The sequence below is a fragment of the Fulvivirga imtechensis AK7 genome (assembly GCF_000331535.1).
Taxonomy (GTDB): Bacteria; Bacteroidota; Bacteroidia; order Cytophagales; family Cyclobacteriaceae; genus Fulvivirga; species Fulvivirga imtechensis.
On record NZ_AMZN01000052.1, the window covers coordinates 1 to 57,671 of the forward strand.

Annotated in this window: 47 protein-coding genes (1 of these 47 running past the window's edge); 23 read left to right on the forward strand and 24 right to left on the reverse strand. The window is 42.4% G+C overall.

Features of this window, described 5'->3' with window-relative positions; translation table 11 throughout:
• Together C900_RS15720 and C900_RS15725 are read left to right on the forward strand one after the other, a co-directional pair.
• Nucleotides 1-1,575: T9SS type A sorting domain-containing protein (locus C900_RS15720; RefSeq protein WP_040496910.1), on the forward strand; the 1,575-nt coding region annotated here is incomplete at its 5' end.
• A gap of 494 nt (nt 1,576-2,069) precedes the next feature.
• On the forward strand, nt 2,070-2,990 hold the full coding sequence (locus tag C900_RS15725; RefSeq protein WP_009581026.1) for a mechanosensitive ion channel family protein: 921 nt from the start codon (nt 2,070-2,072) through the stop codon (nt 2,988-2,990).
• Here C900_RS15725 and C900_RS28540 read toward each other — a convergent pair whose 3' ends face one another.
• Nucleotides 2,991-3,584 carry a DoxX family protein gene (locus C900_RS28540; RefSeq protein WP_009581027.1) on the reverse strand — a complete coding sequence of 198 codons (594 nt, stop codon included), beginning with the start codon at nt 3,582-3,584 and terminating at the stop codon, nt 2,991-2,993. It lies immediately after the preceding gene.
• A 40-nt stretch (nt 3,585-3,624) separates the two neighbouring features.
• Here C900_RS28540 and C900_RS15735 point away from each other — a divergent pair, with 40 nt between their 5' ends.
• Nucleotides 3,625-4,056, forward strand: coding sequence for an NUDIX domain-containing protein (locus C900_RS15735; protein WP_009581028.1), 432 nt, complete (start codon nt 3,625-3,627; stop codon nt 4,054-4,056).
• Between the two features lie 596 nt (nt 4,057-4,652).
• Here the strand turns inward: C900_RS15735 and trxA are convergent.
• Nucleotides 4,653-4,976, reverse strand: a complete 324-nt coding sequence (gene trxA, locus C900_RS15740; protein ID WP_009581029.1) for a thioredoxin — start codon at nt 4,974-4,976, stop codon at nt 4,653-4,655.
• A 278-nt stretch (nt 4,977-5,254) separates the two neighbouring features.
• On the opposite strand from trxA, the gene C900_RS15745 reads away from it, so the two are divergent.
• Entirely contained in the window at nt 5,255-6,355 is a 1,101-nt protein-coding gene (locus C900_RS15745; RefSeq protein ID WP_009581030.1) for an AI-2E family transporter, read from the forward strand.
• On the opposite strand, the gene C900_RS28545 is transcribed toward C900_RS15745, so the two are convergent.
• The 13 genes from C900_RS28545 to C900_RS15810 all read right to left on the reverse strand — a co-directional run bounded on the left by C900_RS28545 (nt 6,356) and on the right by C900_RS15810 (nt 29,643).
• Nucleotides 6,356-7,555, reverse strand: coding sequence for a hybrid sensor histidine kinase/response regulator (locus tag C900_RS28545; protein ID WP_009581031.1), 1,200 nt, complete (start codon nt 7,553-7,555; stop codon nt 6,356-6,358).
• Nucleotides 7,556-7,559: 4 nt separating this feature from the next.
• On the reverse strand, nt 7,560-11,438 hold the full coding sequence (locus C900_RS30860) for a sensor histidine kinase (protein ID WP_040496911.1): 3,879 nt from the start codon (nt 11,436-11,438) through the stop codon (nt 7,560-7,562).
• Between the two features lie 420 nt (nt 11,439-11,858).
• Nucleotides 11,859-12,437, reverse strand: coding sequence for a DJ-1/PfpI family protein (locus C900_RS15760; RefSeq protein WP_009581033.1), 579 nt, complete (start codon nt 12,435-12,437; stop codon nt 11,859-11,861).
• Nucleotides 12,438-12,517: 80 nt separating this feature from the next.
• Nucleotides 12,518-13,618, reverse strand: a complete 1,101-nt coding sequence (locus C900_RS15765; RefSeq protein ID WP_009581034.1) for a serine hydrolase domain-containing protein — start codon at nt 13,616-13,618, stop codon at nt 12,518-12,520.
• Between the two features lie 27 nt (nt 13,619-13,645).
• Nucleotides 13,646-14,275 (reverse strand): LysE family translocator, encoded by a 630-nt coding sequence (locus C900_RS15770; RefSeq protein ID WP_009581035.1) that lies wholly within the window; start codon nt 14,273-14,275, stop codon nt 13,646-13,648.
• A gap of 243 nt (nt 14,276-14,518) precedes the next feature.
• A complete protein-coding gene (locus C900_RS15775; RefSeq protein WP_009581036.1) occupies nt 14,519-14,932 on the reverse strand; it encodes a VOC family protein in 414 nt (137 codons plus the stop codon).
• A gap of 92 nt (nt 14,933-15,024) precedes the next feature.
• The gene (locus tag C900_RS15780; protein WP_009581037.1) at nt 15,025-15,462 is read right to left on the reverse strand and encodes a helix-turn-helix domain-containing protein; all 438 of its coding nucleotides are present in this window, start codon (nt 15,460-15,462) and stop codon (nt 15,025-15,027) included.
• Nucleotides 15,463-15,471: 9 nt separating this feature from the next.
• Complete coding sequence (locus tag C900_RS15785) at nt 15,472-16,029, reverse strand: DinB family protein (protein ID WP_009581038.1); 558 nt, start codon at nt 16,027-16,029, stop codon at nt 15,472-15,474.
• A gap of 311 nt (nt 16,030-16,340) precedes the next feature.
• Nucleotides 16,341-20,570 carry a DNA polymerase III subunit alpha gene (gene dnaE, locus C900_RS15790; RefSeq protein ID WP_009581040.1) on the reverse strand — a complete coding sequence of 1,410 codons (4,230 nt, stop codon included), beginning with the start codon at nt 20,568-20,570 and terminating at the stop codon, nt 16,341-16,343.
• 1,338 nt (nt 20,571-21,908) lie between these two features.
• Nucleotides 21,909-24,779 (reverse strand): TonB-dependent receptor, encoded by a 2,871-nt coding sequence (locus tag C900_RS15795; protein WP_009581042.1) that lies wholly within the window; start codon nt 24,777-24,779, stop codon nt 21,909-21,911.
• 60 nt (nt 24,780-24,839) lie between these two features.
• Nucleotides 24,840-28,007 carry a TonB-dependent receptor gene (locus C900_RS15800; protein WP_245558446.1) on the reverse strand — a complete coding sequence of 1,056 codons (3,168 nt, stop codon included), beginning with the start codon at nt 28,005-28,007 and terminating at the stop codon, nt 24,840-24,842.
• A 9-nt stretch (nt 28,008-28,016) separates the two neighbouring features.
• Entirely contained in the window at nt 28,017-29,018 is a 1,002-nt protein-coding gene (locus C900_RS15805; RefSeq protein WP_009581044.1) for a FecR family protein, read from the reverse strand.
• A gap of 73 nt (nt 29,019-29,091) precedes the next feature.
• Nucleotides 29,092-29,643 carry an RNA polymerase sigma factor gene (locus C900_RS15810; protein ID WP_009581045.1) on the reverse strand — a complete coding sequence of 184 codons (552 nt, stop codon included), beginning with the start codon at nt 29,641-29,643 and terminating at the stop codon, nt 29,092-29,094.
• A 362-nt stretch (nt 29,644-30,005) separates the two neighbouring features.
• On the opposite strand from C900_RS15810, the gene C900_RS15815 reads away from it, so the two are divergent.
• Both C900_RS15815 and C900_RS15820 read left to right on the forward strand, forming a co-directional pair.
• Entirely contained in the window at nt 30,006-30,392 is a 387-nt protein-coding gene (locus C900_RS15815) for a hypothetical protein (protein ID WP_009581046.1), read from the forward strand.
• A 368-nt stretch (nt 30,393-30,760) separates the two neighbouring features.
• Nucleotides 30,761-31,606, forward strand: coding sequence for an endonuclease/exonuclease/phosphatase family protein (locus C900_RS15820; RefSeq protein WP_009581048.1), 846 nt, complete (start codon nt 30,761-30,763; stop codon nt 31,604-31,606).
• A gap of 29 nt (nt 31,607-31,635) precedes the next feature.
• Here the strand turns inward: C900_RS15820 and C900_RS15825 are convergent, their stop codons facing one another.
• Nucleotides 31,636-32,289, reverse strand: a complete 654-nt coding sequence (locus C900_RS15825; protein WP_009581049.1) for a hypothetical protein — start codon at nt 32,287-32,289, stop codon at nt 31,636-31,638.
• Between the two features lie 147 nt (nt 32,290-32,436).
• Between C900_RS15825 and C900_RS15830 the strand changes: the two genes are divergently transcribed.
• Nucleotides 32,437-33,453, forward strand: coding sequence for a sodium:calcium antiporter (locus C900_RS15830; RefSeq protein WP_009581050.1), 1,017 nt, complete (start codon nt 32,437-32,439; stop codon nt 33,451-33,453).
• Between the two features lie 22 nt (nt 33,454-33,475).
• On the opposite strand, the gene C900_RS15835 is transcribed toward C900_RS15830, so the two are convergent.
• From C900_RS15835 to C900_RS15860, 6 genes are all read right to left on the reverse strand, one after another.
• Nucleotides 33,476-34,069: an ureidoglycolate lyase gene (locus C900_RS15835; RefSeq protein WP_009581052.1), complete on the reverse strand. Its 594-nt coding sequence runs from the start codon at nt 34,067-34,069 to the stop codon at nt 33,476-33,478.
• A gap of 144 nt (nt 34,070-34,213) precedes the next feature.
• The gene (locus tag C900_RS15840) at nt 34,214-34,768 is read right to left on the reverse strand and encodes a Uma2 family endonuclease (RefSeq protein ID WP_040496912.1); all 555 of its coding nucleotides are present in this window, start codon (nt 34,766-34,768) and stop codon (nt 34,214-34,216) included.
• Nucleotides 34,769-34,847: 79 nt separating this feature from the next.
• Nucleotides 34,848-35,480, reverse strand: coding sequence for a 16S rRNA (guanine(527)-N(7))-methyltransferase RsmG (gene rsmG / locus C900_RS15845; RefSeq protein ID WP_009581056.1), 633 nt, complete (start codon nt 35,478-35,480; stop codon nt 34,848-34,850).
• Nucleotides 35,477-35,932 carry a GNAT family N-acetyltransferase gene (locus C900_RS15850; RefSeq protein WP_157494053.1) on the reverse strand — a complete coding sequence of 152 codons (456 nt, stop codon included), beginning with the start codon at nt 35,930-35,932 and terminating at the stop codon, nt 35,477-35,479. The genes rsmG and C900_RS15850 overlap by 4 nt, the downstream gene beginning before the upstream one ends.
• Before the next feature lie 19 nt (nt 35,933-35,951).
• On the reverse strand, nt 35,952-36,560 hold the full coding sequence (locus tag C900_RS15855; protein ID WP_009581061.1) for an RNA polymerase sigma factor: 609 nt from the start codon (nt 36,558-36,560) through the stop codon (nt 35,952-35,954).
• Nucleotides 36,551-37,654, reverse strand: coding sequence for a glycosyltransferase (locus tag C900_RS15860; RefSeq protein WP_040496913.1), 1,104 nt, complete (start codon nt 37,652-37,654; stop codon nt 36,551-36,553). The genes C900_RS15855 and C900_RS15860 overlap by 10 nt, the downstream gene beginning before the upstream one ends.
• A gap of 211 nt (nt 37,655-37,865) precedes the next feature.
• Between C900_RS15860 and C900_RS15865 the strand changes: the two genes are divergently transcribed.
• The 6 genes from C900_RS15865 to C900_RS15890 all read left to right on the forward strand — a co-directional run bounded on the left by C900_RS15865 (nt 37,866) and on the right by C900_RS15890 (nt 42,993).
• Nucleotides 37,866-38,087, forward strand: a complete 222-nt coding sequence (locus C900_RS15865) for a hypothetical protein (protein ID WP_040496914.1) — start codon at nt 37,866-37,868, stop codon at nt 38,085-38,087.
• Nucleotides 38,071-38,466, forward strand: a complete 396-nt coding sequence (locus tag C900_RS15870; protein WP_040496915.1) for a type II toxin-antitoxin system VapC family toxin — start codon at nt 38,071-38,073, stop codon at nt 38,464-38,466. The genes C900_RS15865 and C900_RS15870 overlap by 17 nt, the downstream gene beginning before the upstream one ends.
• Nucleotides 38,467-38,598: 132 nt before the next feature.
• Nucleotides 38,599-39,729, forward strand: a complete 1,131-nt coding sequence (gene tgt, locus C900_RS15875; protein ID WP_009581071.1) for a tRNA guanosine(34) transglycosylase Tgt — start codon at nt 38,599-38,601, stop codon at nt 39,727-39,729.
• Nucleotides 39,730-40,806 carry an LptF/LptG family permease gene (locus C900_RS15880; protein ID WP_009581072.1) on the forward strand — a complete coding sequence of 359 codons (1,077 nt, stop codon included), beginning with the start codon at nt 39,730-39,732 and terminating at the stop codon, nt 40,804-40,806. It begins immediately after the preceding gene.
• Entirely contained in the window at nt 40,806-41,717 is a 912-nt protein-coding gene (locus tag C900_RS15885) for a DMT family transporter (RefSeq protein WP_009581073.1), read from the forward strand. Before C900_RS15880 ends, C900_RS15885 begins: the two co-directional genes overlap by 1 nt.
• A gap of 202 nt (nt 41,718-41,919) precedes the next feature.
• Nucleotides 41,920-42,993 carry an LptF/LptG family permease gene (locus tag C900_RS15890; protein ID WP_040496916.1) on the forward strand — a complete coding sequence of 358 codons (1,074 nt, stop codon included), beginning with the start codon at nt 41,920-41,922 and terminating at the stop codon, nt 42,991-42,993.
• A 30-nt stretch (nt 42,994-43,023) separates the two neighbouring features.
• Here C900_RS15890 and ispE read toward each other — a convergent pair whose 3' ends face one another.
• Entirely contained in the window at nt 43,024-43,830 is an 807-nt protein-coding gene (gene ispE, locus C900_RS15895) for a 4-(cytidine 5'-diphospho)-2-C-methyl-D-erythritol kinase (protein ID WP_009581075.1), read from the reverse strand.
• Nucleotides 43,831-43,959: 129 nt separating this feature from the next.
• Nucleotides 43,960-44,772 (reverse strand): enoyl-ACP reductase FabI, encoded by an 813-nt coding sequence (locus C900_RS15900; RefSeq protein WP_009581076.1) that lies wholly within the window; start codon nt 44,770-44,772, stop codon nt 43,960-43,962.
• Between the two features lie 184 nt (nt 44,773-44,956).
• Here C900_RS15900 and murI point away from each other — a divergent pair, with 184 nt between their 5' ends.
• The 10 genes from murI to C900_RS15950 form a co-directional block, all read left to right on the forward strand.
• A complete protein-coding gene (gene murI / locus C900_RS15905) occupies nt 44,957-45,772 on the forward strand; it encodes a glutamate racemase (protein ID WP_009581077.1) in 816 nt (271 codons plus the stop codon).
• A gap of 228 nt (nt 45,773-46,000) precedes the next feature.
• On the forward strand, nt 46,001-47,083 hold the full coding sequence (locus tag C900_RS15910) for a complex I subunit 1/NuoH family protein (RefSeq protein ID WP_009581078.1): 1,083 nt from the start codon (nt 46,001-46,003) through the stop codon (nt 47,081-47,083).
• Nucleotides 47,084-47,102: 19 nt separating this feature from the next.
• Nucleotides 47,103-49,136, forward strand: coding sequence for an ATP-binding protein (locus tag C900_RS15915; protein ID WP_009581079.1), 2,034 nt, complete (start codon nt 47,103-47,105; stop codon nt 49,134-49,136).
• Nucleotides 49,137-49,217: 81 nt separating this feature from the next.
• Nucleotides 49,218-49,976 carry a 4Fe-4S binding protein gene (locus C900_RS15920; protein WP_009581080.1) on the forward strand — a complete coding sequence of 253 codons (759 nt, stop codon included), beginning with the start codon at nt 49,218-49,220 and terminating at the stop codon, nt 49,974-49,976.
• The gene (locus C900_RS15925; protein ID WP_009581081.1) at nt 49,963-50,478 is read left to right on the forward strand and encodes an NADH-quinone oxidoreductase subunit J family protein; all 516 of its coding nucleotides are present in this window, start codon (nt 49,963-49,965) and stop codon (nt 50,476-50,478) included. Before C900_RS15920 ends, C900_RS15925 begins: the two co-directional genes overlap by 14 nt.
• The gene (gene nuoK, locus C900_RS15930; protein WP_009581082.1) at nt 50,475-50,777 is read left to right on the forward strand and encodes an NADH-quinone oxidoreductase subunit NuoK; all 303 of its coding nucleotides are present in this window, start codon (nt 50,475-50,477) and stop codon (nt 50,775-50,777) included. Before C900_RS15925 ends, nuoK begins: the two co-directional genes overlap by 4 nt.
• 3 nt (nt 50,778-50,780) lie before the next feature.
• Nucleotides 50,781-52,919 (forward strand): NADH-quinone oxidoreductase subunit L, encoded by a 2,139-nt coding sequence (gene nuoL, locus C900_RS15935; RefSeq protein WP_051052865.1) that lies wholly within the window; start codon nt 50,781-50,783, stop codon nt 52,917-52,919.
• Between the two features lie 3 nt (nt 52,920-52,922).
• On the forward strand, nt 52,923-54,656 hold the full coding sequence (locus tag C900_RS15940; RefSeq protein ID WP_009581084.1) for a complex I subunit 4 family protein: 1,734 nt from the start codon (nt 52,923-52,925) through the stop codon (nt 54,654-54,656).
• Nucleotides 54,656-56,149 (forward strand): NADH-quinone oxidoreductase subunit N, encoded by a 1,494-nt coding sequence (locus C900_RS15945; protein WP_009581085.1) that lies wholly within the window; start codon nt 54,656-54,658, stop codon nt 56,147-56,149. Before C900_RS15940 ends, C900_RS15945 begins: the two co-directional genes overlap by 1 nt.
• 9 nt (nt 56,150-56,158) lie before the next feature.
• A protein-coding gene (locus tag C900_RS15950) for an amidophosphoribosyltransferase (protein ID WP_009581086.1) crosses the window boundary here: on the forward strand, nt 56,159-57,671 show its 5' portion. Its footprint extends 374 nt past the window's final position; only the first 1,513 of its 1,887 coding nucleotides appear in the window; the start codon lies at nt 56,159-56,161; its stop codon lies beyond the right edge, outside the window.

Here is a 57,671-nt window from a genome sequence, read left to right on the forward strand (position 1 = left end):
TCGGGCAGCGGCTCAGGCTGGTGGATAGATGTTTCCGAGAACAGCAGTTTCCCTGCCGATACAAGAACATTTCACAAACCGATAGATAATGTGACAGGTACCAGCAGCAGTGGCCTTTGCATATGGTATTACAATTGCGCTCAAACATTGGCTCTTCAGCCCGGTAAGACCTACTATTGGAGAATATGGAATGGGTCAACACACACCAACGGTCAGTCCTTTACAGTACCTGGATGTAGCGGAGGAGGTGGCCAAACCATTTATGGTATTCACTTTTGGGCCTCAGGGGCTGGAAATTTAATGAATAATAAGAAGGGCTGGACATTGGAAGTGATCAACGCTGAGAACAATAATCCTCATGCCATAGATGGTTTGATCAATGCCATTAACAATGAAGGAGCATATACTCCAATAGTTAGAATAAACTGGAACTACGGAAATACAATACCGAACCCCAGTTTACATCAAGAGTTCGCTAACAGATGTAGAAGTATTGTTAGCAACCTGTATAATAACTATGGTGTGAAATACTTTCACATAGGCAATGAAATGAACCAGGACTACGAGTATGCGCCTGATGGTGACGGTAAAGGAGTACCTGCCGATGAATATGCCAGTTGTTTTAAAACAGTTTATAGTACCGTAAAGGCTGCAGTGCCTGGCGCCCAGATACTTGTAGGTCCGGTGGCTAACTGGAATGCTGTTGGTCAATATACCTGGACAGGACCAAGAGTTTATTACGACCAATATTTTGACCGTATAGTAAATCAAATTGGTGGACAGTGCGATGGGTATGCCATCCATACTTATGGCATGCATGGCAATGACAACCGCGATTGGTACACCACTCCTGACAGGCCTTTTGCTTTGCAAACCGCCCACCGGGCTCAGAATTCGTGGGGTTTTGGATCCTATAAAGTGATGATGAAAGTACTTGCCAAATATTCATACGCACGGACAAAGCCGGTATTTATTACCGAGACCAATACTTATCACGGCCTCACAGGCCCGGAAGTAGTCAATGGAGATGCACCGGCATTTAGCTATCCATCAGGCTGGATGCAGCAATCTTTTAGTGAGATCAATAGCTGGAATACCAACGCAGCAGGAGAAAATATCTACGGACAAAAAATCAATGCTCTCTGCTGGTTTGTATATGAGGATGACGGAATGTGGAGATATTTTGCCCTTGCTAATAATTATGGTAATTTACCTACCGCCCGCAACGACTTTCAAAATGCAGTTAATTATAACTACGGTTCAAGCGTGTCCCGTATGAGTAATGAAGAACAGTTATCAAACGGATTGATAGATGATGAGACTTTGTCGGAAGAGCTTCCCGGTGGGGTTTACATTTATCCTAACCCAGCAGAACATATACTGCATATCAAGTTGAAAAATCCATCTGAAAAGGCTCATATCATGATTTACACCTTAACCGGAGAGGAGGTATACTCCATAACTTATCAGGGTGAGTTAATCAGTATACCTACATCAGCATTGGAGTCAGGTGCCTACCTTGTAAAAGTGGTGACCACTGATGAGGTTAAAGTGAGTAAAGTACAGATAAAGTAGAAACGTTATTTTTGAAATTGATATGAAGCATTTTCATGGAGCCGTCTCATGTGGATGGCTCCTTTGAAAGTTCAATATCGAAATTCCTCCCAGAGAACTCTGATGCTTTCGAAGACGTGGCTTCCAATGGTTTTCAGGTTCAAATTAGCTTTACCTATTCCAAATCAATTAAATTTTAAGGTTAATATCTAACTTATGCCGATACATTTAAAACAGGTATCCATATTAGCGTTGCACTAACCCACTATAAAGAGCTTTAATAATTCATATTCTCAGCGTCATCTGCCGGGTGACTCTGAGAGTGTGAAAGCTGCCAGCTCAACCTAACACCAAACATCAAACACCTAACACCAAACACCAAACATCAAAACATCAAACACCAAACATCAAACAGAAAACAAGAACAAAAAACAAACGCCACAGCCTGCCTGTTATTTTTTCGAATCTTCAGCCCCTATCGAATGTGACAGTATTTTTTAAATGGTCTCCCGGATATGCAGATGGATATAGTTGAATGGATCAATGAACATTGGGGAATTGCTCCTGAAATTCAACTGAAGGTATTCTATTCAGTGCTGGTATTATTTATTCTGACGGTATTGCGCCAGTTTCTGCAAAAAGCGGTGTTTTGGAGGGTAACGGATTTCAGGCAGAGGTACAACTGGAAGAGCAGCATCCGGTATACCTTTATTATTCTCGGAATAATAGTAATAAGCATTATCTGGGTGGAGGAAGTGGATTCTTTCGCTACTTTTTTCGGTTTGATCTCTGCTGGTTTGGCTGTGGCGCTGAAAGATCCGATCCTAAATCTGGCCGGTTGGCTTTTCATCCTTTTCAGGCGGCCTTTCGAGGTGGGTGACAGGATTCAGGTAGGCGATCAGGCCGGGGATGTAATAGATATCAGAGCTTTTCAGTTTACGCTCAACGAAATTGGCAACTGGGTTGATTCTGACCAGAGTACCGGGCGGATAATTCATGTGCCGAACGGAAAGGTTTTTACCGAAGCGCAGTTTAACTACCATCAGGGATTTAGCCATATCTGGAATGAGATCCGGGTGATGATAACTTTTGAAAGTGACTGGGAAAAGGCGAAGGAAATCCTGGACCGGATAGTAGCCGCTCACGCTGAGACCTTTACTCAATCCGCCAAAAAGCACCTGCTTGAGGCATCTAAGAAGTTTATGATCTTTTACAATACTCTCTCACCAGTGGTGTATACTACAGTGAAGGATAATGGTGTAATGCTCACCATGCGCTATTTATGCCTCCCCAAAAAGCGCAGAGGCACGGAACATGCGATATGGGAAGATGTGCTTAAAGAGTTTCGCAAGCATGCCGATATAGACTTTGCTTACCCTACTCAAAGAATATACTTTAATCCGCAGGAAGGTAAGCAGAAGCAGGCTGATCAATAGCTACTTCCCCGGAGTAACAGCTAACTTGCCGGGTCCGTAGGTAAGCAAAAATAAGCTTACCACCAGCAGGTGAAGGGCGGGAGCCAGGTTGAGGTAAGCGTCACCCCAGTGTACAAATATCAGTGCTACCATAAAATTGCCGACCATGATCAGTGCGGCTATCCTGGTATAAAACCCCAATATGTACATAATGCCGCAGGCAAACTGTGCCACCACGGACACCACAGCGCTCACCAGTGGAAAAGGAAAGTGATGCCCCTCAAGGAAGGTGGAGAATTCAAGCATTCTGTCCCAACTGAATATGTTGTCTTGAGTGCCATAGATCAGCCTGGCGCCAAAAGCCAACCGAATAATTAAGAGGGCATGGTCGCTAAATTTATTTAATTTATGCATAGTGGTGGAATTGAATACATCAATTTGCATATTAGTACCGATATCAGCAATAAAAATGTTACGGAAGGTTGGTGTATATCTTACCCGGATCTGAAATTCCTTCCACAGGTATACATCCTCTAATGAGGATTTTGCAACTATTAGTACATTTATAGCTAAAGGAACATTTATTGCCTTGATGAAAGATAAATAGACATACAACCATGATTGGCAATATTGCTGACCGGTGAAAAAAATAAATATGGCAATTAATCAGAACATTCTTGTTACCGCAGATGCCGTTGTTTTCGGCAAGGAAAATTCAAAATGCGGGTATTTGCTTCTTATAGAACGAAAGAATGAACCTTTTCAGCAGTGTTGGGCATTTCCCGGTGGTTTTGTAGAGGATGATGAAGACCTCCGGCTGGCAGCCGCCAGGGAGCTGGAGGAGGAAACGGGACTCAAAATTTCTGAAGATAAGTTCAGGCAGGTGGGAGCCTGGGGCACCCCCGGGCGCGATCCCAGAGGTAGAACGGTGACCATAGTATTTACCGCGGAAGTTGATATTAACGATCATCAGCTACAGGCAGCCGATGATGCCTCCGATGTTAAGTGGTGGCCGCTGGATAAACTCCCCAAACTGGCCTTTGATCACCAGGAAATACTTGATGCGGTGCTTAAAACGTGTTATTAACTCCGCGTTAATGTAGTACGGCTTAGTCCACATTTTTTATAATTTCATGAATATTATCGTAAGCAACCCAAATAGTGTTTCTACTGTGCTTATACTTCAGCCTGTTCAGGGGTGAGGTGATAAACTCAAAGGGAATACTATAAGTTAACGGCTATGGGCCTCGAGAAATCTCCTCAGTAATTGCCTTTTCTGTTGTTTGACAGAATTATGTGCCATAAGAGTAATAATTCCGGGTACATAAACTGTTTCTTAAGAGACAAAAAAGTAAGACAACGCCTATGGAAAAGCCAAAATCGATACAAAATGCAATCTGAACATCAGAATCCAGCAGTCTCATTATCAATTTGTTATGTAAACTTGTCATTGGTGCCCCAGGGAGGGATCTATGCACAAATAACTGCTTCAAAGGTGTATAGATCTCTCCCCGGGGTCGAGATGACATTAACTAAAGAGGGCGCATAGTTAGTACAGACCTTTACGGAGAGATGTTAATGTAGGATATCCTGCCCTAAAAACAGTTGATCCTACAGCCACTACAAAAAAATAAGGGTAACTGAAGATCAGCTACCCTTATCAATGATTTTTATATTTTCTGGTTATGCCAGTTGAGCATCTAGCTTTTGTGATAGTACGCCTTTAGGCACTGCACCCACCTGCTTGTCTACCACTTCGCCACCTTTGAATACCAAAAGTGTAGGAATACTTCTAATTCCAAATTTAGCCGATACATTAGGGTTTTCGTCTACGTTTACTTTTCCTATTACAGCCTTGCCATCATAGTCACCTGCTAATTCCTCAACAACCGGTCCTATCATTTTACAAGGGCCACACCATTCAGCCCAAAAATCTACAAGAACAGGCTTGTCACTGTTGATGATTTCTTCAAAGTTCGCATCGGTGATTTCTATTGCTTTGCTCATTATATTTTTAATTTATAGGTATAAAATTTTTGTAACCTGTACAATGTTCCAACGCAAATATAACGCTTTTTGTTTCCCCTGGTAGTTGCTGCTTCCATAATTATTATCAATGGTCCGATAGTTGACAGTTATCATCTTCAGAAACGATTTACAATGCCATAGCTGAAGGATAATTATAATTTTTTAAGATGGAATAACAAATCGTGTGAATCCGTTATACCTTTAGTAAACATTTAAGCCTTAGAAGCTTTTGTAGTGTAGTAGAAAATGTAAAGACAGTGAAACAGCTTCCAAAATCAATACAAGTTACCAATATACTCTTCATGATCTGCCTGTTGCTGGCGCTGCTGATCATAGGCCGTGAATTTTTGTATCCGATATTTCTGGCAATACTATTTGCTTACCTGCTTTTTCCGCTGGCTGCCCTCCTGGAAAAATGGCGTTTTCCACGAGTGCTAGCCATACTTTCTTCCATAATTTTAGGTATGGCTGTTATAGGAGGTGCTATGTACTTTTTTTATCAGCAGCTTAAGGTTTTTCTGAATGACTTTCCTGAACTCAAGGAACAGGCTTACAGCAATCTGGACGCTTTGCAGCGCAAAATTGATCTGGTTACCGAAAATAATAATGAGCAGCGGTGGTGGCTTCGCGAGCGAATTGGTGAACTTATCAATAACAGTGGCAACTTATTTAATACTATTTTCAGCGCTACTACCGGTACGGCTGTTAAGATGGGCCTGCAGCCGGTGTTTGTATTCTTCATGCTCTACTATCGCGAACGCTTTAAAAAGTTCATATACATTGTGTTCGGAGAGCACAGCTACGGTAAGGTACGACAAATTCTGGGTGAGGTGTCAGAGGTTACCAAAAACTATATCAGTGGCGTTTTTATCGTGGTTTTTATTCTTTGTTTCCTCAATTCTTTTGGCCTGATGATCGTAGGAGTGGAGTATGCTGTTATGTTCGGAATATTATCTGCTGTAATGAATTTCATCCCATATTTCGGTACGCTGATTGGCGCAATATTTCCTTTGGCCTATACACTGGTTTCGGACGAACCTGCAAATGCTGTCGGGGTGGTGATATTGTTTATGATTATTCAGTTTACGGAAAATAACATTCTTACGCCAAATATCACTGGCGGCCGGGTTGCCATCAATCCATTCTTTACCATACTGGTGATCATAGCAGGAGGGATGGTATGGGGGATCCCGGGTATGTTTATGAGTGTTCCCTATGCGGGGATGGCAAAGGTGGTGTGCAGCCATATTCCCGGACTTCGTCCTATTGCCTTTCTTATTTCCAGAAATAAAGGGTCGCAGTTGCGGAACGGCTGGAAAATAATTAAGGGCTGGTTTGCCGGAAGGAGAAAAGCCTGACTATGGCTGGTTTAGGGTAACAGTAAATGTAGTACCCATGCCTTTGAGGCTCGCCACTTCAATAGAGCCACTGTTCTTCTCCACGAACTCTTTGCAAAGGATTAATCCCAATCCGGTACCTTTTTCACCTGCTGTGCCTTTGGTGCTTTGATTGTCCCCGATATTGAATAGGGTGGTAAGCTTTTCTATGCTCATGCCTACTCCGGTATCGGCTACTACAATTTCGGCCTTCGACTTATCAATAGCTTTTGTCGTGACAGATACTTTGCCTCCCGGTTCTGTAAATTTAATGGCATTGCTTATGAGATTGCGCAGAACAAGTTTCAGATGATCTTCATCCGCATATACTTTCAGTCCATCGGCCAAATCCATCTCCAGGTTGATGTTTTTATTGCCAGCAACGGCAGCTAGTTGTGTGAGTATTTTTTCTATTACCGCATTGACGTCTACCTCTGTTGGGTTGAGGTTGGCCTTGTTCATCTGGGAATAAGCCCAGGTAAGCAGGTTCTCTATGAGCGATAAAACATTTTTGACCGACTTGTTTAGTTCTTTGGAGTATTCGGCCACTTTCTCAGGAGGTAATTGTTTCCCGTTGCCGGCCAGTATTTCGGAAAAGCCGGCAAGCGCACTGATCGGGCTGCGGAGATCATGCGCGACAATGGAAAAAAACTTGTCTTTTGTGGCATTGAGTTCCTCCAATTCGTTGTTTTGTACATTTATTTCTTCTAAAGCCTGCTCCAGCTCGGCTGTTCTTTCTACCACCTTCTGTTCCAACTGTTCATTGATATCTTTTAATTCCTGTACCAGCGCCTGGTTGTTCTTCCTCAGGGTCAGGGCTTCCAGTGCATTATCAATGGTCATTTTTAGCTCATCTTTGTCCCATGGTTTAGTAATGTACCGATACACTTTTCCTGAATTGATGGCCTCGATAATAGCCGATACATCGCTAAACCCGGTAAGGATCATTCTGATCGCAAGCAGGTCTTCGGGGAGCTGTTTCAAAAATTCAATGCCTGTCATGCCGGGCATTCGCTGGTCAGTGATGATGACCGATATATCATTCTCCTGGATTATTTTTAGGCCATCAGCAGCAGATGAAGCTGTGTATATCTCATAAAATCTGCGAAACGATGACTTAAAAACGATCAGGTTGTTTTCCTCATCATCTACATATAATATCTTCGGCTTATTTTCTACCATATTCTTAATTCAAATTTAAAGGCAACTGAATGATAAATTCGGTTCCCTTACCAGGGGCGCTTTCGACCTCGATCTTGCCGCGATGCTTTTCTATGATGCCATAGCTAATGGACAAACCCAGCCCGGTACCTTCTCCTACATCTTTAGTAGTGAAAAATGGCTCAAAGATCTTTTGCTTGAGCTCATCACTCATGCCTTTTCCGGTATCCTTTATCCTGATCATAATACTGCCATTTTGTTGCATGGTTTTGATCATGATCTTTCCGGGGCCATCAACGGCTTGTATGGCATTATTCAATATGTTCATAAATACCTGGTTCAGTTGCCCGGGATAACAATTGACAGGAGGCAGGTCCTCGTACTCTTTAACTACTTCTATCCGGTCTGACATCTGATTCCGTAAGATCACCAGTGTAGAATCAAGACCCTCATTAATATTGGCCTTCTTTAATGAATCTTCATCTAGCCTTGTAAAGTTCCTCAGGCTCTTGATTATTTCCGTTGTTCGGTTTGCCCCGGCTTTTATACTCTCTAACAATTGAGGAATTTCGACCAATAAATAATCAAGATCAAGCTCTTTTTTTAACTGATCGATCTCCAGGAGTAGATCGCTATTATTGTTACCGGCCTCCAGTAGGGCGTATTTTTGAAGTATCTCGCTGAGGTCCTGATAGTTAGTGCTTAAAGAATCGATGCCGGCCGACACGAAATTAATAGGATTGTTGATCTCATGCGCTACACCAGCGGTAAGCTGCCCAAGGGAGGCCATCTTCTCTGACTGTACTAATTGCGTCTGAGTGTGTTTCAGGTCTTCAAGTGTGGTGGTCAGTTCCTCATTGATCTCATTGAGTCGCAGGTAGGCATATGAATTATCCAGGGCAATGGCCGTATATGCCGCCAATGTCCTCAAAATGTCCAGATGAAATGGTTCGTATGCCTGTCTTTTAAAGCTCTGCACAGTTATGACTCCTATGATCTTATCCTTCAGTTTTATAGGCAGGTATATGAGCGATTCCGAATGTCTGGCTCCTGCTGTGGGTTCTATGTCAAGAGTCGAGATATACCGGGTATATTCCTCTTGCAGATCATTGATAAATACTTCCGTGGAGTTATTAAAACACCATACCGCCATTTTGTTGGTAGCATTCAGGGGCTGAGTAAAAGCCGGTAGCTCAATGCCGCTTTCATAGGAGTATTTGAAATCAATAGTGTTGTTCTCCTCATTGACCAGGCCTACTCCAAAAGAGTCCGATTCCATCAGCGTATTGATGCTTGTATATAGCGTTGATATGATACTCTTCAGATCCAAAGTGGAGGTAATGCTTTGTCCGATTTGGCTCAGGGTGGTTAGATTTTTGTAAGATTTTTCTACAGCATTTTTCTGCTTTTCAATCTTCTCCTTTTGCTGACTTATCTCTGCAGTTCTGTTTTGCACGATAGTTTCCAGTCGCAAATTGTCTTTTTTAAGTTTGTTGGAATATCCATTAACCACCAGATAAAGGAAGCCAACAGTAGCAAACAGGTAAGCTATGTAGGCATAAGGGGTTCGATACCAGGGGGGAAGCACGGCAAAAGAGTAGGAAGCTTCTTTTCCAACTATATCATATATGTTTTTGGCTTTTACCTTAAACGTATAGTTGCCCTCGGGCAAGTTAGTGTATTCTTTTTTTGTTTCCCTGTTCCAGGCTGACCAGGATTCATCATAGCCATCTAACTTATAGGAATATAAATTTCCATATTCATGCTCGAAAGCGGTTGCAGCAAATTGAAACGACATCGAATTGTTTACATATGCGAGTGTCGGTGTCATAGAAACTGGTTGTGAAGTAGATACGCGATGTTTTACAATGGAAGGACCATGATAATTGGAAAGATAGGCCCCCTTGAATATGATAGAATCGTTGGCTGTCTCAACTTTCCTGATCAATACATCAAAGAGGTGTTCATTGTTATAGTTATACTTGCTATCATAACGGAAAAGCCCATCGGGGGTGCCAAACCATAGTATACCGTCTCTATCGGTATAACCGGTAACCTGATTTTCAGGTGACACCACTATGCTTTTAAATTGACTTTCCTCAAGAGAGTAGCCATCACGGGTTTTAATGAACATACCTTTGCCTTTGTCGGAGTCAAACCACAAGTTACCCTTGTTATCTTTGTTGAGGTAGTAGATCCATCGTTCTTCATGCCGAAGGGCGTTGTCAAAAAGGGGATGTTTTTCAAATATATCTTTATCGGAATTATATCTGTAAATACCCTTTCTGGTAGTAACCAGGACCTCATTGTCAATATTGAAAAAATAATTCCAGTTAAGTGTAGGAATGCCTTCGGCAAGGCCATATCTCCGGATGGAGCCGGTCATGTCATTTCTTCCCGCCAAATGCGCCTCCCAGTCGTGAATATTCATTTTAAAAACGCCCCCGTATAGAGTGCCTATCCATATATTGCCATAGTTATCGGGTTTTATACTTCGGATCTCTTCCTGAGGCATATTTATTTTTCCTTCTTTTTGCCACTTGCCATCTGCATACCTGAGGGAAACAACCTCACCGATGAGCCCAACAAACAGCCTGTCGGGAAATAAGGGGGAATTGCAGATGGCCCCGATTCTTCCGCTGAAGACCTTTGTAGCCCGGGTGCCACTTATTTCGTACAGGCCATCACTACCAGTCAGGAGGAGTTTTTGTTTGCCAGGTTCATCCGGAATATTAAATTTTGTCAATTCCCAGCACTGTGTATTGACATTGGTTATTTGCTCAAACCGGCTGTTATCATTTAATACGAATACACTTTGGTGAGTGCTTACATACAGCCTGTCTTCATGTCTGTTTATGGCTAATATTCCTCCATTCAATCCCGAGATCTGGTCAAAAACAGTAATTGGTGAAATGACATCTACTTTTGAAATACCGTTGGCAAGGGCTATCCAAAGAGCGCCATTGCTGTCAGAGTATAAGTTATAAATGATTTGATACTGAAGACCTTTCGTTTCATCAAGGTGTAGCAGCAGGTTTCCATTTCTGTCGATTACAATCAGCCCTTCCTTTAGCGTAGCCAATGCTATGTTGCCATTGGCTAATACTGTTCCATGATATATTCTGCTGCCTGAAAGCAACTCGTTGACCGGACTGTCAAATTGCTTGATAGTATGCTGTTGTGTATCATAAAGAAACAGACCTCGATTTCTGCTGCCGATTAATATTTTTTCATCAAATGGCACCATGGCTGAGATCTCCTCTTTCTGAAATAGCTTACCATTTTTTACTGGAATTAATGAATCATTTTCCATAACCATTAGGCCTGTGCTATCCTGTCTGAGGTAAATTTTGTTATGCACCAGGAAGCTCCTGTGATAGGCATTATTGAGGGGCCAGCTTTTTATTTTTCCATTTTTGTATTGAAACATGATGTTAAAAGACTGGAAAAAAACTTCGTCACCTTTTACAAGGGTGGTCCATATATCGGAAAATGCGTGCTCCTCTTTTGACAGCAGGTGCGTTAATGAGTGATAGGCTAAATCCCCTTCCTGGTTAGGCTCCAGGTAACCAAATTCGCCCACAGCGCCTACGAAGATCACTCCCTCATCATTAATGGCTAGTGAACGTACAATCGATTTGTTGTTTATCGGTATCAACTTCCATGATACACCGTCATATTCCAGTACACCTTTGTTATTGCCAAAATACATTACTCCCCGCTCGTCCTGAATTATTGCCCAGTTTTGTGTATTGGCATTGTATTCTTTCGGGGTGAAGTTTTTAATAAAAGGTAAGCCCACCTCTCGCAACTGCGCATCCGCCTCTTGCACGACCAGGGCATATAAGAGAAATGATATAGACAATGAGAATATCGTGCGGGTAGTTAATCCAGGTGCCAACATATAACTATTTCGCAACAAACACTGTTCCTTAACTTTCAGTTCGTTACAGCACTCAATACAACAGAGTTTTTAGCTGTATTGGGGCATAGATCGGGTTTGTTTTTATTACTATTCTAATAGTGTTTGTGCTTGAACCGGAATATGGAGGAAGAAGTAGCGGTTGCATTACTAATGTAATGTAAACATGTAATTTAATGTGAAAACTGTACAGTCTGCAATATAATCGGGAAATTATGTACAATATAGATAAAATTTAAGATGTAACTTATTTCTTGAAATGACAAAGTCGTAGCTGAATTTTACATATATAAGGGCGATTTCTGTTGCTCCTCCATGAGCGCCTCCGTACCCGAAATTTATGGTTCTTCTTTTGGGATGTCCTATTTCATATTGGGATTAACCGGTGATGAAAGAAGTGGGTTAAGGCATAAGATCATATTCCATTCGCTTGGCTGTATGCTGGGATATATCGGCACCGTACAGCCTTTCAATCAGGTGAAAAGACATATTTATTCCGGCAGAGATGCCACCAGATGTTATTATTTTGCCTTCATCCACAAACTTTACACCAGTATGAACCTTGACATCAGGGAATTCTGTTTGCAGTCGTTCGGTATCCATCCAATGGGTGGTAGCCTTCCTTCCTGAGAGTAGCCCCGCTTTTGCCAGCAGCAGCGCTCCTGTACATATTGAAGCCATGATTTGAACCTGATCATATCGTGTTTTGATCCATTCTATGGTGGTAGCATTATTAATCTCAATTTCTTCCGCACCATAACCTCCGGGTATAATCACAATGTCAAACTGAGGCCGGTCATCAAAAGAAAAGTCAGGAATAATGGTAAGGCCATTTCTTGCTTGAATGGGATCTTTGGTTTGGGCAATGGTTTTTACTTTGAAGAGCTTTTTCTTGTCCTTCTCAGCGAGCGAAAGCACTTCGAAAGGCCCTGCAAAATCCAGTACTTCGACTTCATTGAAAAGGAGAATACCTATATTCATCAGATAAAATTATTTTCTATACTGGTTTAAATGATATCTTTCGTGTCAACTTCAACTGTCGCAAACCCAGGAACTCCTGTTTACTTCAATCCAGCCTTTGACAACTTCCTGAGTACTTTGAGCATAAAAACAAAGCTCTGGCGTACATAGTTAAGCAGATTAAAGTTGCCAATAATATAGACATCCATAGCGGCATTATAGAACATGAAGGAACCGATGGCCCCGGCATTGCCCCAAATATTGTATTTTCTGGACATCAGGAACGGGAATGCATGTGTACGCACATTCATAAGCCCGTAACCATAGTCCATCCCCAGGTTAAATTTACTCCAGTCTTTCATCTTGTCGAAGCTCTCAAAACTTATTAGTTCATGGTTAACCAACGCTTTCATAAATTTCAACAGGTCTTCTGAAGTGGAGGTGATGCCTCCTCCGGCATAATCGATAGAGAGGCTTGGGTAGTCGATAACATTGACCCGATTTACATAAAGGCCTGCCCGGGGATGCTGACTGGCAACGGCGGGTTGTGAATAGCCGGTCAGGTAAGATTGCTTCATATCCAGCGGCTTAAAGATAAGATCATGAAGTACCTGATCGAATTTTTTTAGTGTTACCTTTTCAATAAGCAATCCCAACAAGTGATACCCGGTATCTGAATAGTGAAAGCCACTTCCGGGAGGAAAGCGTGCCGGTAAATTCTTTTTTGTCCAGCCGATTGTCTCCTGAGGTGTCCATACACGTGAAGGCTCCTCAAGTATCCGGTCCAGTATTGGCCTGCCTCTTTTAGGTTTATCGGTGAAATAATCGGCAATACCGGATGAATGATTGAGCAGATGCCTGATCTGTATGTCATAAGTGTAGTCACGCCCCTTATACAAATGAAGCCCTGTCAACAGCTCCTCCGGCAGATAGTCAACAACACGGCTGTGATAGCTGATCATTTCTTTTTCTTCCAAAATGGCAAGTATTACAGCCGTGAAAAGCTTGCCAATACTGGCGATGTGGTATGGTTGATCTTTGTGTGCCGGGGTGCCATCTGTATGACCTGCCGCCATATTGAAATGGATGTCATGCCTGTCTGAATGTACTAATAAGTAGGCGTTGTGCAGCTTTTTATTATTTTTCACCTTTTCCCGGAGGTACAGGTCTATGGATGCATGTATGTTTTCAATATTCACCATTTAATAAAGGATCTCTGGGGTAACGTTCTACTTGCTTCTTTCCAATGCAACCTTCAACCCAAGCAGGATAAAAACTACACCTGCTGACCGGTTGATCCACTGCTCTACATGCTGATTATGCCTGATAAAAGAAGCAAACTTTGCAGATAGTAATACAATGATCATTGTCCACAGTGTAGCAGTTGCTACAAAACTCATACCCAAAATAAGATACGGACCAGGGTTCTGTGAATGTTGTAGTTGGATAAACTGTGGTAAAAATGCAAGGAAGAACAGTGCTACCTTTGGATTAAGCACATTGGTGAGCATGCCGGAAAGGAAGATCTTTTTTCCGGAAAGCTCATGTTGTATACGGATCAACTGGTTTTTTTTGGAAGAAGTCAGAGATTTGATACCTAAGAATATAAGATAGCCAGCTCCAAGATACTTGATGATATTAAAAGCCAGCGCAGACTGTGCAATAATAAGTGACAGTCCGAAGGCTGCAGCAAATGTATGCAGGATTATACCTGAACTTATACCCAATACAGAGTAAATTCCTGCCTTTTTGCCCTGAGAGATGCTTCTGGCCAGGATATACATAGTGTCAGCTCCGGGGGTGAGATTTAAAATAATCCCGGCCAGTAGAAACGCTCCAAAATTTTCAATTCCGATCATATCCGGTGGAGTTAAAATTAAGAGTTCAAGATAAAGTATTTTTCCTGAATTTTTATCCAAAAAAGAATGTGGACTATTGAATTTTTAGATAAGATGCAAGGCGTTATTAAACGAATAGATTGCCAGCATGAAGACCAGAGTAGATGTAAAGGCACAAGTGAGGGCTATTGCCTAACACTTGCACCAAGTAGCCCGCAGAGTCATCCTGTCAACAGGGAGGATCTTGTTAATATTCTTTTACTATTAACCTGCCTTTTGACCAAGGGAAAACCAATTGCCCGAATCATCTTTGAACAAAGCCTCTATACCATAAAATTCCTGTTTAGGAGGTTTGCTAAATTCCACTCCTTTGGCCTTTAGCTCTTCATAAGTAGCGTAAATATCTTTACACTCAAATACTCCAAAGCCGAATGTTCCATTTTTTACCAGTTTACGCATCTGTTCTGCCGTTTCTTTAGTAAACATCATTCCTTCTGTAATGGGCATTAATGTAATTTCGAGATCAGGCTGATCGGGAGGGCATACCGTTAGCCAGCGCATTCCCTCACCCATTGGAGCATCGGTATGCACTTTGAAGCCGAGTTTGTTGACATAAAAATCATAAGCACTGTCCTGGTTCAAAACATAGATGCTGACATGAGACAATTTTGAGATCATAGGATTTTAATTTTAGTTCATTATCAGCACCAAAGGACGGCAGATAAGTTGGCAATGGTTTCTTCAAAATTGCTCTTTTTTCAACCAACAAATTAGTGATCGGTATACCAGCCTTTTTTCTTTGCGAAACAGCCGGGAATGAATTGCAGGGGTTGGCTTCTAATTTGACTTTTTAACTTTTGTTGCTGTCTCATATATTCTGAGGGAGTGATACCTGTCAGGCGCTTAAAAAGTCCGCTAAATGAGCTTAAGCTTTCAAATCCTACCAAATAGCATGTTTCTGAAACGGGAATGCCAGAGGTTAGCAACAGTTGGGCTTTTTCTATTCTAACTCTTTTCAGATACTGATGGGGGGTTTCTCCATAGATTTTTTTAAACTGCCTGATGAAGTGAAATTTTGATAGGTGAGCCTCACCTGATACGTTGTTTAAGTCAATATCAGCAGCATAATGGCTGTCTATGAACAGTTTGGCCTGAACGACACGTCTGTACAGATAAATTCGGGGATATGTTTTTAAATCCTCTGGCATAAGCGGATTTTAAGCTTTACTCCGAATTATTGAATCGTGGTTGAGCAGTGTCAGTACCTCTTTAGCCTGGTTCAAATGTCTCTTTTCGTGATTAACGATAATGTCAAAGGCGGTGGATAATTTATAGACTATCACCTTACTGGCTGGTGATGAAATGCTTGTTTTTAAAAATGGGCCGCTGCTAGTGATCAGTTTTTTCAGTTCATCCTGGTGCACTTCGAATTTTCTAAGAATATCGTCTGAGAGATTGCTTTTTTGAGGTTCCCAGATATTAAAGGTTTTCATCCTTTTGCTGCGGTCTGGTTGTACACCTTTTAGCACAAGGTTTCCGAAAAAGTCGGTGAGGAAACCGAGCTTGCCTATCCAGGGCGACTTATATTCATTGCTTTGTAGTTTTTTCAGGATCGGGAAGTACGACTCGTTGGTTATAATCAGGTGCTGAATATTTTGTGCTATGCTCCAGGTGTTGCCATCCGGCTTCCAGTTTAATTCATCACCGGAAAGATGCTCGAATTCAGAAATGAAGGCATTTGTGGTTTTGTCTATATCGGTTATCCAGGTATTCATAGTCACTATAACAAATACATGTTCTAATTTACTTCTAACAATCGTAATCTACTGTTATAAACCTCAGTTTAATAATGATTAAGTTGGATATCTAAAATTTTCTTACTAAAATCATAAAATTTTTAATTATACGATCATGAAAAAAGACACATTTATTGCTCTAACAAAATTTCAAATGCAATGTCTAAAAGGAGGAAATGAAGAGCTGGCTAGAACTGGTGAAACAGGACAGAAGAAGACTTCGTTTACACCGAAGTTGGGCAACTAACAATCAATGGGGCTGTTTTAAAATAGCCCATTGAGCCCTACATTTATACCAGCACCTTACACTTCAATTCGGGCATTTTTTTTATTTCCTCCAGCATTTTATTGCTGGGGTTGACCTTATACTTCCGTGACATCAGCTCTACGGCAATATTTTCCTGTGTGTCAATCAGGTTCATATGGAGGGCACACTCACCTTTATGCTCCTGACAGATCTGCTCTATGTGATTGATCAGGGATTCAGTCATTTCTTCCAGGTTGACATTCACCATGATCCCCTTGGTTTTTTTATCCCTGAGGTCATTTAGCAGTTCAATACTGTGGATCTTGAATTCCAGCTCATTGTTGCCCCACTTTCGCTCAGCCACACGTCCCTGAAGGTAGAGGAACCATCCCTGCATCAGGTATTCTTTGAACTTAAGGTAATCATCACCAAACAGGAAAAAGGTAAAGTTGCCGTTGTAGTCTTCCATAGTGAGGGTGCCGAATGGCTTTCCATTTTTTGTGGTGCGGTGTGCATAACCTGACACCACACCTGCTACACGCACTTCCTTACCCTGCAGCGGAGGAAGATCATTCAACTGGTTGAGTTCCGTATTGCAGAAGCTGTCAATTTCAAACCTGAAGTCATCCAGTGGGTGGCCCGAAATATACAGCCCGACCACATCGCGTTCAATATTCAGTTTTTCTATCTCTCCGAAAGGTTCCATATGAGGGATCTTCGGACGCGGAGTTTCGACACCTGTATCACCACCAAACAGACTGGCCTGAGAGCTTTCTGCCTCCATCTGCATTTTGTTGGCGTATTTGATCACCTTCTCGATCAGTGTCTGGTCATTTTCCGGTGCATGGAGGTATTGCCTGCGGTGAAACTCTTCGAAACAATCGAAAGCTCCCGACATGGCCAGACATTCAAAGGTCTTTTTGTTAACAGTCCTTAAGTTCACCCGCTCGGCAAAATCAAAGACATCTTTGTAGTGGCCATGCTTTTCCCTTTCCTCAATAATTGCTTCTACGGCAGCTTCACCACTACCTTTGATAGCCCCTAGTCCGAAGCGGATCTCTCCTTCTTTGTTTACAGCAAAGTTTACAGCGGATTCATTGATGTGAGGGCCAAGTACTTTAATACCCAGGCTACGACATTCTTCCATAAAGAAGGTCACTTTTTCAATGTTGCTCTGATTGTGGGTAAGCACTGCTGCCATATACTCGGCAGGATAATGGGCTTTTAGGTAGGCCGTTTGATAAGCTACCAGCGAATAGCAGGTAGAGTGCGACTTGTTGAAGGCATATGCGGCAAAGGCCTCCCAGTCCTTCCATACCTTGTTAAGCACGTCAGGATCATGACCCCGTTCTTTTCCTCCCTCAATGAATTTTGGCTTCAGTTTTTCCAGGAGGGCGAAGATCTTCTTACCCATGGCTTTACGCAAAACATCGGCATCACCTTTGGAAAACCCTGCCAGCTTCTGCGACAGCAACATCACTTGCTCCTGGTATACCGTAATACCGTAGGTTTCCGCCAGGTATTCTTCCATATCCTGGATGTCATAGGTAATGGGCTCCTCGCCATGCTTACGGGCAATGAAGTTAGGGATGTATTCCATTGGCCCCGGTCGGTAGAGGGCGTTCATGGCTATCAGGTCTTCAAATTTATCCGGTTTCAGCGCTCTCAGGTGCTTCTGCATACCGGGCGACTCAAACTGGAATGTTCCGTTGGTTTCCCCTCTCTGGTAAAGTTGGTAGGTTAGTTCATCGTCAAGTGGTATGGTATCTATATCTATTTCCACACCGTGCCGGGCCTTTACATTGGCAATGGCAGATTTGATGATAGTGAGCGTCTTCAGGCCCAGGAAGTCCATCTTCAACATGCCGGCACTCTCCACCACGCTGTTATCAAATTGTGTGATCAGCATCTCGGAATCCCTGGCAGTAGAAACCGGTATGAACTTGGTCAGGTCGTCAGGGGTAATGATCACCCCACAGGCATGTGTTCCGGTGTTTCGTACCGATCCTTCCAGAATTTTAGCCTGCTTGAGTACCCTGGCTTTGAGGTCTGATCCCCTTCTCAGGTCGTCAAGTTCTTTTACCTCTTTAAAGGCCTTATCCAATGAGGTACCTGGTCGTTCAGGTACCAGCTTGGCCAGATCGTTAGCTTCCATCAGGGGGAGTTCCATCACCCTGGCGGCATCTCGTATAGAAGATTTGGCGGCCATGGTGCCATAGGTAATGATCTGCGCTACCTGTTGCTTGCCGTATTTGTTAATTACATATTGAATTACCTTATCCCGGCCTTCATCGTCAAAGTCAATATCAATATCGGGCAGTGATACCCTGTCAGGGTTCAGGAAACGCTCAAACAGGAGATCGTACGCTATCGGGTCAACGTTTGTGATCCCGATGCAGTAGGCTACGGCCGAACCTGCAGCAGAACCCCGGCCTGGCCCTACAGATACACCCATCTCTCTGGCTTTCCCTGTAAAATCCTGCACGATAAGGAAGTAGCCCGGATATCCGGTATTTTTTATGGTCTCCAGTTCAAAATCAAGCCTTTCCCTGATCTCATCGGTAATCTCAGGATATCGTTTTCTTGCGCCCTCATACGTCAGGTGTCTGAGATATGCATTTTCTCCTCTTTTGCCTCCATCTTTTTCATCCTCAGGGTCTTTAAACTCTTCGGGAATGTTAAATGCAGGAAGCAGAACATCGCGATCAAGCTTGTAAGTCTCGATCTTGTCGATCAGTTCGGTGAGGTTTTCAATGGCTTCCGGGATATCACTAAAGAGCGTTTTCATCTCTTCCTGCGACTTGAAATAATATTCATCGTTGGGGAAGCCAAAGCGAAATCCTCTGCCACGACCGATAGGAGTAGATTTCATTTCCCCCTCCTTCACGCATAGCAGTACATCGTGCGCTTCTGCATCCTCCCGGTCGATATAATACACATCGTTGGCAGCGATTACTTTTACGTGATACTTTTTGGCGAAATCAAGTAGTACCTCATTCACGCGGTTTTCTTCCTCCAAGTTATGACGAAGGAGTTCTACATAAAAATCTTCTTTGAAAATTTCCAGGTACCACTGAAAGGCCTCTTCGGCCTGGTGCTCACCCACATTGAGGATAAGAAAAGGTATCTCGCTGTACAACCCTCCTGTCAGGGCTATTACATCCTGCGAATATTGCTTGATAAGGTCCTTGTCAATACGCGGATAGATGCCGTAGAGGCCCTCCATATAGGCCAGAGAGCTGAGTTTGGCCAGGTTGTGATATCCATTTTTGTTTTTGGCGATCAGTACCTGGTTATATCTTTTGTCAGGATTGTCTTTGGTGAACTTCAGTTTGAGTCTTTCCTCGGCTACATAAAATTCGCATCCAACAATAGGTTTTATCTCGTTGTTGAGCGCCTCCCTAACGAACTTAAAAGCCCCGAACATGTTTCCCAGGTCCGTGATGCCGATAGCAGGCATATTGTACTCTTTAGCCTTGGCAACCAATCCTTTGATATCCGGTACGGCCTGTAGTACCGAGTACTGCGAATGCACATGTAGGTGAGCAAAAGGGAGGTCGATCTTTCTTGCGGCTTCCTTGTCACCACCGAAATCGGCAGGGCCTTTTTTAACAACCTTGGCGAAGTTGGCTTCTGCCAGTTTGGGAGCTTCGTAGGCGATTTCCTCAATGGCTGTTCCATCCAGTGGCGCAACCACTTTTTGAGTAAGCAAACCGAAGAAACATTTTGCAGTAGCGTTTACGTCATAAGCAGCATCGTGTGCATCGTCAAATTTTACACCAAACAACTTTTCATGTAACTCAATAAGCTTCGGAGCCTTGAGTTTTCCACCCACACCACCTTGCAACTGGCAAAATTCTGTTGATGCCTCAGCAGTATCTATTTTTTGCATCTCCAGCAGCCCATGTCCCTGGTCGCTCTTGCCAATCCTAACATATTCGGTTCCTACTATGCGGTTATCAAAGTCAATATTGTGACCAATTACTGCCTGAGCGCCTTGCAGATCTTTGCCGAATATCTCTAATACCTCCGCCAGGTCATGGCCTTCTTCCAAAGCACGTTTGGTAGAGATACCGTGTACTTTTTCAGAGTTATAAGGAATGGTAAAGCCATCAGGTTTAACAATAAAATTCTGAGCGGAAAGCAGCTTTCCATTGGCATCATGCAACTGCCAGGCAATTTGAACCAGCCTGGGCCAGTTTTCCAGATCGGTGATAGGTGCGCTATAATTATGAGGTAGACCGGTGGTTTCGGTATCAAAAATTAAATACATACAGGTGTGCGTAGTGGTTGAAAAAGACTCACAAAACTAATCTTTAAATATCGGAAAAGTAAAGCAGAACATGTGAAAATATGAGAGGGAATTTGAAGAACCGGATCAGTAGTCTTTACCATGCTTTTGCCAAGGAATGAAAACATTGATCTGGAGTGAGATTTAGTGCTTTCCTAAGCCTTCAAGGACTAGGAAAGCTTATTCCGGCACTTACCGGACCTTAAAGCTTTACCAAACTTTGGAAGCTTAGTAAAGCACCCCTGAAGTTAATATTGGAGTTTGTTGGTGCAGCAAAACACCAACAAGCTGAGAGAATTGAAACATTGATCTGCCTATACTGCAACTCAACTGCCAGGAAGGCAACTGATCGGGTTGAAGTTTCAAACCGGATCTACTTACTGTACCTTGGTATCATTAAAGCCAACTATAGACAACGAAAAGATCCTCCCAGGCCAGGTCCCGGGAGGATCTTTTGTTTTATACACCCAAAGGGTTGTTGGTGAAAACACCAACAAAAGGGTAGCCAAAGAATGAAACATTGATCTGGAGTGAGATTTGGTGCTTTCCTAAGCCTTCAAGGACTAGGAAGGCTTATTCCGGCACTTACCGGACCTTAAAGCTTTACCAAACTTTGGAAGCTTAGTAAAGCACCCCTGAAGTTAACATTGGAGCTTGTTGGTGCAGCAAAACACCAACAAGCTGAGAGAATTGAAACATTGATCTGCATATACTGCAACTCGCCTGCCTGGAAGGTGACTGGTCGTGTTGAGGTTTCAACCGAGGTTTGCCTGCCGTATCTTAGCTATCAATTAAAGCCAACTATAGACAACGAAAGAATCCTCCCGGGCAAGGTCTCAGGAGGATTTTTTTGTTTTATGCCCTGCGGGTTTTGTTGGTGCAAAATACCAAAAGAGTGTGGAGTTAAGTATAGTGCTTTCCTAAGCCTTTAAGGACTAGGAAAGCTTATTTTGGCGATTGCCGGGCTTTAATGCATTACCCACCTTTGGAAGGTCAGCAAAGCATCCGGAAGTTTTTTAATTTGGACTTTGTTAGTGCAAAATACCAACAAATTGGAGATCCAGTGTTGAGTTAAGTGTACTGTGCCGTATAAGTTGCAGTTATTTTTTGTTCCAGGCAACGCAAAAAATATGAGCATCCCGAAAGCTTTAAAGCTTTCAGGACGTAAGTATTTTTTAAGGCGGTATGGGACAAAAAGAACAAAGCTTGGTATGGCTAAAGTATGCTTAACTCAACACTACATTACTTCAACTCGCTCGCTATAGAAAAAAAGCTGCTCATTATTGAGCAGCTTTTTAAAATTCATAGTAGATATATTATCTAGAACCTCACGTTCACCGCCAGGCTAAACATTCTCCCAAGTTGGCTAAAGTGATAGCCATCATAGGTCATTTGAGAGTAACGTTGATTAAATGTTATAAGATTAGATGGAGTATTAACTACATCATAAGTGCCATTTAAAATATTACGCCCGGTTTCTGTCACTTCGACAAATTTCCATTCAGGTAGTACATCCAACACATTATTTACATTGAATGAAAATGTGATTTTATCTGTGGCGTTATACTGAACAGCAAAATCGGTTACAATCCTGGGCTCAAATTCAGTTCTTAAATCAGACTTCCCATCAACGATTAAGCCATTCGATATATTGTTAGGATCATTTTCGTCAAAACCGATGACGGTATACTCTAAGTCCTGTAAGCCTTGTTGAGCAAATTCAGTTTTTCCAAAGTAAGTGTTGTTAACGGAGAAGCCGAATTTTCCTATATCGTAATTCATGCCGACAATCCATTTGGTTTTTGGTCTTGAAGTGAAGAATAATGCTTCCTGTGTTTCGTTGACAACAGATTGTTCTGCATCAGCAACAATCTTCGGGTTATTAACTGCTCCGTCCCTTTGATTTTCTATTGTGTAATTTCCAGAAATATTGAAAGATAGAGAACCATTTCCTAGTTGTATGTTGCGATAACTGGCCACGACATCAACACCGGATGTACGGGTGTCTAAAGCATTGACAAAAAAGCTTACGTCTGAGAGATTATTTTCATTCAATACATCATCTAATGTTGTATTGCCGGCACTTGTTCGGCCAATTTCAGTACTCAGTACAATACGATCTTCAACAGCGATATTATAATAATCAACTGTTATGTTAAAATTTGAAGATGGTTGGGCTCCAAGACCAACGGTGAAGTTAGTTGATTTTTCAGCATCAAGTTGCGGTATCCCGAGTAGTTTTGCTTGGGGGGAAACGTTATTAACCAGTCCTCCCACTTGAATACCCTCACCTGGCACGAAACTATATTGAGCCTTCTGAGTATATATTTGGTGTAATGTTGGAGCTCGAAAACCGGTTGACAATGAGCCTCTTATGGTCAATTTGTCATCCAAGAACTTATATCTGGAGCTCACTTTCCATACGAACGCATTTCCAAAATCACTGTAGTTTTCAAGACGCATAGTACCATTGATGAGGAAGTCAGGAGTTATGTCAAAGGCTAAATCTACATAACCACCAAAGTTGTACCTGTTAAATTTGCCTGAATTTTCAGGACGATTACCAGCAAATGAGTCTGCTCCGCCACCATCATAAGATGCCAGTTCTCCTTCAATAACTTCAAAAGTTTCAGATCTAAATTCTGAACCAAATGCTATTCCGATTTGATCGGTAATTATCCTGGAAATATCAATATTTCCTACCGAATGTGAAAAACGTGTGCCTCCGGGATCAAAAGAGATGGGGCTATTTTCACGATACAAAGGAGCAAAGGTTATCTCTCCAGGGTCTACCTGATGGTTTCCATCTGCATCATCCCATATAGGACCTGAGGATACATCATTTCCATTGTGCGAATTTCTAACTGTATAAGTCTGCTGATTTCCTCCAGTTGTAAAACTAATATCATAAGTCCAGTTGTTTTTGCTGGACTTGAAGCCAACTGTGGCGTTATAATCGTTGAGGTCTCCATCGAAGGTAGGTACATACCCTACATAAGTTCCGTTAGGACCATTAGGAAAAAAATCGGCTAGGTATGGATAAGCAGCTTCTGTTCTCCAATAGGGCGTTCGGTAGTTAGCAAAGCTGTTGACCTTTTTATAAATGTAGGCAGCGTTAAAGTATAGATTAGTCGTTTCGCTAAGATCCAGACCACTGTTTATAGCAAATTTAGCAGCAGTAGTTTCTGGCGAGCCGTTGATGTTTCCTGCATCTGGCTTGAGTGTAAGAAAGGTTTGTACATCTTCTATGTTAGCACCAAAATCGGCTGCCTCACCTGCTGCGTCCACAGTACCAGGTCTATTAGCAAGGTTTACTTTCGAAAGATCGATGGTGTAATTGATGAATCCTTTTCCCTGGCCAAGCGAACTGCCGTTGTTAAGAGAAACTCCTATCATCTCGCCATCTCCTTCAGAAGTAATACCGGACCTTAGTGTTACCGAGCCTTCTTCAGCATCATCTTTCAGTATAATATTCATTACACCGGCTATGGCATCGGAGCCGTACTGCGCTGATGCTCCGTCTCTAAGGATTTCTACCCTTTTTATAGCGTCTGTTGGTATACTCGAAATATCAGCTCCTGTTTCACCACGCCCGGGTGAAGTTTGGGTGTAAAGCAGTGAACTGAGGTTTTTACGCTTGCCATTGATCAGTATTAAGGTTCTGCTGGGCCCCATGTTCCTAATCTCGTAAGGGTCTAGCAATGAAGTCGCATCATTCACAGGAGTTTGTACCGTGTTGAATGATGGTACCCGGTATTGCAGGGCCTTGTCAAACGAGTTCTGTCCGGTAGAGGTCAGTTCGTCAGCCTGAAGCATATCTACAGGAAGGGGAGTATCCGTTGATGATCGCGGGGCGCCACGCGAACCAACGATAACGATATCCTGTAGTGTCAGGTGATCTTCCTCAAGCTTTACGTTCCAGGTTTTGCTTTCACCGGCAGCAAGCGTCATTTCCTGGGTTTGCGTAGCGTAGCCTATATAGCTGACAGAGATATTATAGGTGCCTGGTGAAAGGTTCAGTGAGTATTTTCCTTCTACATCAGTAGTAGTTCCCACTCCGGAACCGGCAACAATCGATGCGCCTATTACCGGTCCGTCAGCACTGGTAATAGTGCCCGTGATCATTTGCGCACTCACCCACCCAGGCAGGGCGAAGAGCAACATTAATAAAATAGTAAGTTGTTTTTTCATAAGTGTGTGTGTTAGGGTTTAATAAAAGTTGTGCTTTAGTTAGTCATATTTAAAAATGGTTTAGTTAAAGGTGAAATTGAATCTGGCGAAGTAGAAGCCACCATTGAATCCGAACTGGGTAACCCTCCGCGAGTAAACGAAGCGTTCATTGCTCCTGAACTCTTTTCTGTTTTCATCAGGGTAGATGTCAAACAGGTTATTTGCACCCACAGTCAGATTCAAATGCGAGGTGAAGTCATAGCCCAGGCTGAGGTCTGTCACTACCTTGGCCTCAAATTTTTGGTCTATATAGTTACCATCAGCATCTTTATTGTCAGTACGGGCCCAGACTTCTCCAAAACGAACATTGGTCAGGTTTACATGGACTTTCTTAAATCTGTAGCTTAATGATAAGTTGATCTTTGATTGAGGCAGGGCATCTTCAAACCGGTTTCTTTCCTCACGGTTAAAAAACTGATCGGGGGCTCCCATTAGAGTCTGTGGTATGTGAATATCTACTACCTCGGTGCTGGTGAAGTTACCTGCCAGAGAGGATTTCAACGTGCCGGCCCCGATTGATTTTTTGTGAGTAAGGATAAAATCAATACCCTTGGTTTCGGTGTCAATGGCATTAACAAAAAATGTAGCTGATCCCGCGTTGGCCTGAGCAAGAATTGCTGCTATTTCATCGCTGCTACTGGAGCTGAAAGAGCCCGTGAGCACTACCCGGTCATAAACTTTTACGAGGTACCCATCGAGGGTGAAATCCAGGTTTTCCATCAGGCTCCATGTGGTACCCGCACTAATATTCAGTGAGCTTTCATTTGTGAGGTTGGGGATACCGAATAGCTTAGCTATGCGTGAATCATTTCTAAATGTGCCTATTTCATTAGGCACGTTTACCCCTTCTGCATTCAGAAAGAACAGGGTGGATGTGCTGTTGTAATAACGCTGGGGCAGGGAAGGTGCCCTGAAGCCGGTACTTACAGCCGCCCGTAGTGCCAGCGCCTCTGTTACTGCCAAGCGGGCTGCTGCTTTCCAGTTAAAGGTGTTTCCAAAATCGCTGTAGTTTTCATACCTGACGGCAGCGTCAACGAAGAAGTTCTCACTGAAGTTGAACTCGATATCTGTATAAAGGGCAATATTGGAACGTGTTTCTGTCAACTCATTGCCCGGCTGCAAACCAGGGAAAACCTGTGCGCCTCCGGGTCTGTTATAGAAGATATTTTCCTGGTTGAAGCCGTTGCTAAAAGGAGTGCCATCATTAAGCGTGTCAATAACATCTACGTTGCCATAGTTTCGGTAAGAGCCTTCTTCCCCGGCAAAAATTTCATATGTATCCACACGGTATTCGGAACCAAAGGCTAGGTTTATACCTGAAAGGGCGTATTCAAAATACCTGCTGAAGTCCAGGTTGGTAGTGTTTTGCGAGAACCTGAAGCCCCCGGCATTAAAAGAGGTGGGCGTGCTGTTGCCTCGTGAGGCATTGAGGCTGTTCGTAACCAGGTATGTGAAATGATTGGTGCCATAGGTATTGCTCAGGTCTATATTCCATTGTCCGATATCTCCTCTTAAACCACCGGTAATTGCACCGTCAAAAATAACAGTATTGATCTCGGGTAAAAAGCCGTTAGGATAAACGGTAGTGAGGGTACGATCCTGATTAGGTAACCTGTAAAAACCCGTTGCCAGACCGTTACGCGAGTTAAGACTTCCAAAGATGTAAAGTTCTTTATTGTTATCAATTTCAAAAGAGGAATTCAGCATCAAAGCTGTATTAATGGCTTCAGATTGGCCGACTTTCATAGTGAAGGCCCTTCTTCCTCCATTTTGGTTGATCAGGGCTTCTTCCTCTTGTGCTGTCAGGTTGTTGGTAATGGCATTGGCAGCATTTATGGCATCGGCCTCCTCTTGTGTCAGCCGCTGGCCCAGGTCAAATGGACTGAAATCGCCCGCTTCATAAAGTTCGGAATAAAGACCTTTAACAGGATTGCCATCAGCATCAGTAGGGTGCGTAGTCTTAAAAACAGTGTCGTCCCATTTGCCTGCTCTGTCAGTTCTGCCTCTGTGTTGGTATTGTCCGGTGAGGTTGATGAACCCCTTTTCGCCTATATTAAAACCGTAATTAACGTTAAACTGTGCAGTCTTACCATCTTCCTCGTAAGTCTGGCCGGCAGTCCCCGAAAAATAGAGCTGGTTGACATTGTCTTTCAATACTATATTAATAACACCTGCAATGGCATCAGAGCCATATTGTGCAGCCGCACCGTCCCGCAATACTTCTATCCGTTTGATAGCGGCTGCAGGGATAGTGTTGAGATCAGTGCCAACGGAACCACGACCAACAGAACCATTTACATTGACCAGGGCTGAGGTATGTCTCCGTTTTCCATTGATCAACACCAGCACGTGATCTACACTCAATCCTCGCACGGAAGCAGGATCTACATGGTCGGTGCCATCTGCTATAGTCTGGCGATTAGAAGAAAAGGACGGGGCCACATAATTTAATATTTGAGCTACTTCCACCTGTGGGGCTTCTTTTACAATTTCATCCACTGAGATCACATCCACAGGAACGGGTGTCTCAAGTACGGTTCTGTTCATATTTCTGCTTCCTACCACCACTACTTCCTGAAGGCGGGCTTCATCCAGTTGTAGGTAGACATAAACTGCACTTCTGTCTCCCACCGCGATTTCCTGCATCTTGTAACCGATATGGCTAACCACAAGTATCGCTTCATCGGGAATGGCTAACGTCAACTGGCCTGAGAGGTCGGTAGTACCCCCTGTGGTGGTACCCCTTATCAAGACACTTGCACCGGGAAGGGGATGATTTTTTTCATCGAAAACGGTTACGGTGACAAGTTTGTTAAGCATATCCACTTCAACAGGGTCATCATGTCGGTCCCTGTATCTTAACTTATTTACACTGATATCCTGATTGATTTGTCTGAATTTTAACCGGGCAGCCCTGGAAATATCACCCAGGATCTCTGCTATGGATGTATGTGAATAGCTTTTAGTGAGGTAAATGTCCGTACGAAGGTCATCATCACAATAATGGAACCTGAACTCTGTTTTATTTTCTATTTTTTTGAATGTTTCCTTCAGGCTTGAATTTTTCAAGTGCAGGTCGATATAAACATCTTTTACACTCTTTGCCTGAAATGGCTTATCGTTGGCAAGTACATTGGTTACCATTATCATTAAAGCCACTAGAAGAACTACCGTGTAAGACCTGTTCATAGGTGATATTTAATTATCCTGACGTATGATCATCACTTTTTTACCCTGAATGAGATATTCAAAGTCTAATGCATAGCTCATATTGTCCAGTACATGGGTAAGACTGGCATTTTCAAAGCGACCTGTATATTTTCTGTTGAGATCAAACTTTCCTGTAATCTCGAATTCTACATCATACCATAGTTCAAGAGTGTTGATGATCTGTTTTATAGAAGTTTGTTTGAAATAAAGTACCCCTTCTTTCCATAGGAGGTCTTTGTTCTGATCAAAAACAGTTTTCATTGCTGTACGTGTAACAGTGTTCACCTCCAGCGCTTCTCCGGGGCTGAGCACAAATGTTTTCTCTACACCGGTATCATCCTTTTGAGGAATAACTATAACCTTACCGCTCGCCAGTGATACTTTGCATACCTGATCCCGGGCGTTGATATTAAATGAAGTGCCCAGGGCTGTAGTGGTGGTGCCATTGGCGATCACAGAAAAAGGGCGTGTTTTGTCTTTTGCCACCTCAAAAAAAGCTTCTCCCTCCAGCGTAATGACCCTGCTGGAATCGGTGAAGGTCTTTAAATAGGATATCTTACTTCCTGAGTTAAGAGTTACCTTAGAGCCATCGCTAAGCTGAATAGTCGATTTCATGCCGGCAGGTGTGCTTTTTACCACCATCTCAGGAACGACCGGGCCAGGAATATTGGCTGATTGCCTTTGTATGAAATAAAAAGTAAACATTAACACCAAAGAGATGCAAGCAGCATACAACCACGGCTTTATGGAATAATGTTTGGCATCAGCGGCAGGCAGATACACCTCCTTTTTGATGTTCTTATACAGTTGGTCAGAATTAATGCCGGGAGCCGGGTCCGCAGCCGAAGCTTCCAGCCAGGCTTCATCAGCCAATTCATCCAGCCATTGGTCAGCGTCATCAGCGGCTAATAATTTTAAAGCTTCTTTTTGTTCTTCTTCAGAACAAGATCCTTCCAGGTACCTTTTGAGCAGGTCTTTGTTCGATTTCATTCAATAATGTTTTGCGCCTTTTATATATATTACCTTGAGGCGCGTTATTTACTCACACTATTGAATAAAAAAATTATTTTTCTTTAAAATCGGGTCCCATAAAGTCTCGCAGTTCTTTTGTAGCCCTGTAGAGTTGATTTTCTACCGTTCGCTTAGAAATATTTAGTTTTTCCGCAATTTCTTCATTGCTTAAGCCCTGCTGTTTGCTGAGCATAAATATTTGTTTACGGCCAGGGGAGAGCTGGTCCAGCCCTTTATTGGCCTGATCCAGCAGATTGGTGAAAATGATATAATCCTCGGTTTGTTGATGGAAGTGGGATTGTGAATTTTGCTGATTGGCGAGGTACTCATCCTCAAGGATCTTTCTTTTTACTTTTTTGAGTACTACCCGTTTTGTAATGGTAAATAAATAGGCAGGGAGAGAGAGTTCTTCGTTAAGGGTAGCCTTGTTTTTCCACACTATGATGAATACTTCCTGTATAATACCCTCTGCATCTTCATGGCTTTGACCCATTTTTCTACTGAAATGGTAGAGCTTTCGGTGGTATTTGTCAAATAACATACGAAAGGCGGATTCATTACCTTTTTTCAATGACCTGACTATTTTTTCATCGGGTAAGAACATATGTTGCTGTTTCTGACATCTTTAACTTTACAATTTAGAATATTCATAGCACATTAGTACGGCTATTTTCTGATTTTTAATTTCAGATCTAAAACTTTGAAATTTTCCTAACAGATCATGCTTCATTGAGAAATACTTTTTAAACTTTGCTATGATTTGTTACAGCATTTCGTGTAAGTATTTTTAATGAATTGGCAAAAAATAACTGATCATGTATTGCAATTAACTTGTTCTTTCATTTTTATTTCAGTGGGTGAGTGATAGCTTCACGTACTTTTACTGGTGAAATAGTATTTGTTAATCATGATCATTTTGATTTTTTTTATAATTCGTTCCTATGTTAAATTTTTTGTTTGTGGTTTATGGCTTCTTGTATCGTAATCAAGTACAATGAATTAAATATTGTCTATACAGACATATCCGGGGCTTCACCCGAAGAATCCATTGAGGTGTTTGATCGCAATCAACAAATTATCTCACAAATGCCGTTGAAATCGGTGTACTCACTTGTGAATGCCGCTGATGCCCGCTTTAATTCCAATCTGATTCAAAAGATCAAGGAAACTGTAAAAAGGAACAATCCACATTCAAAAGCTACGGCAGTTTGTGGGTTGAATGCGCTGTCGCGGCTGATGGTGAACTCTATCATTGCCTTTACCGGCCGTCAGATGAAACTGGTAGATACTGCTGAGGAAGGGAAGGAGTGGCTGTATAAAAAATACAAGGAATCTTTGCTGGTGCCGTCTTGAAGCTAGTCTGCTATGACAGGGCGCATGTGTTTGAAACAATAGATGATTATAGCTACTGTTTGAAAGTAGCAGGTATTTGAGTCGAAATTAATAAAGGTCATTCAACTCTTCTCTTGAGGTTTGATTATTAGAATAGGCTATAACATCTCTCTTGGCAGAAATAAGTTTTTTTGCTGCTTCAATAATTTGTTGCTTATTTAGGTGCTTTCTAGCCATCTGGTATACTATTGCTACAGATATACAAAACATTTTTTAAAATAGGTTGTTCGGCAGCAAGTGCTTATAGCTTCACAGGGTTGTTATCGTAAAATTTATTTTCAATATATAAAAAACTGTTGTTAATTGTGGTGCCACTAGCCCTATTAGATATGACCAAGCTTGTAGTATTTGTATTAGGATTAATGATTGCTTCAACATTTACCAATGCACAAACCCCGATAAAGGTGATGACTTTCAATATTCGTTATGATAGCCAGACCGACTATGAGCAGGGAAACGGATGGAAGCAGCGAAGGGACAATATAGTGCGGTTGATCAGGCATTACGATCCGGATCTTCTGGGGCTTCAGGAAGCGGAGAAGCACCAACTGGATTTTTTATTGGAGCAGCTTCAGGTTTATGACTACATAGGTATTTCCAGGGATAACAAAGTGGATCAGGGGGAGTATTCCGCTATTTTATATAGAAAGGATCGCTTTAAGTTGGGAGAAAACAGTACTTTTTGGCTTTCGGAAACACCTGAAACACCCTCAAAGGGCTGGGATGCCAATCTACCGAGAATTGTTACCTGGGGGGAATTTGATGATAAGAAGAACAACAAGGTTTTCTACTTCTTTAACACGCATTTTGACCACATTGGAGTGAAGGCACGAGAAAATAGTGCTCAACTAGTGGTGAAAAAAATAGGGGAAATTGCCGGACCGGCTCCCGTTATTCTTTCAGGTGATTTCAATGCCACCCCTGAAGCGCCACCATATGCAATATTAACTGAGAAACTTAAGGATGCAAAGGTGGCTTCTGCCCATCCGGTTTATGGGCCTGATGGAACATTCAGCGGCTTTGAGTTATCGTCTCCCGAAAAATTTCCTCGTATTGACTACATGTTTGTTCGCAAACTAAAAGTGCAGGATTATGAAACAATAGCCGATTTCTTCAATGATAAATTCGCATCGGATCACCTGCCCATAGTTATGGTTGTGGATTTACAGGAATAACGCGGGATATTTATTTACAGAGGGGCTTACTACAGAGTTTCATTACTTTCTATTTCTGCCTGAATGGCTTCCACTTCTTCCGGAGATATGTATAACCGGTCGATTTTCTCTTTATAGGCATCTGTTAGGTCTTCCTGGTAAAGAATAAACTTCTTTGTTTCTATGATCTCATCAGCGAGCCCGTGCCGTATGGCATAGACATCGGCTTTGCGCTCGGCTTTTCTAAGAAAGGGTTTTGAGGTAACATACCTGAAGCCAAAGCCGATCATCTGAAAAGCACTTCTGTCGAGATAATCCATGATATGTCCCAGTTCATGGGCTATCCAGCCTACAATGATCTCTGTCGGCACATTCTCAATGGCCTTTATAGTATCATTGAGCACCAAATTCCGGCTTATTTTTATTTTATAGGTTCTTTTAAGCCTGTTCTTGAACAATGTACGTACGCGGGGCTGAGCCTGCATTACATTGTTTTTGATATTGTTTTTCACCACGAAGTCTATAGCCGTATATTTTAACTCCGGAAAATAAGATAACGCCTTTTTTATTTCTTTCTCAAGTATCCTGGGGATGTGCTTATTGTTGAACTCAACCGCCTCAGAGATTTTTCCCTGGGAAAAAGTTATGGATGGCAGGATAAACAGGAATAAAAAGAAAACGTATTTCTTGAGAAGTTGTAGCAAAATTTATTGATTATTTATAAATGAATGAGATCAATACTTAAAAAGTAACCTGATGATCCAGGCTTAACTACTAAAATAAGGAATTTGAGGTTTTATGTCAACCTCAAACAATTTTATCGATGAGCAAGTTAGGACTGTAAAAGCTTTATGAGTCTTATTTTGAGTATTGTAGTTTTTGCAGCTTCAGCCATTGTTATAGCTTTTGCAGGAACCAGGCTGGCCCGGGCTGCCGATGAGTTGGCAGACCTTACCGGTTGGGGTGAAGCAGTGTTTGGTGCAGTTTTTTTGGGAGGTACTACTTCTTTGCCGGGCATCATTACTTCTGTAGTGGCAGCTTACCAGGATCATCCCCAATTGGCGATCAGCAATGCCATAGGAGGGATTGCCGCGCAAACGGTGTTTTTGGTTGTTGCGGATATATCATACCCAAAAATAAACCTTGAGCATGCTGCAGCCTCCTTAGCCAACCTGATGCAGGGGCTTTTGCTGATCGGGTTGCTCGCTATAGTCCTGGTAGGTATTTCCGGTCCCGAGATTTCTGTATTTAATGTCAATCCGCTTTCTATTCTGTTAGTGGTACTCTATATAGCTGGAACAAGGATGATTGCCAAAGCAAGAAATAGGCCCATGTGGAGGCCGAGAGAGACAAAGGCTACTGTTAAAGATGAGCAAGATCAGGAAAGCATAAAAAGGTTAAATAAGAAAAAGGTGATAGTGAAGTTTGCGATCCTGGCTATAGCAGTTGCAGTGTGTGGCTACACTATCGCTAAATCGGGTATTGTCATAGCTGGTAAAACAGGCTTGTCTGAAAGTTTTGTCGGAGCATTTTTTACAGCAGTAGCCACATCATTGCCTGAGTTAATTGTATCTATTGCTGCAGTTCGTCAAAAGGCGCTTACTCTGGCGGTGGGAAACATAATAGGAGGTAACACTTTTGATGTACTGTTTGTGGCCTTTGCAGATGTAGCTTATACCAAAGGCAGTATATTACATGCCATTGCAAATGAGCAGGTTTACATCATAGGGCTCACTATACTTATGACCAGCACTCTAATTCTGGGGCTATTGCACCGGGAAGAAAAAGGAATTGGCAAAATCGGATGGGAAAGTTTTATGATCATTTTGCTGTATCTGGCCGGCAATGCATTCCTGTTCTTTTTATGAAACTCAACGGCAGGAATTATCACTAACAAAATTGTTCCTTGATTTTTTGCAGGGGTATGACAAACAGTGTATTTAGTTTCTTTGAAAAATTGAAGCCCATGTTAGTCGTTGTGCCATTTATTTGATGATAGAAGCTGGCTCTTTCAGTTAATGGAATTATACCGTTACACCAAACCGAAGGGTGAAGGTACACTCCCATTCCGCCAGTTATATAAAATGCCGTAAAGTCTTCGGGGTAAACATTGTCTCCTTTGGCCAGGGGTAGAACGTAATCTTCCCCTCTGAGAGGATAAAAGAGCTGATGAGCATTTCCGGGGCTAAAAGCTTCCCACATGTATATCTTGTCTCTGCTTAATGGCGACCCATCAGCCTCAAACAATGATGCTCCGGTCTGAAGTACCTTACCTGTTGTTTCATTTTCGCTATAAAACAGATTTCCCTTCCACCAATAATTGAAAACACTACTGTCTTTGTCGTCACCACCAGGCTCTGGCAAATCCTCAAAATGATCTATCAATACACCATATTCCCTAAGGGTATCAACTGTAGCCGCAACTACCGGGCATTCGTATAGTTTAAGCTTTTTTGTAGAGGCAGTCCGTTGAAAATCAATCATATGCTGAATTTAAAGGGACATGTAATTAGGAAAAAAACCGGGCTAATTCAAATAAAATGGTGTTACGGTTTTGTGAAGTTTATTTTACGGAATTCTTAATTGATTTGATGTGATGAAGGCAAGCTCTATGGTATGCGAGAAACGTTAAGCACCTAATAAAGATCTTACATTGACCTTATGATCAAAGCATGAGATGTCGTCATCCGGTTGAAATATCTCAATCTTCTTATACACATTTTTGGAGGGCGAACGGTGTATTTCAATTTCCTGCTTTTCAAGATTAACAAGCCAGAATTCGGGGACCCCGGCTGACGCGTAAAGAGGAAGCTTGATTTGACGGTCATAAGGGAGGGAAGAATCAGCTACCTCAACTAATATAAAAATGTCGTCTGGTCCAGGGTGTGATTCTGAATAATAATTGTCTGATGGCTTTAATATGGTAACGTCCGGTTCAGGCTGATTAAGATCATTGAGCAAAACAGGACTTTGTACCCGGATTATCGCTCTATCTTTAATGAGTGATTTTAGAACATTGTTTATCCGATCTACAACGGCTGCATGTTTACTTCCTACAGGCGACATCTCAATTATTTCTCCATGAATTAATTCGACCTTATCATTTTCGGTAAGGATACCTACCTCCGCCATACGATAATATTCCTCCACAGTAATTGGTCTTCTCGCTAAATGTACTGACATGGGTAAATAATTTAGTTATCTAAGGTACTGAATATACTGCTAAAAAGAAAACGATGGGGCACCACTAATGGTTTGTTATTTAAGGAATAACAGGCACATAAACCACCTTTTTTGTCTCAAAAAAATCTTCTTCAAAATAGGCTGCAAGGTCGTACAATTGATATTTCTTTTTAGCTTCTTTCAGTTCGTCTTGAAGGTCTCCGCCTTTTAAATAAAGAATGCCGTTAGGCAGGTCGTTGAATGACTCTCTTCTGAATTTATTTTTTACCCACTGGTAGAATGGTTTCAAGCGCGTAACAGCCCGGCTGACAACAAAGTCATACTGGTCCTCAACCTGCTCGGCACGGGTTTGTTCTGCTGTCAGGTTCTTCAGTGCGAGGGCCTCACTTACATTTTGCACTACCTTTATTTTCTTGCCGATAGAGTCGACCAGGTGAAAATTTACCTCGGGAAACATAATGGCCAGGGGAATACCGGGAAAGCCGCCACCTGTTCCAACATCCAGTACCTTTGTTTCGGACTTGAACTGCATAACCTTGGCTATACCTAATGAATGCAATATATGCCGGACATAAAGTTCATCAATATCTTTCCTGGATATGACATTGATCTGATTATTCCAATTGCGATATAGGTCGAATAAGGCAGTGTACTGAGATTTTTGCTCTGCGGACAGGTCGGGAAAATATCTAAAAATAATATCAGAATTCATTGAATGCTTTTTTCCAGAAGAATGCGATGTTCCCGAATATCTTCTCTTTCTTCTATTTTAAGAATGTTAAAACCATTTTTAAGCGCAAATATGAGCATAGGTTTAAACATATTCCTTGTCTTCAGGTGTATAAATTTGTAACCTTTTGATTTTGCCCATTTTTCCTGTGCTGTAGCCAGTGCATGGGCTATGCCGGCTTGCCTGTATTCCGGCAAAATGCCTCCGAACCAGCTATAGAAATAATCTTTGTTCATTTCATATCCCAGCTTGAAGCCTGCATCTTTGCCTTTGCAAACTGCTTTTAGAGCCAGAAAAGGGACCTCTTTTAATCGCTTTTCATATTCCTGGCGACCATAAGGGTCGTGAAACTCAGGTATCTGATGTGATATGCTAATGATATCGTCAATAGTAGCTTCTGAAATCTCGAATTCCATAGGAGTATGATTCTCCATGGTTATTTCATGGATGGGTCTACAGGTGGTCTTTTTTGTTTTTTACAAGATCATACATCAACTCCCTGGCTCTGTGAAGCTGAGCTTTTACAGTGCCTAATGGTGCATCAAGTTCTTCGGCAATTTCTTCATAAGAATATTCTTTGAAGTACCTGAGTCTGACAAGCTTTTGGTATTTTGCCGGAAGTTTGGTGACAAACATCTGAATGAGCTCCACTTTTTGGCTTTTAATAGCCACCTCCTGAGGGTTCAGGTTTCTATCCTCTACATCTATCTGCACAGCTTCGCCATTATCATCGGTGAAGGATGTATCCAGGCTCATCGTTTCCAGCCTCTTTTTACGGATAAAGTCAATAGCATTGTTGGTGGCTATGCGGAATAGCCATGTACTGAAAGTATAGTCTTTTTTGAAGCGATGGAGATTTTTGAAAGCTTTGGCAAATGCCTCAATAGTAAGGTCTTCTGCATCATCAACGTTTCTTACCATCTTTAAAATCATATGGTAGACTGGCCTTTTATACCTGTCCATCAGCAAAGCGAAAGCCTGTTCCTCACCTTCTTTCACTGCCTGGTCTATAAGTCGAAAATCTTCTAACGCTTTGTCAGAGAACTGCTTTTTTAACTCCATCTAACCCTTTTTGTAAATAGTGCTGTCGCGCCCGTAATAAAATAATAAATGACAAAAATTATGTCCAGAAATAGTAAGCCTGCAAGATTAAACCTGACGCCTAGCTTTTTCCTGGCTATGTTAAACGTCAGGTAAATCATCAAAGTTCTGATTAAAAAACAACCCGCCACTATATATAATTCAATACGTAAGCTGAACAGGATGGTTAAAATTAACCAAAATAATATTTGTGTTAATGGAATTATACCTAAAATGATCTTATCTGCTGCTTTATAGTACTTCCCTACAGACAAATGTCGCACTTTTTGCCTAAAAAACGATTTCCAGTCGGTTTTTGGTTGAGAATACACCAAAGCATTTTCTCCAATAGTCACCCGGGTATTCCTTTTTCCTGCATGTTGGTTTACAAACAAGTCGTCATCACCTCCTGTAACGCCAAGGTGAGGGTTAAATCCTTTCTTGCTAATAAAAAGGGATTTTCGATATGCCAGGTTTCTGCCTACACCCATGTAGGGTTTGCCCGCAAGCGCCAACCCGATGTACTGGATGGCTGTCCAAAGTGTTTCAAACCTGATGAAGTAATTGAGAAAGCCTTTGGTCCGGGTGTAGTAGGAAAAACCGAGGTTGAATTGGGTGCTTTCGCTAAAAGCAGCAGCCATAGTAGCCACCCAGTGTTCATTGTTAGGTTCGCAATCTGCGTCAGTAAGCAGTATCTGATCGTATTTCGCAGCTTTGATACCCAGAGTCAGGGCGTATTTTTTGCCGTTGAAATTTTCGGGAGTGTGATTCACTTTGACCATTCTTAGTCGGGGTTCTTTTTTTGTTTCCGCCAGAAGGAGGTCGTAGGTGTTGTCATTGCTCCGGTCCTCCACTACAATTACTTCCAATTCCGGATATTGCTGCGCGTATAATTTGGGGAGCAGTTTCTTCAAATTCTCCTCCTCATCATGAGCTGCTATCACAATGGAGACAGGAGGCTGATTAGCAGTTTTTTGGTGTTTATAACGGTAAAAACCAATAAGGAAAATCAGAAAATATATTATTTGAATACCTGCGCAGACAAGAAAAATGATCAGGAGGAGGTTAGAGACCATAAAGTAAAAAATAAATTAAAAGGGGCAAATATAGAGGTAAATTCTGTTTTGTAAAGCCTGAACCAAGACAGCTTCAGGAAAGTTTCAAAGTTTAGTGACCTTTGTAATCTTCATGTAAATTTGTACTCGGTGTTACCGCTAGATATGTCCGGCTTCGAAACTGAAAGTTAAATAAAAATGTTATCTTCACATTATCCAAAAATGCATTCTTATGGATATCCAAACCAGAAAACTTAGACTAATTGAGGCTTTCTTAAAGATTAAAGACAATTCTATTTTAGATAAAATGGAGGAATTACTTCGGTCTAAACCTATGACTAATCCAAAACCAGAAGTAGATAAATTTGTGGGGATATGGTCGAAGGACGAAGCCGAAGAAATTAAAAAAGTTATTGCCGAAGGATGCGAACAAATAAATGAAGAGGACTGGTAGTATTTATTTGATAGACACGAATATCATCGTAGACCTTTTTGCAAATGATGAGAGCCTGAGACATCAGTTATCTGTTAAAAAAGTAGTTATTCCATCAGTGGTTGTGGGCGAATTGTATTTTGGAGCTTATGCATCTGCTCGTCAGAAATTACGGCTTAGGGAACTTAGCGAATTTATTGCAAACTATGGAGTCGTCTATGTAGATGAAGAAACTGCATTGTTCTACGGTCAAATTAAGGCACAGTTGAAAGCATCAGGAACACCAATTCCTGAAAATGATGTGTGGATTTCTGCCTTAGCTCTTCAACACAACTTCATTATTGCCACCAGAGATCATCATTTTGATAAACCCAAGAAAGTAAAAGTAGTATATTGGTAGTACTTCATCCGCTTCAGGTGAGTTATCGATCAGGCCTGTCGTGCTTTTATGCCCATTAAATAGGAAAGTGCTAATCATTAACAACCTTTCTAATATTAACCCTATTTTTGTGCCTGTTTTGAAAATCAAGGAATGGAATTTAAGCTAGAGGCAACAGACAAAGGTAGTAAAGCCAGAACGGGTATAATTACTACAGATCATGGGGAGATCAAGACCCCGATATTTATGCCTGTAGGTACAGCAGGGTCGGTTAAAGCTGTACATCAACGAGAGCTGAAAGAAGATATAAAGGCACAGATCATTTTAGGAAATACCTATCACCTGTATCTTCGGCCCGGACTGGAGATCATTGAAAAGGCGGGAGGCTTGCACAAGTTCAACGGTTGGGACAGGCCAATTCTAACGGACAGCGGAGGTTATCAGGTTTATTCTCTTTCGGAAACCAGGAAGATAAAGGAAGAGGGCGTAACTTTCAAATCACACATTGACGGTTCGAAGCATATTTTTACTCCTGAGGCTGTAATGGATATTCAGAGAACAATCGGGGCTGACATTATTATGGCTTTTGATGAATGTACGCCCTATCCCTGTGAGTATGACTATGCCGAACAGTCTATGCACATGACCCACCGGTGGCTAAAAAGATGCTGTGAGTATTTCGACAAAACGGAAGGAAAGTACGGCTACAGCCAAACGTTATTCCCCATCGTTCAGGGTAGTGTGTATAAAGATCTTAGAAAGCAATCTGCCGAAGTAATTGCATCATATCAAAGAGAGGGTAATGCTATTGGCGGATTATCAGTAGGTGAGCCTGCAGAGATGATGTATGAGATGACAGAGCTTGTTTGTGATATTTTGCCTTACGATAAACCCAGGTACCTGATGGGTGTGGGTACCCCGGCTAACATATTGGAATGCATAACGCTTGGCATTGATATGTTCGACTGTGTAATGCCTACCCGGAATGCCCGGAATGGTATGCTTTTTACCTCAGAAGGGATCATTAATATTAAAAACAAAAAGTGGGAAAGCGATTTTAGTCCGGTTGATCCTGAATTATCCGGATATGTCGATACTTTCTATTCAAAGGCGTATCTTAGGCATTTGATCATAAGCAAGGAAATTTTGGGGGCTCAAATAGCGAGTATTCACAACCTGACTTTTTACCTATGGTTGGTGGGGGAAGCCAGGGCTCAGATTGAAGCCGGCACTTTTGCAGAATGGAAATCAGGGATGGTAAAAAAGGTTTCTCAGAGGCTATAAATGAAGATAATAGACAAATACATACTGAAGAAGTTTCTTGGATCATTCATATTCACGGTGTTGATCATCGTGTCTATTATACTTGTTATCGACATCACCGAGAAAACTGAGAAATTCGCCAAAGCTGAACTTTCTACTGCGGAGGTAATAGGCTATTATATGGATTTTGTTCCCTGGATTGCCAATTTTATCACTCCCCTGACAGTTTTTATTGCCACCGTATTCGTTACAGCACGAATGGCCGGGCATACCGAGATCATTGCCATATTGAGCAGCGGTGTTTCTTTCAGACGTATGCTGCTTCCGTATTTTATTGGCTCAATGCTGATAGCCATTACGAGCTTCTACCTCACAGGCTGGGTTATTCCTGATTCAAACAAATCCAGAGTGGCTTTTGAAATAGAGTATTTGAAGAGTAAATACTACTTTGATAAGACCAATTATCATATACAGGTGGCGCCCAACACCTATCTGTATATGCGCAGCTATAACAACCAGTCGGATATGGGTTATGATTTTACCCTGGAGCGTGTTGAGGGTACAAGGTTATTGGAAAAGCTATCCGCCTCCCGGATAAAATGGGATGAGGAAAAGCAGAAATGGTCACTGACCAACTGGAAGTGGCATAGCATCGCAGGGGATGTGGAAAGGATAGATGAGGGGAAGGAAATGGATACCACCTTAGCTATCCATCCCAGTGAATTTGATAACGACTATCGTAGCTATGATGCCATGACTATTAATGAACTGGATGAGCAAATAGCCAAGCTGAGACTTCGTGGCGCCAGCAATGTGGAGGTGTTTGAAGTGGAAAAATATGTGCGCTTTACATCGCCATTTGCGGTGCTGATCCTCACCTTTATGGGAGTGATCGTGTCTGCCAGGAAGACCAGGGGAGGTGCTGGTTTTCAGATAGCGCTGGGTTTTCTCTTGTCATTCATATACATTCTTTTGTTTATCATGACCAAAACAATTGCTGAGGCCGGGGGAGGTATTGACCCTGCCATTTCCGTATGGTTTCCAAATATCCTGTTTGGAGGGATATCGCTGATCATGTATAAATACGTACCACGGTAATGTCCACAACAAAGGATTATCTGAAGCTTCATTTTATAGTGTGGATATGGGGTTTTACCGCTATCCTTGGCCTGTTGATCACTATCCCTTCTGTTGAGATAGTATGGTACAGAACCATGCTGGCTTTTATGGCTCTGGGCGTTGTACTACACTTTCGAAAGCATAATTTTTTGCTGGGATATAAAGAGGTGCTGAAAATCCTGGGCACGGGATTTATTATTGCTGCACATTGGATTTTATTCTTTGCAGCCGCCAGGGTGTCAACCGCCTCAGTTTGCCTGGCGGGAATGGCTACCTGCTCGCTATGGACCAGCTTCGTAGAGCCATGGGTGAATAAAAGAAGTATTAAGCTGTTTGAAGTTATTCTCGGGCTGGTGGTAATTGGCGGACTTTATATCATTTTCAGGTTTGAATTTAACCACGCTTTGGGGCTCGCGATGGCCGTGGTTTCAGCATTTTTAGCGGCATTGTTTTCCGTGATCAACGGGCAGCTTACCAAAAAGCATAATCCTTACATGATCACCTTCTATGAAATGCTGGGAGCATTTTTGGGCACTTCTGTATTCTTCCCCATTTATATCACATTTTTTGCGGAAGATGGTATGTTACAACTGGTACCTACGGCTATGGACTGGCTTTACTTGTTGGTTTTGGCTGTGATATGTACGGTTTACGCCTTCTCAGTTTCGGTAGAGCTCATGAAGCGGATCTCAGCCTTCGTTGTGAACCTGACAGTGAACCTGGAGCCGGTCTATGGCATTGTTCTGGCAGTACTCGTTTTTGGTGAAAAGGAACAGATGCAGCCAGGGTTTTATTTGGGAACATTCATTATTCTGCTATCCGTTCTGGCTTATCCAGTCATCAATAAAAGGCTAAAAAGAAAGGCCCTTGAGGTAGATAACCTGCGGTAGTCATTCATTCCTTCATTCCTTCATTCCTTCATTCCTTCATTCCTTCATTCCTTTATTCCTTCATTCCTTCATTCCTTTATTCCCTCTTCCCTCATCCAATCATTCAATCATTCAATCATTCAAAATTCGTAAATCGTAAATTCAAAAAGTCGGTCCGTTATTTGCTTTTACTCCATTCATTAACCCAAACTTACAGCGTTAGATGAAATTATTGGACAGATACATTTTAAAGCAGTTTCTGGGAGCTTTTGTTTTTACTGTCTTTATAATTGTAGCAGTTATTGTTGTTATTCATTACTCCGACAACGCCGATGATTTTGCTGAGGCTAATTTATCGGCTAAGGAGGTGGCGGGCTATTATTTGGATTACATCCCCTGGATTGCCAATTATATCTCTCCGCTTACCATGTTTATTGCTACAGTATTTGTTACTTCCAAACTTGCCGGGAGGACGGAGATAATAGCGATCTTAAGTAGTGGGATCTCCTTCAAACGTATGCTGGTGCCTTACATGACCGGAGCAGTTGTTATTGCCATTGGCAGCCTTGTTCTTACCGGGTGGGTGATCCCCCAATCAAATAAGGATAGAGTGGCATTTGAAGTGAAATACCTGAAAAGTCCGTACAAATTTGATAAGAGGAATTACCACTCTCAGCTTGCGCCTGATGTTTACTTTTATCTCACTGAATATAACAACCAAGAGCATAAGGGACAGTATTTTACTTTAGAGAAAGTTCGTGGTACTGAATTGGTGGAAAAATTAACTGCTCAGCAGATTTTATGGGATGCCGAAAAGAAGAAGTGGAGCCTGAGCAATTGGAAATTGCACCACTTGGAGGGATATAGTGAGAAAATTGAGAAGGGAATCGCTATGGATACTGCTCTTGCCATTCATCCCAGCGAGTTTGAAAATGACTATAAGCGATATGATGCCATGACTATTCCCGAACTTGAAGCACACATAACCAAACTTCACATCAGAGGGGCCACCAATGTAGCAGAATATGAAATTGAAAAATATATTCGCTTTACTTCTCCGTTTGCGATGCTGATCCTTACTTTTTTGGGTGTAATTGTGTCATCTCGCAAGCACCGAGGAGGGGTGGGATTCCAATTGGCACTGGGTTTTTTCCTGGCCTTCTTTTACATTGTTGTGTTTACTTTTACCAAAACTATAGCTCAGGTGGATGGCTTCGATCCTGCTTTTATGGTGTGGATACCTAACCTGATATTTGCAGGTGTTTCTGTTTTGATGTACCGGGTGCTGTCACGATAGATTGGTACCACGTGTGAACAGTCAAAGCCCCTATGAAAGTTGGCCTTGCCAGCAAATATCGGCTAAAGGAAGTTTTCCAGGGTCAGCTTCAAAGAGACCATAAATGCTGGAACCAGACCCTGTCATGGATGCATATGCTGCTCCTAACCTATATAATTCATCCTTGATTTCTGCTAAATGAGGGTGTAGCTGAAATACAGAATCTTCAAAATCATTTTTCACCCTGTCTTTCCACTCAGCTATTGGCGTTGTTTCGATCGTTTCCTTTAAATTATATTGTGGCTTGCCAGTATTCACTCTGCTATATGCTTCTACAGTGCTAACGTGGATATTCGGACAGATCAGCACCAGCCACTTTCCGGATAGATCTATTGCTATATCCGAAAACACATTGCCTGTGCCCTCGGCCAAGATAGGTTTATTTCTTATAAAAAAGGGGCAGTCGCTGCCCAGGTAACCCGCATACCCTTCCATTGTATCTGGCGTCAGGCCAAGTTCAAATAGTTCATTCAATACCTTTATAGCGTAAGCTGCGTCAGCAGAACCACCACCTAACCCGGCACCCATAGGAATAACCTTGTGTAGATGAATATGTACCGGTGGTAAATTGTACTTGGACTGAAGCAGGTGGTATGCTTTCAAAATAAGATTGCTCTCGGTATTGCCCGGAATTCCCAGGCCTGAGGTATCAAATTGTAGCTGTTTCGCTGGTAGCATCTCAAGAACGTCCTGCAAAGGTATCGGGTAGAAAGCCGATGAAATGTTATGGTAGCCGTCCTCTCTTTTGGAAAGAATGTTTAATCCTAAATTGATCTTTGCATTGGGGAAAACAACCATTTGGAAATCTGAAATAGGAAAATGGGAAATCTGAAAATGGGGTAAAAGTATGAATTGGAAGAGGGAATGAGATATGAGTATCATGAGCCGTTAAGTCTCACATCTCATATCTCACATCTCAAATCTAAATTATTTCGTCAACTGAGCAATGATATCTTCAGTAATCCCGGAATTCGAGAATCCACCATCATGCATCAGATTTTGCATCGTTACCATTCGGGTGTAGTCTGAAAACATCATGATGATGTAATTGGCACAATCCTCAGCGCTGGCATTTCCAAGAGGAGACATCTTGTCTGCATAATCGAAGAAGGCGTCAAATCCTGATACACCACTTCCGGCGGTAGTCATTGTTGGCGACTGAGAGATGGTGTTTACCCGTATGTTTTTCAGTTTAGCAAACCTGTACCCATAGCTTCTTGCTATTGATTCCAATACCGATTTAGCCTGGGCCATATCGGAATAATCAGGGAATGTACGCTGTGCAGCTATATAAGTTAAAGCCAGCACAGAACCCCATTCATTCATGGCATCGGTTTTTTCGGCGGTTTGAAGTACTTTATGGAAGGAAACGCCTGAAATATCGAGTGTTTTTAAAAACCAGTCATAATTCAGGTCACCATATGATTTGCCTTTTCTTACGTTAGGGCTCATACCTATTGAGTGAAGAACGAAGTCCAGCTTTCCTCCCAATACCTCCATAGACTTTTCAAAGAGGGTGGTAAGATCTTCAATGGAAGTAGCATCTGCTGGAATTATTTCGGCATTACAATGTTCCGCAAGCTTATTGATCTCGCCCATGCGCAAGGCAATGGGAGCATTGGTCAAAACAAATTGAGCTCCTTCTTCATGCGCTTTAAGAGCTGTTTTCCATGCTATCGAATCCTCATTTAGGGCACCGAAAATAATACCTCTCTTCCCTTTAAGTATGTTATTACTCATAGTTTCTTGTTTTGGTCTTGTTGGAAATGCAATAATACAAATATTTACTAAATCGTATGAGTTTAAAATATATGACTCACGTACATCAGATAAACGGGAGTGTGGGCACAGCCTTTTCAAAATGCCTGTATCCGGTTTAATATCGGATAGATTTCAATAATTTTGAAGCCAGATAAACTACAATATGAAAATTGATGCAAACAGCCCTATCGGAATATTTGATAGTGGCATAGGGGGCCTGACTGTGGCATATGCTATTCGCAAAGCATTACCGCAGGAGTCGATGATATATTTTGGAGATACAGCCCATTTGCCGTATGGCGATAAATCTGAGGCTGCTGTGCAGGCGTATTCTATAAAAATAGCGGATGTGCTGATGAAAAAGGGCTGCAAGGTGATCGTGATAGCCTGTAATTCTGCCAGCTCGGCTGCCTATGAACTGCTGAAAGAGTATACCGGTAAAAGAGCAAAGGTCATTAACGTGATTGATCCAATGATCGCTTATGTGAGTGAAAAATTTGAAGGCAAAAAAATAGGTCTGATCGGCACAAAACGCACAGTACAGTCGAATGTCTATGCTAGAAAGATCAGGCAGTTGAAAAAGGATATCAAGCTTACTTCCCTGGCTACACCATTACTGGTACCTATGATCGAAGAAGGATTTTTTAATAACAGGATCAGCCACGAGATAATTGAAAAATACCTCAGCGACCCGGCCTTGCAGGGCATTGAGGCGCTGATCCTGGGTTGTACACATTATCCCCTGGTCAAAAAGGAAATAGATGATTACTATAAAGGAAAGGTGACCATACTTGATTCTTCCGAGATCACGGCCAAATACCTGAAAGCGTATTTGTCAGAGCACCATTTGCTCACAACCATGCCTGAGGAGGGAACAGACGCCTTCCTGGTATCAGACTACACCGAATCATTTGAGGCTTCCACCAAAATATTTTTTAGAAAACTAGTGCACCTGGAAAGGTACCCTCTATGGGATTGAGCGAACATTTTTACTTTTTGAACAAGCCTCATGTGATATATTAGAATAAATACTTTATATTATTCCTGTGGATTGATTTATTTTGTTGTGCAAGAGCCCGGCAATGCTATTAAGTTAAGTCCGTTTTGAAAGTCCTTTTCCTTTAGGAGAGGGATTTAGGGTGAAGCCAAAAAAACAGTCAATCGTTTAACTTAAGAGTATTGAGGAGTCCAGACCTAAAATTTTTACATGTCAACAATATTATTCTTTCTTCCATTTTTACTCTTATTTACGGTGTTGGCTGTCTATGCAGAGCGGAAGGTATCTGCTTTCATACAAGATAGGTATGGACCAATGGAGGTGGGGTATTACGGTATCCTTCAGACAGTGGCTGACTTGCTCAAGCTCCTTCAAAAAGAAGACATAGTGCCTAGGGCGGCTGACAGAAAGCTTTTTTTAACGGCACCCGTACTGATCTTTGTTTTCCTGTTTGCAGGTTTTGCCGTATTGCCGGTTACCTCATCGTGGCAAGGAGCTCCTGTTCAGACCGGTGTCTTTTACCTGCTGGCTATTGTTTCTCTGGATGTAATAGGAATTATAATGGCAGGTTGGGGTTCCAACAACAAATATGCGCTACTCGGTGCCATGCGGTCCGCTGCGCAAATTATCTCTTATGAAGTACCACTCACACTAAGTGTACTTTCTGCTGTGGTTATATGCCAAACGCTCGATTTGCAGGAAATATCACTGCAACAGGGAATATGGAGCAATGAAATCAACTATCTTTTTGGAATAAAAGCTTTAGGAATAGATGTGACCAGCATAGGTGGCTTCTTAACCTGGAATGTAGTGCGGATGCCACTGCTATTTTTTGCATGGCTGATCTTTTTTATCTCCTCTCTTGCTGAAAGTAACCGCGCCCCCTTTGACCTGCCGGAAGCTGAATCAGAACTGGTGGCTGGGTTTCAAACTGAATATTCCGGTTTTCGCTGGTCGGTGATCATGCTGGCAGAGTACGGAATGATGCTATTGGTTTCTTTCCTTGGAGTGATTTTATTTTTTGGAAGCTGGAATACCCCGCTACCGAATATTGGCCCTGTGATGCTGGCCGAGTGGACAACAGGGGAGCCAGGCACCCTGTACGGTACATTATGGAGCGCCTTTTGGCTAATTGGTAAAGCCATGACAGTTGTACTGATCCAAATGTGGGTGAGATGGACATACCCGAGGGTTCGTATTGATCAACTGATGACACTTGGATGGAAGTATCTGACTCCCGCAGCATTGGTAATATTATTATTATCAGGGATTTGGAGATTGTTGATGATTTAATCGTATATTAAAAGCAATTTTGAAAAAGTATCTTAACATATTTCTGCTCTGTTGGCTCGTTGGTGGCTATTGTCAGGGACAGGATGCAGCCAGGATCGACAGCCTGACAAATGAATACAACAGGACCAACTCCGACTCTCTCAAGTTGGAACTCTTATTTTATATCATCAATGAATATCATTATGAGAATGTAGACACTTCCATTCTTTTGGCGGAAAGGGCGCGGGATTTCGCTGTTAAACTACAAGATACACTTTACCAGGCGTTTGCTGATGAAATGCTGGCCGGCTATCACAACGTTCAAAGTAATTATAAAGAGGCGCTGAAGTACGACCTTGAGGCTTTGAGGTTGTATAAGCAGATGAATATTGGCGCTGGAATAGCCATGACGCTGAATAGCATAGGAGAAGATTACTTTGATCTGGACCTTTTCAGTGATGCCTACGACTATTACCAGCAAAGCTTAAAAAAAGCACAGGAAGTTAATGATAAACTGTCCGTAGCTATTGCCACCTACAATATCGGCAGGGTGTTGAAATCCATGGGGCAACTTGAAAAGGCAAGAGAGTACATAGAAAATTCGATGAAGATGAGCCGTGTTATAGATGACCTTGAGGGGTTGGCATATTCTGGTCACGATATTGGTGAGATCCTTATCCTGGAAGGGCACTACGACAAAGCTCTGGAGGAACTTAAGGAGGCGCTGGAGCTTGGTGAGAAATTGGAAGTAATCATATTGATACCTCAGATTATGGGAAAAATCGCACTTGCTCACGAGCACCTGAATAATTTTGAGGAGGCCATGGAATATTATGAGCGGGCATTAGAGAGGTTCCAGGAGCTTAACAGTAAGAGTGGTATCACGGAGACCTATTTGGGAATGGGTAAAACCAGGATGAAAATGGGTGAACACACTCAAGCCGCGGCACTGTTTGATCTGAGCCTGAAAATGGCAAAGGAGAGGGAGAATAATGAATTAATTATCCAGGCCTACCATGAAATTTCGAAGTTGCATGAGAAGTTGGGAGAATATGCGCAGTCGTTGAAATATTATAAGATGTACAAGGCGCTGGAAGACAGTGTGTTCAGTGAAAGGCAGAAAGAACAGTTTGCTCAGATCCAGATCAAGTATGAGATGGCCAATAAGGATATGGAGATCGCACTCCTTAACCAAAAGGAAGAGCAAAGGAAAGTGCAACTTCAGAATGAGGAGTTTTTCAGAAATATTCTTGTAGTAATACTGGCTTTTACCGGAGTATTATTAATCACCCTGTACCGAAGCAGTGTCAGACGTAAAAAGATCAATAACCTGCTTGTGGCGCATCAAAAGGAAATGGAAGAGCAAAGTAGGGAGCTTGCAGGCCTGCTTGAGATGAAGGATAAATTTTTCTCAATCGTGTCACATGATCTCAGGTCGCCTATCAATGCATTGGGAGGAATTCTGGATATGCTCGATGAAGGTAGCCTTACCCAGGAAGAGCTGCGGCAACTGACGAGGTCACTGAAAACCCGCCTTGATAATACGCGTAAGCTACTGGACAACTTGCTCGACTGGGCGCTTGTTCAGATGAATGAAATCACCATTCAGGAGGAAACAATGGACCTGAACCACCTGGTAGATGATAACCTGTCTTTCTTTAGAGAGGTGAATGATAAACACATACATTTTCTCAACGAAGTGGAGGAGAAAACCATGGTGCTGGCTGATAAGAACATGCTGGACCTTATCATTAGAAACCTGATTGCTAACTCTATCAAATTTACCGGTGAAGGGGGTTTCGTGGAAGTTTCCGTAGAAGAAAGGAATAACGACTGGCTTATTGTGGAGATCAGAGACAATGGTATGGGTATGTCTGAAGAGCAGAAGGCACAATTGTTTAATACAACCACACTTTATACTACGAAGGGTACGGCCAATGAAAAAGGGACCGGGCTGGGGCTTAAACTTTGCAAAGAGTTTGTTGAACGGATGGGAGGCGAAATTTGGGTAGAGAGTACGGAAGGTGAAGGAAGCTCATTTAAGTTCACAGTAAAAAAAGAGCCCGTTTTCTAAAGATTTTTTAATATTTCTTGCTTTTTCTTAATAAGCTGACCAATATTTGTATCAAGTTTACAGGCGAATCAATGTTTACGCATGAAGTCAGGCTACTGGAACAATATTGGGCAAGCAGTAAGCACCTTGTGGGGTGGCTTAATGCTCACTTTCAGGCATATAATAGATGCCCGCTTTTCGAGAAAGCCTGTTCCTGTAAGTGACGACTCTTACTTTGAACAAGACAAAGGCCTGGTCACCGTTCAATACCCGCATGAAAGCTTTCCCATACCCGACAACGGAAGGTACAGGTTACACAATGAAATTGATGATTGTATTGTATGCGACAAGTGTGCTAAAATTTGTCCTGTAGATTGTATAGATATTGAGCCTATTAGAGCTGTAGGCGAAATCGGCAAGACCTCGGATGGAACACCTAAAAGGATATACGCAGCTAAATTCGATATCAATATGGGATTGTGCTGCTTCTGCGGCTTGTGTACAACGGTATGTCCCACCGAATGTCTTACCATGACGAAAACATATGACTTCAGCGAATATGATGTAGATGATCATATCTATTCATTCGCCACTATGACCCCATTGGAGATATTGGAAAAGAAGCAGGAGCTGGAGGCAATGGAGAAGCAGAAAATGGCTGAAAAAGGGGCTGGAGGAGAAGTGACAAAAAGTAGTGCAGGCAAGTCCGAAGATAAAGCCGGGGAAAAGACAATAGCCAAACCAGCAGGCGTAAAGCCTAAGTTTAAGCCAAAGGTAAAACCTGTGGCCAAAAAGCCGGTAGTAAAGCCAAAGCCAATCATGAGAAAAAAAGACGAGGGAAAGGGTGATGACGATAAGTGATATCCTTTTCTACCTTTTTGCCGGGTTAGCTGTGCTATCGGCTGCCGTGGTATTGTTTTCCAGGAATATACTCTATTCAGCCTTTGCACTGGTCGTTACTTTCCTGGCAGTGGCTGCTATTTATGTGTTGGCAGGGGCCGAGTTTGTAGCTATAACACAAATCATGATATATGTAGGTGGGATTGTGGTGCTGTTGATCTTTGGTGTAATGCTTACCAATAAAATTTCTGGTAAAGCGCTGGTTACAGAGGCGCATAATAAATTTTGGGCTGTAGTTGTTTGTGGAGGGCTGTTTACACTCCTTCTGTACGGCATATTTAGGATCAATTTTGCGTTGTTGAGTGGAAGTGGAGGAACAACAGCAGGTACAAATAATGTGCAACAATTGGGCATAGGCCTCATGAGCGACTATATTTTGCCTTTTGAAGTGGCAGCAATATTATTGCTAATTGCATTGATCGGGGCAGCTACAATTGCAGGATATAAAAATGAAAATCAATGACCATTGAAAACTACTTTATACTGAGTGCGATCTTATTTTGCATTGGAATGGCAGTAGTGATCACCAGGAAAAACGCCATTGTGGTGCTTATGGGAGTTGAGCTGATCTTAAATGCGGCTAATGTTAACTTTGTAGCCATTAGTCGATTGGATAATGTACAGATTGAAGGACAATTTTTTTCTTTGTTTGTGATCGTGGTGGCAGCGGCAGAGGCAGCGGTGGCGCTGGCTATAATTTTGAAAGTATACAAGTATTATAATACTACTAACCTAAACGAAATTAATCAGCTAAAAGGATAAGTTTTGAATTACACAGAGTTACTACGTCCGCTACCCTGGAGTACACCAACCCTGCTTTGCCTTTTGGTACTGGCTTTCCCCTTTATAAGCTTTTTACTGATGGCTATAAGCCCGGAAAGGTTTCGTAAAGCAGCTTCCCGGGCTTCCAGCGGCCTTATTTTGCTGGGGGCTCTGCTATCAGTTTATCTTTTACAGTTAAAGTGGTCGGGGCCTGATTTTCATACCCGCCTCGAATGGTTCAGTATAGAGGGACTACCCAGGCTTACGGCAGGCATACTTTTGGATGACAGCGCTGCACTTATGCTGGTGGTGGTGAATATTATTTCATTCCTGGTTCACACCTATTCAACAGCTTATATGCATGACGACCCGGGATACAGAAGGTATTTCTCCTTTTTAGGACTTTTTACCTTTTCGATGCTCGGCATTGTGCTTGCTGATAATCTGCTTGTTGTTTTTATTTTCTGGGAACTGGTCGGACTTTCTTCGTACCTGCTTATAAGTCACTGGTACGACAAGGAAAGCGCTGCCAAGGCAGCAAAGAAGGCTTTTGTTGTTAATAGAATAGGAGATGTGGGCTTTTTGACAGGTCTGGCAGTGCTCTGGATCCAGTTTAAAACCTTTGACCTGGAGGCCTTGGAGGCTTTAATGGCTAATTCTTCCATTCAAAATGGTCAATGGACATCCTTTTTAGGATATTCGCTGAATGCTGACTGGCTTACAATAGCAGGCATAGGCTTGTTTTTAGGTGCTATGGGTAAATCAGCGCAGTTTCCATTGCAGGTATGGTTGCCCGATGCCATGGAAGGGCCTACCCCCGTTTCAGCGCTTATTCACGCTGCCACTATGGTAGCGGCAGGTGTATTTCTGATGGCCCGTGTTTTTGTATTATTGGATATCAACGCGCTGACATTCATGGCTGCTATTGGCGCTGTTACCGCGTTTATGGGAGCTGTAGCTGCGCTGGCGCAGCACGATATCAAGAAGGTGCTGGCTTATTCTACCATATCACAACTGGGCTATATGTTGATGGGAATTGGCGTTGGCGCCTACGATGCAGCGCTGTTTCACCTGTTTACCCATGCGTTTTTTAAAGCTTGTCTGTTTTTAGCAGCCGGAGCCGTTATTTATGCGCTTCATGAATATGCACACAAAACAAACGCTCATTTTGACGCTCAGGATATGCGGAATATGGGTGGCCTGCGGAAACGGATGCCTTTCACATTTTTTGCGTATCTGGTTTCCACCCTGGCGCTTATCGGTATACCATTTTTTTCAGGATTTTTATCTAAGGATGCAATTCTTTCAGGCGCATATGCCTGGGCTGATGTGATGTCGCAGGAGGCGCTCTCATGGCATTACATTATACCCGACCTGGGCTTCTTTACGGTAGTACTTACAGCTATTTACATGTTCAGACAACTGTTTTTAGTCTTTTTTGGTAAGCTAAGAATAGCCTCACAGGACCAACAGGCCGGTTTGCAAGCAGTAAAGGAGGTTCCGCCAGTGATGCGCGGTGTGTTGGTGGTCCTTGGCGTGATGTCTTTTGGGATAATCTGGTCTGTAAACCCTTTTGACCAGAGCTACAGTTGGTTTTTGGGGACTATAGAAGTGCCAACAATTGTATCACCGGGTTTTGTTGTTGACTGGCAGCCCCGGCTTATTGAGCTTTCGCTGCGAAATCATCTGGAGGTAATGGCGATCTCCATGGCCATGATAGTCGCTGGTGGTGTGGTAGCATGGTATCTGTACAGGCCGGGCAGCAAATATGAACGTACATATTATAAAAGGCCGGCCACAATGAATAAACTTCAGGCCCTGTCATATAATAACTGGTATTTGAATGATTTTTTTAATGTACTTGTCAAAAAACCTGTAACAGCAGTTGCACAGGGGCTTACACGAGTTGAAAAACAGGTGATAGACAGGGCTATTAATGCTTTTGCTGTAATAAATGTAATAATTGCACATGCTATTAGTTGGATAGACAGAGCAGTGGTTGATGGTTTTGTGAATTTTTCTGTTTTCTTTGCGGGCAGAGTTGGGGTAATGACAAAATCATTACAAGGCGGAAAGATTCAAAGTTATATTCTGATCGCTATTATGGGCATGGTGCTAATGATACTCTGGATAATCTGGTAATCAATGCTAAACGACTACTTACTCTCCACATTAATATTTCTGCCATTGACCGCTGCTGTTATAATAGCGTTGTTGCCGCAGCCTGCTAAGCAGTTTTACAAATATATAGCCTTATTTGTATGCTTTGTTCAACTGATTTTGGCGGGAGTTATATATTTCGGTTTTAATCACAACTTGCAGGGAGTCAGGGAAATTGAAAGTTTTCAATATACTGAGTTCACGCCCTGGATCAATTTTGAGCTGGCATCGCTTGGTAAGCTGTCCGCAAATTATTTTGTTGGGGTGGACGGATTGAGTGTTACAATGGTATTGCTTTCGGTTGTGGTGCTGCTTATCGGGGTGGTGTCGTCATGGAATATCACTGAAAAGGCAAAGGGATATTTCAGTTTATACCTGGTGCTTAATGCCGCCATTATAGGCTGCTTTGTGGCGCTTGACTTCTTATTGTTCTACCTCTTCTTTGAGTTTATGCTGCTGCCCATGTACTTTCTCATAGGCCTGTGGGGTGGCCCTAGGAGAGATTATGCTTCCATAAAGTTCTTTTTATACACCTTGCTCGGTTCCGTTCTGATCCTGATAGTGATGATCATGCTGTACCTGTCGGTAGTTGATCCTGCTGCTACGGCTGTCGAATTAAATCTTGCTTCAAATATTGAAAATGTTTCTCCCGACATTGTTCAGCAGGTGCAGGATATGTTATTGGCGCGTCAGGTGCCCGTGGAGAACTTAGTACATACTTTTAATATGGTGTACATGACAGATCCCGGCAATTACATCCCCAATTCCGTTATGGATGTACAAGTAGTCAGGGAATTACTGGGACAACCGGCTCGTCTGCTGGCTTTCTTACTTCTCTTTATCGGTTTTGCAATAAAAATACCCGTTGTGCCGGTGCATACCTGGCTGCCAGATGCACACGTAGAGGCACCTACACCTATTTCTGTAGTGTTAGCAGGGGTTCTTCTAAAAGTAGGGGCTTACGGTCTCATACGTACGGGCTACCTGATCATTCCTGATGGCGCTATCCATTACGCATGGTGGATAGGGTTGTTTGGTGTAATCTCTATTATTTATGGAGCCATGTGCGCTCTGGCAAGCCGCGACCTGAAGAAGCTTATTGCCTACTCTTCCGTTTCCCATATGGGCTTTGTTCTGCTCGGACTGGCTTCGTTGACCTCAGAAGGGGTAAGTGGCGCCATATATCAGATGGTGAGCCACGGAATTATTTCTGCTGCATTATTCCTGATCGCAGGGGTGGTGTATGACCGGAGTCATAACCGTATTATTGAAAACTATTCAGGTCTGGCCTCTAAAATGCCGAAGTATAGCATTTTTGTGATCATATTTTTCTTTGCCTCTATGGGCTTACCGGGATTTTCGGGGTTCATTGCTGAGGTGTTCGTGCTTTTGGGGTCTTTTAGTTCTTCAGTTGTTAATGGTCTTATCCCGCGATGGATGACTATATTGGCGGCTACAGGCCTTATCCTCAGCGCCTCATATTATTTATGGACCATCCAAAGGATGTTTTTTGGCCAATTCTTTACCAAAGGACCTGTCGAAGCAAACAGCTTGACAGATATTAATAGGCGCGAATACCTGATGTTTATTCCGCTGTTTGTACTGGCGCTATTGCTTGGAATTTTCCCGGGATTGATCCTGGATCTTATTAACCAGTCTGTATCGCTATTTGTAGAGACCGTCAACAACCATGAATTCAAAATTCCGCATAACAACTAATGGAAGAAGGTCTGCACCATAAACTAACGGGTATCAATTCAAGCCTGCCATATTTTTTGCCGGAGGTCATACTGGTAGGGGGGATCATACTGATCGTTTTTGTTGGGCTTTTTAATATTGGTAAAAAGGAGCTGCTCATGCGAGTTTTAGCTGCGGTTATGCTGGCGTTGGTACTTTATTTTGATATCAGACAGTGGCTTCATGAAGACAATGTACGGCAGTTGTTCCTGGATATGGTTACGTTGGACCGGGCAGCGATCCTGTGGAAGATCTTGTTTGGAACGGGAGGCTTATTTACGGTACTCATGGGCTTTAAATATAGAGGCTGGTATGATAAAAGCGGTGAGTATTATGCCCTGATGCTTTCTGTGGTCTTTGGCGCTCACCTGGTGGCCATGGCAAGTAACCTGCTTATGATCTTTATTGGTATTGAAGTCATCTCCATTAGCTCTTATATTCTTACTACCTTTAGTTTTAATAAAAATAGCACGGAAGCGGGTTTAAAATACCTGTTGTTTGGTGCGGCAGCTTCCGGGGTCATGATCTTCGGCATGTCATGGCTGTATGCTTTCACTGGGTCGCTGGCATTTACGGAGCAAAGTTTCTTAGAGATGCTTATGAAAGCAGATGCTCTTCCGCTGATCATTGCAAGCCTTTTTGTTACGGCAGGGCTCTTATTTAAGATATCTGCAGCGCCAATGCACATTTGGGCGCCTGATGTATATACTTCAGCACCCACTCCGGTGGTTGCATTCTTCTCAATAGTTCCCAAGCTGGCAGGATTTGCCATACTGGTAAGGTGGATGTTAGTAATCAAGCTTTTTGGTTTTAGCCCGGTCGACTGGGCGGCTGTATTGGCCGTGGTAGCCATGCTTACTATTGCTATTGGTAATTTTTCCGCTTTGTGGCAGAACAATGCAAAACGTATGCTGGCATACTCCTCTATTGCTCATTCCGGGTTTTTGCTGATCGGACTAGTGGCGTTTTCCGAACTGGCCATTCAAAGCCTTTTATTCTATGCTGCAATTTACATACTTATGAATGTTGCTGCGTTTATATATGTCAGCTACCTGGAAAGGGAGTACAATATTATTAATATTAAAGACTACAAGGGTTTTGTAAGGACATCACCTTTAATCGCTACCGTGTTGGTAGTGATCATGATATCGCTGACAGGGTTGCCCCCCACTGCAGGATTTACTGCTAAACTGCTTATTTTTAGTGCCTTGTGGGATGGTTATGCCGCCACCGACCATACCATGATGTTGTATTTGCTGATCTTCGGGCTGCTCAACGCGGTGGTCTCACTTTTCTATTATCTGAAGATCCCATATTTCATGATCTTTAAAGAAGGCGCTCATGAGGGTAAAGCCAAAAAATTGTATACCATCGAGAATTTTTTGGGATTCTTTATGGTTTTAGCATTGTTGATCTTATTCTTTAAACCGGATGGGTTGATGAGAATGATTAATAGTGTTAGCTTTGCATTTTAATTTCTTAGCATGAGTGATAGCATCAAACATGAATGTGGTATAGCCATGATCCGGCTTCGAAAACCACTTTCTTACTACATCGAAAAATATGGTTCTCCTACCTATGCCGTAAACAAGATGTACATTTTAATGGAAAAGCAGAGAAACAGGGGGCAGGATGGTGTTGGTATAGCTAACATTAAAATTGATCAAAAGCCAGGCCTGAGATACATTAGCCGCTATCGCTCAATAGATCAGGACCCGATAAAAACGATCTTCGAAAAAATAGGTAAGAAGTACAGAAAGGCTCAGAAGGAAGGGAAAGACCAGTACTATGATGAAAGGTGGATGAAGGAGAATTGCGCCTTTACCGGTGAGGTGTGGTTAGGGCATCTCCGCTACGGCACCCATGGTAAAAACAGCATTGAAAACTGCCATCCCTTCCTGAGACAGAATAACTGGCGAAGCAGGAACCTCGTGGTGGCTGGCAACTTTAATATGACCAATGTTGATGAACTGTTTGATATTTTGGTAAAGCTTGGTCAGCACCCTAAAGAGAAGGTAGACACTGTAACCGTAATGGAGAAAATCGGTCACTTTCTTGATGAAGAGAACAACGATATTTTTCGCAAATACAAAGAACAGTACACCAACCAGGAGATCACAGAAGTGATTGAAAGTGAGCTGGACCTTCAGAAGGTGTTGAGCCGGGCATGTAAGGATTTTGATGGCGGATATGCCATGGCAGGTATGGTGGGGCATGGCGATGCCTTTGTTGCCCGCGACCCTGTAGGTATACGACCGGCTTATTATTATGCTGATGATGAAGTAATAGTTGTGGCTTCTGAAAAGCCCGCTATTAAAACAGCTTTTAATGTAGATTACGATCAGATTAAAGAAATAACTCCCGGTCATGCACTGATCATTAAGAAGAATGGTCAGTATGGGGAGTATCAATTCAGGAAGCCTGAAGAAAAGAAATCATGTAGTTTTGAGAGAATATATTTCTCCAGAGGTACTGATCCGGGTATTTATCATGAGCGAAAGGAGTTGGGTAGACTTCTTGTGCCGCAGATACTGAAGGCTATCAATTTTGATTTAAAGAATACGGTATTTTCATACATCCCCAATACTGCCGAAACAGCATTTTTGGGTATGATGGAGGGCATGGAGAACTACCTGAGTGCAAAAAGGAAAGAGGTGATCCTGGATGGTAAGCCTCATGTTGATTCCATTGAAGATTTCTTATCGTTTCGCCCGAGGGTAGAAAAGATAGTGATCAAAGATGCGAAATTGCGTACTTTTATTACTGACGATGACCACCGCGATGAAATGGTGGCCCACGTATATGATACTACTTACGAGGTGATCCGAAAGGGTATAGATACGCTGGTGATCATCGATGACTCCATAGTGCGTGGCACTACACTCGAAAAAAGTATCTTGACGATGCTTAACAGGCTCGAGCCTAAGAAAATAGTTATTGTTTCCTCCGCTCCCCAAATCAGGTTCCCGGATTGTTATGGCATTGACATGTCTAAAA

What these genes read in the sequence shown, in the direction of transcription:
- C900_RS15725 (WP_009581026.1), top strand. Translation starts at nt 2,070, where the DNA reads ATGCAGATGGATATAGTTGAATGGATCAATGAACATTGGGGAATTGCT.
- C900_RS15735 (WP_009581028.1), top strand. Translation starts at nt 3,625, where the DNA reads ATGGCAATTAATCAGAACATTCTTGTTACCGCAGATGCCGTTGTTTTC.
- trxA (WP_009581029.1), bottom strand. Translation starts at nt 4,976, where the DNA reads ATGAGCAAAGCAATAGAAATCACCGATGCGAACTTTGAAGAAATCATC.
- C900_RS28545 (WP_009581031.1), bottom strand. Translation starts at nt 7,555, where the DNA reads ATGGTAGAAAATAAGCCGAAGATATTATATGTAGATGATGAGGAAAAC.
- C900_RS30860 (WP_040496911.1), bottom strand. Translation starts at nt 11,438, where the DNA reads ATGTTGGCACCTGGATTAACTACCCGCACGATATTCTCATTGTCTATA.
- C900_RS15760 (WP_009581033.1), bottom strand. Translation starts at nt 12,437, where the DNA reads ATGAATATAGGTATTCTCCTTTTCAATGAAGTCGAAGTACTGGATTTT.
- C900_RS15765 (WP_009581034.1), bottom strand. Translation starts at nt 13,618, where the DNA reads ATGGTGAATATTGAAAACATACATGCATCCATAGACCTGTACCTCCGG.
- C900_RS15770 (WP_009581035.1), bottom strand. Translation starts at nt 14,275, where the DNA reads ATGATCGGAATTGAAAATTTTGGAGCGTTTCTACTGGCCGGGATTATT.
- C900_RS15775 (WP_009581036.1), bottom strand. Translation starts at nt 14,932, where the DNA reads ATGATCTCAAAATTGTCTCATGTCAGCATCTATGTTTTGAACCAGGAC.
- C900_RS15780 (WP_009581037.1), bottom strand. Translation starts at nt 15,462, where the DNA reads ATGCCAGAGGATTTAAAAACATATCCCCGAATTTATCTGTACAGACGT.
- C900_RS15785 (WP_009581038.1), bottom strand. Translation starts at nt 16,029, where the DNA reads ATGAATACCTGGATAACCGATATAGACAAAACCACAAATGCCTTCATT.
- dnaE (WP_009581040.1), bottom strand. Translation starts at nt 20,570, where the DNA reads ATGTATTTAATTTTTGATACCGAAACCACCGGTCTACCTCATAATTAT.
- C900_RS15795 (WP_009581042.1), bottom strand. Translation starts at nt 24,779, where the DNA reads ATGAAAAAACAACTTACTATTTTATTAATGTTGCTCTTCGCCCTGCCT.
- C900_RS15800 (WP_245558446.1), bottom strand. Translation starts at nt 28,007, where the DNA reads ATGAACAGGTCTTACACGGTAGTTCTTCTAGTGGCTTTAATGATAATG.
- C900_RS15805 (WP_009581044.1), bottom strand. Translation starts at nt 29,018, where the DNA reads ATGAAATCGAACAAAGACCTGCTCAAAAGGTACCTGGAAGGATCTTGT.
- C900_RS15810 (WP_009581045.1), bottom strand. Translation starts at nt 29,643, where the DNA reads ATGTTCTTACCCGATGAAAAAATAGTCAGGTCATTGAAAAAAGGTAAT.
- C900_RS15815 (WP_009581046.1), top strand. Translation starts at nt 30,006, where the DNA reads ATGGCTTCTTGTATCGTAATCAAGTACAATGAATTAAATATTGTCTAT.
- C900_RS15820 (WP_009581048.1), top strand. Translation starts at nt 30,761, where the DNA reads ATGACCAAGCTTGTAGTATTTGTATTAGGATTAATGATTGCTTCAACA.
- C900_RS15830 (WP_009581050.1), top strand. Translation starts at nt 32,437, where the DNA reads ATGAGTCTTATTTTGAGTATTGTAGTTTTTGCAGCTTCAGCCATTGTT.
- C900_RS15835 (WP_009581052.1), bottom strand. Translation starts at nt 34,069, where the DNA reads ATGATTGATTTTCAACGGACTGCCTCTACAAAAAAGCTTAAACTATAC.
- C900_RS15840 (WP_040496912.1), bottom strand. Translation starts at nt 34,768, where the DNA reads ATGTCAGTACATTTAGCGAGAAGACCAATTACTGTGGAGGAATATTAT.
- rsmG (WP_009581056.1), bottom strand. Translation starts at nt 35,480, where the DNA reads ATGAATTCTGATATTATTTTTAGATATTTTCCCGACCTGTCCGCAGAG.
- C900_RS15850 (WP_157494053.1), bottom strand. Translation starts at nt 35,932, where the DNA reads ATGGAGAATCATACTCCTATGGAATTCGAGATTTCAGAAGCTACTATT.
- C900_RS15855 (WP_009581061.1), bottom strand. Translation starts at nt 36,560, where the DNA reads ATGGAGTTAAAAAAGCAGTTCTCTGACAAAGCGTTAGAAGATTTTCGA.
- C900_RS15860 (WP_040496913.1), bottom strand. Translation starts at nt 37,654, where the DNA reads ATGGTCTCTAACCTCCTCCTGATCATTTTTCTTGTCTGCGCAGGTATT.
- C900_RS15865 (WP_040496914.1), top strand. Translation starts at nt 37,866, where the DNA reads ATGGATATCCAAACCAGAAAACTTAGACTAATTGAGGCTTTCTTAAAG.
- C900_RS15870 (WP_040496915.1), top strand. Translation starts at nt 38,071, where the DNA reads ATGAAGAGGACTGGTAGTATTTATTTGATAGACACGAATATCATCGTA.
- tgt (WP_009581071.1), top strand. Translation starts at nt 38,599, where the DNA reads ATGGAATTTAAGCTAGAGGCAACAGACAAAGGTAGTAAAGCCAGAACG.
- C900_RS15880 (WP_009581072.1), top strand. Translation starts at nt 39,730, where the DNA reads ATGAAGATAATAGACAAATACATACTGAAGAAGTTTCTTGGATCATTC.
- C900_RS15885 (WP_009581073.1), top strand. Translation starts at nt 40,806, where the DNA reads ATGTCCACAACAAAGGATTATCTGAAGCTTCATTTTATAGTGTGGATA.
- C900_RS15890 (WP_040496916.1), top strand. Translation starts at nt 41,920, where the DNA reads ATGAAATTATTGGACAGATACATTTTAAAGCAGTTTCTGGGAGCTTTT.
- ispE (WP_009581075.1), bottom strand. Translation starts at nt 43,830, where the DNA reads ATGGTTGTTTTCCCCAATGCAAAGATCAATTTAGGATTAAACATTCTT.
- C900_RS15900 (WP_009581076.1), bottom strand. Translation starts at nt 44,772, where the DNA reads ATGAGTAATAACATACTTAAAGGGAAGAGAGGTATTATTTTCGGTGCC.
- murI (WP_009581077.1), top strand. Translation starts at nt 44,957, where the DNA reads ATGAAAATTGATGCAAACAGCCCTATCGGAATATTTGATAGTGGCATA.
- C900_RS15910 (WP_009581078.1), top strand. Translation starts at nt 46,001, where the DNA reads ATGTCAACAATATTATTCTTTCTTCCATTTTTACTCTTATTTACGGTG.
- C900_RS15920 (WP_009581080.1), top strand. Translation starts at nt 49,218, where the DNA reads ATGAAGTCAGGCTACTGGAACAATATTGGGCAAGCAGTAAGCACCTTG.
- C900_RS15925 (WP_009581081.1), top strand. Translation starts at nt 49,963, where the DNA reads ATGACGATAAGTGATATCCTTTTCTACCTTTTTGCCGGGTTAGCTGTG.
- nuoK (WP_009581082.1), top strand. Translation starts at nt 50,475, where the DNA reads ATGACCATTGAAAACTACTTTATACTGAGTGCGATCTTATTTTGCATT.
- C900_RS15940 (WP_009581084.1), top strand. Translation starts at nt 52,923, where the DNA reads ATGCTAAACGACTACTTACTCTCCACATTAATATTTCTGCCATTGACC.
- C900_RS15945 (WP_009581085.1), top strand. Translation starts at nt 54,656, where the DNA reads ATGGAAGAAGGTCTGCACCATAAACTAACGGGTATCAATTCAAGCCTG.